The sequence below is a fragment of the Massilia oculi genome (assembly GCF_017582745.1).
Lineage (GTDB): Bacteria > Pseudomonadota > Gammaproteobacteria > Burkholderiales > Burkholderiaceae_D > Telluria > Telluria oculi_A.
This window is the reverse complement of sequence record NZ_JAFVIM010000012.1, coordinates 1-57,312: the sequence shown is the minus strand read 5'-3', so window position 1 is coordinate 57,312 and position 57,312 is coordinate 1. Positions and strand designations below refer to the sequence as shown.

General features: G+C 64.7%; 48 protein-coding genes and 2 tRNA genes (1 of these 50 only partly in view). 10 read left to right on the top strand and 40 right to left on the bottom strand.

The genetic code is table 11. The annotated features are described in order from the left end of the window. A protein-coding gene (locus J3U95_RS15185) for a S8 family peptidase (protein ID WP_208279397.1) crosses the window boundary here: on the bottom strand, nucleotides 1-1,731 show its 5' portion. The gene continues 81 nt to the left of window position 1, outside the view; 1,731 of the gene's 1,812 nt are visible here — the first part of the coding sequence; its start codon is at nucleotides 1,729-1,731; the stop codon falls past the left edge of the window. Nucleotides 1,732-2,122: 391 nt separating this feature from the next. Then, on the bottom strand, nucleotides 2,123-4,348 hold the full coding sequence (locus tag J3U95_RS15180; protein WP_208279396.1) for a TonB-dependent receptor: 2,226 nt from the start codon (nucleotides 4,346-4,348) through the stop codon (nucleotides 2,123-2,125). Nucleotides 4,349-4,743: 395 nt separating this feature from the next. On the opposite strand from J3U95_RS15180, the gene J3U95_RS15175 reads away from it, so the two are divergent. After that, nucleotides 4,744-4,819 (top strand) — tRNA-Val (locus J3U95_RS15175). A gap of 40 nt (nucleotides 4,820-4,859) precedes the next feature. Beyond that, a tRNA-Asp gene (locus J3U95_RS15170) sits at nucleotides 4,860-4,936 on the top strand. Between the two features lie 73 nt (nucleotides 4,937-5,009). Here the strand turns inward: J3U95_RS15170 and J3U95_RS15165 are convergent. Continuing rightward, a complete protein-coding gene (locus tag J3U95_RS15165; protein ID WP_208279395.1) occupies nucleotides 5,010-6,161 on the bottom strand; it encodes a GGDEF domain-containing protein in 1,152 nt (383 codons plus the stop codon). A gap of 245 nt (nucleotides 6,162-6,406) precedes the next feature. On the opposite strand from J3U95_RS15165, the gene J3U95_RS15160 reads away from it, so the two are divergent. Beyond that, complete coding sequence (locus J3U95_RS15160) at nucleotides 6,407-6,892, top strand: cyclic nucleotide-binding domain-containing protein (RefSeq protein WP_005664435.1); 486 nt, start codon at nucleotides 6,407-6,409, stop codon at nucleotides 6,890-6,892. Further along, complete coding sequence (locus tag J3U95_RS15155) at nucleotides 6,889-8,073, top strand: AI-2E family transporter (protein WP_208279394.1); 1,185 nt, start codon at nucleotides 6,889-6,891, stop codon at nucleotides 8,071-8,073. Before J3U95_RS15160 ends, J3U95_RS15155 begins: the two co-directional genes overlap by 4 nt. A gap of 3 nt (nucleotides 8,074-8,076) precedes the next feature. Here J3U95_RS15155 and J3U95_RS15150 read toward each other — a convergent pair whose 3' ends face one another. From J3U95_RS15150 to J3U95_RS15105, 10 genes are all read right to left on the bottom strand, one after another. Next, nucleotides 8,077-8,655, bottom strand: a complete 579-nt coding sequence (locus J3U95_RS15150; RefSeq protein WP_208279393.1) for a PIN domain-containing protein — start codon at nucleotides 8,653-8,655, stop codon at nucleotides 8,077-8,079. Next, on the bottom strand, nucleotides 8,655-9,119 hold the full coding sequence (locus tag J3U95_RS15145; RefSeq protein WP_208279392.1) for a helix-turn-helix domain-containing protein: 465 nt from the start codon (nucleotides 9,117-9,119) through the stop codon (nucleotides 8,655-8,657). The genes J3U95_RS15150 and J3U95_RS15145 overlap by 1 nt, the downstream gene beginning before the upstream one ends. A 252-nt stretch (nucleotides 9,120-9,371) precedes the next feature. Next, a complete protein-coding gene (locus J3U95_RS15140) occupies nucleotides 9,372-11,657 on the bottom strand; it encodes a YgiQ family radical SAM protein (protein ID WP_208279391.1) in 2,286 nt (761 codons plus the stop codon). A gap of 92 nt (nucleotides 11,658-11,749) precedes the next feature. Then, nucleotides 11,750-12,034, bottom strand: coding sequence for a DUF4404 family protein (locus J3U95_RS15135; RefSeq protein ID WP_005664429.1), 285 nt, complete (start codon nucleotides 12,032-12,034; stop codon nucleotides 11,750-11,752). A gap of 173 nt (nucleotides 12,035-12,207) precedes the next feature. Further along, nucleotides 12,208-14,367 carry a M3 family metallopeptidase gene (locus J3U95_RS15130; RefSeq protein ID WP_208279390.1) on the bottom strand — a complete coding sequence of 720 codons (2,160 nt, stop codon included), beginning with the start codon at nucleotides 14,365-14,367 and terminating at the stop codon, nucleotides 12,208-12,210. A 65-nt stretch (nucleotides 14,368-14,432) separates the two neighbouring features. Beyond that, entirely contained in the window at nucleotides 14,433-16,556 is a 2,124-nt protein-coding gene (locus tag J3U95_RS15125; protein ID WP_208279389.1) for a M3 family metallopeptidase, read from the bottom strand. An 89-nt stretch (nucleotides 16,557-16,645) separates the two neighbouring features. Next, a complete protein-coding gene (locus tag J3U95_RS15120) occupies nucleotides 16,646-18,781 on the bottom strand; it encodes a M3 family metallopeptidase (RefSeq protein WP_208279388.1) in 2,136 nt (711 codons plus the stop codon). 175 nt (nucleotides 18,782-18,956) lie between these two features. Next, a complete protein-coding gene (locus J3U95_RS15115; RefSeq protein ID WP_109348031.1) occupies nucleotides 18,957-19,160 on the bottom strand; it encodes a SlyX family protein in 204 nt (67 codons plus the stop codon). 69 nt (nucleotides 19,161-19,229) lie between these two features. Beyond that, nucleotides 19,230-21,365: a DUF4214 domain-containing protein gene (locus tag J3U95_RS15110; protein ID WP_208279387.1), complete on the bottom strand. Its 2,136-nt coding sequence runs from the start codon at nucleotides 21,363-21,365 to the stop codon at nucleotides 19,230-19,232. Nucleotides 21,366-21,552: 187 nt separating this feature from the next. Further along, nucleotides 21,553-23,622 carry a UvrD-helicase domain-containing protein gene (locus J3U95_RS15105; RefSeq protein ID WP_208279386.1) on the bottom strand — a complete coding sequence of 690 codons (2,070 nt, stop codon included), beginning with the start codon at nucleotides 23,620-23,622 and terminating at the stop codon, nucleotides 21,553-21,555. A gap of 213 nt (nucleotides 23,623-23,835) precedes the next feature. Here J3U95_RS15105 and J3U95_RS15100 point away from each other — a divergent pair, with 213 nt between their 5' ends. After that, nucleotides 23,836-24,321: an SRPBCC family protein gene (locus J3U95_RS15100; RefSeq protein WP_208279385.1), complete on the top strand. Its 486-nt coding sequence runs from the start codon at nucleotides 23,836-23,838 to the stop codon at nucleotides 24,319-24,321. 14 nt (nucleotides 24,322-24,335) lie between these two features. Here J3U95_RS15100 and J3U95_RS15095 read toward each other — a convergent pair whose 3' ends face one another. Further along, complete coding sequence (locus J3U95_RS15095; RefSeq protein ID WP_208279384.1) at nucleotides 24,336-25,775, bottom strand: dihydrolipoyl dehydrogenase; 1,440 nt, start codon at nucleotides 25,773-25,775, stop codon at nucleotides 24,336-24,338. A gap of 219 nt (nucleotides 25,776-25,994) precedes the next feature. Here J3U95_RS15095 and J3U95_RS15090 point away from each other — a divergent pair, with 219 nt between their 5' ends. After that, on the top strand, nucleotides 25,995-26,585 hold the full coding sequence (locus J3U95_RS15090) for a PEP-CTERM sorting domain-containing protein (protein ID WP_208279383.1): 591 nt from the start codon (nucleotides 25,995-25,997) through the stop codon (nucleotides 26,583-26,585). Nucleotide 26,586: 1 nt separating this feature from the next. On the opposite strand, the gene J3U95_RS15085 is transcribed toward J3U95_RS15090, so the two are convergent. Both J3U95_RS15085 and hemE read right to left on the bottom strand, forming a co-directional pair. Beyond that, nucleotides 26,587-28,617: a primosomal protein N' gene (locus J3U95_RS15085; protein WP_208279382.1), complete on the bottom strand. Its 2,031-nt coding sequence runs from the start codon at nucleotides 28,615-28,617 to the stop codon at nucleotides 26,587-26,589. Nucleotides 28,618-29,164: 547 nt separating this feature from the next. Next, a complete protein-coding gene (gene hemE / locus J3U95_RS15080; protein ID WP_208279381.1) occupies nucleotides 29,165-30,247 on the bottom strand; it encodes a uroporphyrinogen decarboxylase in 1,083 nt (360 codons plus the stop codon). A gap of 91 nt (nucleotides 30,248-30,338) precedes the next feature. On the opposite strand from hemE, the gene J3U95_RS15075 reads away from it, so the two are divergent. The 4 genes from J3U95_RS15075 to J3U95_RS15060 all read left to right on the top strand — a co-directional run bounded on the left by J3U95_RS15075 (nucleotide 30,339) and on the right by J3U95_RS15060 (nucleotide 40,081). Then, a complete protein-coding gene (locus tag J3U95_RS15075) occupies nucleotides 30,339-32,270 on the top strand; it encodes a S9 family peptidase (protein WP_208279380.1) in 1,932 nt (643 codons plus the stop codon). Then, nucleotides 32,267-36,406, top strand: a complete 4,140-nt coding sequence (locus tag J3U95_RS15070) for a DEAD/DEAH box helicase (RefSeq protein WP_208279379.1) — start codon at nucleotides 32,267-32,269, stop codon at nucleotides 36,404-36,406. The genes J3U95_RS15075 and J3U95_RS15070 overlap by 4 nt, the downstream gene beginning before the upstream one ends. 138 nt (nucleotides 36,407-36,544) lie before the next feature. Beyond that, the gene (locus J3U95_RS15065) at nucleotides 36,545-38,431 is read left to right on the top strand and encodes a DUF885 domain-containing protein (RefSeq protein ID WP_208279378.1); all 1,887 of its coding nucleotides are present in this window, start codon (nucleotides 36,545-36,547) and stop codon (nucleotides 38,429-38,431) included. Nucleotides 38,432-38,569: 138 nt separating this feature from the next. After that, nucleotides 38,570-40,081: an extracellular catalytic domain type 1 short-chain-length polyhydroxyalkanoate depolymerase gene (locus J3U95_RS15060; RefSeq protein ID WP_370662077.1), complete on the top strand. Its 1,512-nt coding sequence runs from the start codon at nucleotides 38,570-38,572 to the stop codon at nucleotides 40,079-40,081. Between the two features lie 36 nt (nucleotides 40,082-40,117). Here the strand turns inward: J3U95_RS15060 and tatC are convergent, their stop codons facing one another. The 24 genes from tatC to J3U95_RS14940 form a co-directional block, all read right to left on the bottom strand. Then, nucleotides 40,118-40,873 (bottom strand): twin-arginine translocase subunit TatC, encoded by a 756-nt coding sequence (gene tatC, locus J3U95_RS15055; protein WP_208279376.1) that lies wholly within the window; start codon nucleotides 40,871-40,873, stop codon nucleotides 40,118-40,120. Beyond that, the gene (gene tatB, locus J3U95_RS15050; protein ID WP_208279375.1) at nucleotides 40,874-41,398 is read right to left on the bottom strand and encodes a Sec-independent protein translocase protein TatB; all 525 of its coding nucleotides are present in this window, start codon (nucleotides 41,396-41,398) and stop codon (nucleotides 40,874-40,876) included. It lies immediately after the preceding gene. A 12-nt stretch (nucleotides 41,399-41,410) separates the two neighbouring features. Continuing rightward, nucleotides 41,411-41,647 (bottom strand): Sec-independent protein translocase subunit TatA, encoded by a 237-nt coding sequence (gene tatA, locus J3U95_RS15045; RefSeq protein WP_005664406.1) that lies wholly within the window; start codon nucleotides 41,645-41,647, stop codon nucleotides 41,411-41,413. Nucleotides 41,648-41,751: 104 nt separating this feature from the next. Continuing rightward, nucleotides 41,752-42,126, bottom strand: a complete 375-nt coding sequence (locus J3U95_RS15040; RefSeq protein WP_208279374.1) for a histidine triad nucleotide-binding protein — start codon at nucleotides 42,124-42,126, stop codon at nucleotides 41,752-41,754. Between the two features lie 167 nt (nucleotides 42,127-42,293). Continuing rightward, on the bottom strand, nucleotides 42,294-42,632 hold the full coding sequence (locus tag J3U95_RS15035; RefSeq protein ID WP_208279373.1) for a phosphoribosyl-ATP diphosphatase: 339 nt from the start codon (nucleotides 42,630-42,632) through the stop codon (nucleotides 42,294-42,296). Further along, nucleotides 42,629-43,042 carry a phosphoribosyl-AMP cyclohydrolase gene (gene hisI, locus J3U95_RS15030; protein WP_208279372.1) on the bottom strand — a complete coding sequence of 138 codons (414 nt, stop codon included), beginning with the start codon at nucleotides 43,040-43,042 and terminating at the stop codon, nucleotides 42,629-42,631. The genes J3U95_RS15035 and hisI overlap by 4 nt, the downstream gene beginning before the upstream one ends. Before the next feature lie 9 nt (nucleotides 43,043-43,051). Beyond that, entirely contained in the window at nucleotides 43,052-43,813 is a 762-nt protein-coding gene (hisF, locus tag J3U95_RS15025) for an imidazole glycerol phosphate synthase subunit HisF (protein WP_208279371.1), read from the bottom strand. Nucleotides 43,814-43,871: 58 nt separating this feature from the next. Beyond that, nucleotides 43,872-44,648, bottom strand: coding sequence for a 1-(5-phosphoribosyl)-5-[(5-phosphoribosylamino)methylideneamino]imidazole-4-carboxamide isomerase (gene hisA, locus J3U95_RS15020; RefSeq protein WP_208279370.1), 777 nt, complete (start codon nucleotides 44,646-44,648; stop codon nucleotides 43,872-43,874). Nucleotides 44,649-44,697: 49 nt separating this feature from the next. Next, nucleotides 44,698-45,339: an imidazole glycerol phosphate synthase subunit HisH gene (hisH, locus tag J3U95_RS15015; RefSeq protein WP_208279369.1), complete on the bottom strand. Its 642-nt coding sequence runs from the start codon at nucleotides 45,337-45,339 to the stop codon at nucleotides 44,698-44,700. Between the two features lie 2 nt (nucleotides 45,340-45,341). Further along, a complete protein-coding gene (gene hisB / locus J3U95_RS15010) occupies nucleotides 45,342-45,932 on the bottom strand; it encodes an imidazoleglycerol-phosphate dehydratase HisB (protein WP_208279368.1) in 591 nt (196 codons plus the stop codon). A 78-nt stretch (nucleotides 45,933-46,010) separates the two neighbouring features. Then, on the bottom strand, nucleotides 46,011-47,114 hold the full coding sequence (gene hisC / locus J3U95_RS15005; RefSeq protein ID WP_208279367.1) for a histidinol-phosphate transaminase: 1,104 nt from the start codon (nucleotides 47,112-47,114) through the stop codon (nucleotides 46,011-46,013). Continuing rightward, complete coding sequence (locus tag J3U95_RS15000) at nucleotides 47,111-47,941, bottom strand: DNA-methyltransferase (RefSeq protein WP_208279366.1); 831 nt, start codon at nucleotides 47,939-47,941, stop codon at nucleotides 47,111-47,113. Before J3U95_RS15000 ends, hisC begins: the two co-directional genes overlap by 4 nt. Further along, on the bottom strand, nucleotides 47,938-49,275 hold the full coding sequence (gene hisD / locus J3U95_RS14995) for a histidinol dehydrogenase (RefSeq protein WP_208279365.1): 1,338 nt from the start codon (nucleotides 49,273-49,275) through the stop codon (nucleotides 47,938-47,940). Before hisD ends, J3U95_RS15000 begins: the two co-directional genes overlap by 4 nt. A gap of 9 nt (nucleotides 49,276-49,284) precedes the next feature. Further along, complete coding sequence (hisG, locus tag J3U95_RS14990) at nucleotides 49,285-49,959, bottom strand: ATP phosphoribosyltransferase (RefSeq protein WP_208279364.1); 675 nt, start codon at nucleotides 49,957-49,959, stop codon at nucleotides 49,285-49,287. Between the two features lie 7 nt (nucleotides 49,960-49,966). Beyond that, nucleotides 49,967-51,217, bottom strand: a complete 1,251-nt coding sequence (gene murA, locus J3U95_RS14985) for a UDP-N-acetylglucosamine 1-carboxyvinyltransferase (protein WP_208279363.1) — start codon at nucleotides 51,215-51,217, stop codon at nucleotides 49,967-49,969. Between the two features lie 2 nt (nucleotides 51,218-51,219). Continuing rightward, complete coding sequence (locus J3U95_RS14980) at nucleotides 51,220-51,456, bottom strand: BolA family protein (RefSeq protein ID WP_005664385.1); 237 nt, start codon at nucleotides 51,454-51,456, stop codon at nucleotides 51,220-51,222. Between the two features lie 26 nt (nucleotides 51,457-51,482). Beyond that, entirely contained in the window at nucleotides 51,483-52,244 is a 762-nt protein-coding gene (locus J3U95_RS14975; RefSeq protein ID WP_208279362.1) for an ABC transporter permease, read from the bottom strand. Then, entirely contained in the window at nucleotides 52,244-53,155 is a 912-nt protein-coding gene (locus J3U95_RS14970; RefSeq protein WP_208279361.1) for an ABC transporter ATP-binding protein, read from the bottom strand. Before J3U95_RS14970 ends, J3U95_RS14975 begins: the two co-directional genes overlap by 1 nt. A 168-nt stretch (nucleotides 53,156-53,323) precedes the next feature. Then, complete coding sequence (locus tag J3U95_RS14965) at nucleotides 53,324-53,599, bottom strand: STAS domain-containing protein (RefSeq protein ID WP_208279360.1); 276 nt, start codon at nucleotides 53,597-53,599, stop codon at nucleotides 53,324-53,326. 9 nt (nucleotides 53,600-53,608) lie between these two features. Beyond that, nucleotides 53,609-54,256 carry an MlaC/ttg2D family ABC transporter substrate-binding protein gene (locus J3U95_RS14960; protein ID WP_208279359.1) on the bottom strand — a complete coding sequence of 216 codons (648 nt, stop codon included), beginning with the start codon at nucleotides 54,254-54,256 and terminating at the stop codon, nucleotides 53,609-53,611. 54 nt (nucleotides 54,257-54,310) lie between these two features. Then, on the bottom strand, nucleotides 54,311-55,033 hold the full coding sequence (locus tag J3U95_RS14955) for an MlaA family lipoprotein (RefSeq protein WP_208279358.1): 723 nt from the start codon (nucleotides 55,031-55,033) through the stop codon (nucleotides 54,311-54,313). After that, nucleotides 55,030-55,503, bottom strand: coding sequence for an outer membrane lipid asymmetry maintenance protein MlaD (gene mlaD, locus J3U95_RS14950; protein ID WP_208279357.1), 474 nt, complete (start codon nucleotides 55,501-55,503; stop codon nucleotides 55,030-55,032). The genes J3U95_RS14955 and mlaD overlap by 4 nt, the downstream gene beginning before the upstream one ends. A 41-nt stretch (nucleotides 55,504-55,544) precedes the next feature. Beyond that, entirely contained in the window at nucleotides 55,545-56,327 is a 783-nt protein-coding gene (mlaE, locus tag J3U95_RS14945; protein WP_109345832.1) for a lipid asymmetry maintenance ABC transporter permease subunit MlaE, read from the bottom strand. Continuing rightward, nucleotides 56,324-57,127 (bottom strand): ABC transporter ATP-binding protein, encoded by an 804-nt coding sequence (locus tag J3U95_RS14940; RefSeq protein WP_208279356.1) that lies wholly within the window; start codon nucleotides 57,125-57,127, stop codon nucleotides 56,324-56,326. Before J3U95_RS14940 ends, mlaE begins: the two co-directional genes overlap by 4 nt. Nucleotides 57,128-57,312 lie beyond the last annotated feature (185 nt).

Below are 57,312 nucleotides of genomic sequence, written 5' to 3'. Positions count from 1 at the left end.
CGAGGCGCTGGTGCCGGTGTTGCTGGAGCTGACGCTGTCCACCGCGCCGACGCCATTCTGGCTGGTGCCCAGCTGCGTGCCCGATGCGTTGTACACGTACAGGTCGTAGTCGGCATTGGAGAGGCCCGGGGTCAGGACCGCGCTCAGCGTCTTACCCGCCGGCAGGTCGACGCGGAAATAATCCGTGTCGGTGGTCGAGCCCAGGTTGCCGTTGACGGTCGTGTTGCCGACCGTGACCAGGTCGGCGGTGGCGATGGTGTTGTTCGCCTCGCTCTCAGCCAGGGTCGTGGCCGCCGTGCCGCCGGTGGTGGCCGCGTTGACCGCCGCGGTGGCGTCCACGATGCCGGTGCCGCAGCCCGAGCAGCTGGCCGGGAAGGCGCGCGCCGTCGATTTCAGTTTCGACTCGATGTCGTCCGGCGTCAGGTTGGCGTTCAGCGCCAGCATCAGCGCCGCCACGCCCGCCACGTGCGGCGTGGCCATCGAGGTGCCCTGGTAGGCCGCATAGCTGTCCGAGGCCGGCGCCGTGGTGCCGGTGTTCAGCGTCGACAGCACGCCATAGGCGCCGTCGCCGCCCGGCGCCGCCACGTCGACCAGAGTGCCGTAGTTGGAGTAGGAAGCGCGCCCGCCGGTGCGGCCGGTGGCCGCCACCGCGATCACGCCCGAGCAGTTGGCGGGGCTGGCGTTGCTGACGTTGACGGCGTCGTTGCCGGCGGCCACCACCACCACCGCGCCGCGCGAACGGGCGCCGTTGATGGCGTTCTGGGTGGTCGCGCCGCAAGCGCCGCCGCCGCCCAGCGACAGGTTCAGCACGCGCGCCTTGTTGGCATTGGCCGGCACGCCCGACACGCTGCCGCCCGACGACCAGGTGATCGCGTCGGCGATGTCCGAGGTGTAGCCGCCGCACTTGCCGAGCACGCGCACCGGAACGATCTTGGCGTTGTAGGCCACGCCCGCCACGCCGGTGCCGTTGTTGGTGCGCGCCGCCACCGTGCCGGCGACGTGGGTGCCGTGCCAGCTCGAGCCCTGGTCGCGGGTCGGCTGGCCGTTGCCGCATTCGCCGGCCACCACGGCGTCGCCCGGATCGCTGGCGTCGCTGTCGCGGCCATTGCCGTCGTTGCCGATGGTGGCGGTGCTGATGAAGTCATAGCCGGCCAACAGCTGGCCCGACAGGTCGGCGTGCGGGCGGTAGCCGGTGTCGATCACCGCCACCACCACGCCGCTGCCGGTCGACTTGTCCCATGCGGTCGGCAGGCGCAGGCCGCCAGCGGTTTCATAGTAGTGCCACTGGTCGGTGTAGCGCGGGTCGGTCGGCGTCGCCATATGGGTCATGATGCGGTCCGGCTCGGCGTACTCGATGGCCGGGTCGCGCGCCATCATCTCGGCGGCCAGCGATTCCACTTCCTTCAGGTGGCGCCGGCGGTCCAGCTTGAACACCTGGGCGCCGGTCGAGATGGCATGGCTTTCCTTGACCGTCATGCCGAACTGCTGGCCGGCGCGGTCGAGCTTTGCCTTGCGGTCGCTGCTCACACTGGCGACCCTGGCCGCGGCGCCGTTGGCGGCGGCCTTCGAGTCGCGGTACTTCACGATGATACGGTCTGTCTCCACGACGAACTGCGGCGCGCCGCCGCCGTCGCCGCCGGCGGCCGCGAGGCTCGCTGCGGAGACCAGCGCCAGCGCGACCGCTGCACACATCTTCAACACGGTTGGATGAGTCGAATGCGTTTGCTTCATGGTTCTTCCTTCTTCAAGGTTTTCCGTCAAGCGAATGGCTCGCTTGTGTCGTTGTAGGACCGGCAGTGCCGGTGCCGTCTCGAGGCGGCGAACTGAGCTTAGCTTGAAGGAAAGAGCCAGCAGGAAGAAATTCCAATCGTTTTCGGCGTGCATACAACGGTTAACTCGGCATATCCGGCAAAAACATGATTTCTTCGGTCAATCGTTAAATATGCAGAATATTTACTGCCACAATAAAGATATTGAACAAGTATGCATTGCGAATATAGTAATTAGCAGATAAATATTCATGTAACACTTCTGATTTTTATCTTATGCACGATGGGCCAAAATGAAAAAAAGGCCGCGCAATGCGCGGCCCTCCGATTCAGGCGAACTGACTGTCAAACGATCAGAAGTTGCCCTTGAACTGCATACCCCACTGGCGCGGCTCGTTGGTGAAGCCGGTCAGGTTGTTGAAGTCGATGGCGCCGGTGATGCGGCGCTGGTCGAGGATGTTGCGGCCGAAGGCAGCGACTTCGTACTTGCCGTTGCCGAAGATGTAGCCGACGCGCACGCCGCCTTCGGTCAGCGGGGCGCCGGTAAACTCGGTGGCCTCGTACAGGAAGAAGTTGATCTTGCTGCGGTACGACCAGTCGGTGAACACGTACAGCTCGCCGTCGCGGAACGGCACGCCGTAGCGGGCGGTCGCGTTGAAGGTCCAGCGCGGCGCCTGCGGCAGCGGGTTGCCGTCGATGACGACGCGGCCGACGGCGTTCAGCGGGTCGGTGATGGTGCACTGGGCGCACTTGTTGACCGACAGGCTGCCGTCGCGGATCTGCGTGTAGTTGTAGCTGGCGCCGGCGCTCACGCGCAGGGCGGTGCTGACGGCGGCTTCGAAGTCGAACTCGGCGCCCTTGCCCTTGGTCTTGTCGGCGTTGATCAGGCGGTTGACGTTCGAGTTGCCACCCACCACGGTCAGCTGCTGGTCTTCGATCGTGTAGTCATAGATCGAGAACGAGGTGCGGGCGCGGCGGTCGAACAGGTCGGCTTTCACGCCCAGCTCGAACGACTTGATGGTTTCCGAATCGGCGACCGTGATCGGCACTTCGGCCGAGGCGGCGGCGATGCTCGGCGCGCGGAAGCCCGTGGCGGCGCGGCCGTAGACGTTCACGGTCGGGGTCAGCTTGTAGGTGGCCGACACGTCCCAGTTGACCTTGTCCTTGCTTTCTTCCACCGACGACGGGCCGATCTGGACGACGTTGTCCGCCTCGATGGTGCGGAAGTCCTTCTTGTCCTTGGTGTAGCGCAGGCCGCCGCGGATGGTCCAGTCCGGGGTCAGGTCGTAGCTTGCCGATGCGAAGGCGGCCCAGGCTTCGTTCTTCTGGTTCGAGCGCAGGCGCGAGGTGCGCGCATAGGTGGTGCTGTTGAAGTTGTCGCTGCCGCCGGTGACGTCTTCGTCGAAGAAGTACAGGCCGGCCTGCCAGTTGAACGGGCCGGCGTAGGCCGACTCGATGCGGAATTCCTGGGTGTACTGGTCCAGGTTCTCGATATAGCCATTGGTCTCGACCTGGAACGGGATGAAGCCCGGACCGGCCGGGGTGCCGCCGTCGATGTCGCCGCGGCTCGAGTAGTCGACGATGTGCTCGTAACCGGTGATCGAGTGCAGCTTGTAGTTGCCCAGGTCCCACTGCAGGCGCAGGTTGATGCCGTTGGTCTTGAGGCTCTGGAAGTTCTGGGCGTTGGTGACGATGTCGTCCAGGTCGGTGCCGTCGGCGAAGGTATTGCTGCCCTTCTTGATCAGGTTGGCGCGGAACAGGCGTGCGCTGCCGTTGGTCTGGCGCTGGTGGAAGCCCAGCAGGCCGCTGAAGCCGTCCTTGCTGTACAAGAACTGGACGCGTTCGGCGTGCTCGTTGTAGCCGTCGAGCTCACCGCGCTTCTGGGTCTTGGCGACGTCGCTGAAGTTGTTGACGTAGTCGTCGCGGTGCTGGCCGACGGCCGACACACGCATCGCCACATTGGTCGACAGCGGCACGTTGACGGCGCCTTCGGCGTTCATCGTGTAGTGCGAGGCGGCCGACAGGTTGTAGTAGCCCTCGACCTTCTTCAGGTTCGGCTTCTCGGATTCGAATTTCACGACGCCGGCCGGGGTGTTGCGGCCGAACAGGGTGCCCTGCGGGCCGCGCAGCACTTCGACGCTGGCCAGGTCGAAGATCGGGAAGCCCTTCAGGATCGGATTCTCCTGCACGATGTCGTCATACACGAGCGAGACCGGCTGCGAGGCGAAGGTGTTGAAGTCGGTGTTGCCGTAGCCGCGGATATAGAAGCGCGGGAAGGTACGGCCGTTCGACGATTCCACGTTCAGGCTCGGCACCTTGCCGGCCAGCAAACGGATATCGTCGCCGCCGGAGACCAGCACATCCAGCTTGTCGCCCTTGAGGGCGGTGACGGAGACCGGCACGTCGCGGATGTTCTCGGTACGGCGCTGGGCCGTCACGGTCACGGATTGCAGTTGGAGGGACTGGTTGGACTCGGTCGTCTGGGCGAACGCCGGTGCGATCGGCAACGCGGCGGACAGCGCCAGCATTGCGCCATGCGCGCGGATAACGCGCTTGTGCATCTTGGACATCTTGGTCATGGAGTGTTTCCTGGTGATTAAAAAAAGAACCGATGTCCCCGTTCCTCTTCTTATGGACGCTACCCCCGCCGGGTGCGCGAGCGGATATGACCCGCCCTCGGCAGCGCGCATCTGGGGCGCACACATCTTTGCGATGTTTTTAAGGTTGCCGACTTGTCAAAGGCGGTATTGTCCGTGATGGGTATGTGCGACGGCAAGTAAATATCGCGTGTGTCGCCTCGATTACAACACATGCAGATGTGCCGGTTCGGACTCCGCCTTCCGCCTCATCCACCATGGGTCGAAAAAGGTTTTTGAATTTTTTTCGAAAAACCCTTGCAGACCTTGAAAGCCAACCTCTATAATTCGGGCCTCTTCGGACGCAATGACAAGCGTCAGATAGAAACCACCGAGATGGGCGCTTAGCTCAGTTGGTAGAGCGGATCCCTTACAAGGATTAGGTCGGGAGTTCGAGCCTCTCAGCGCCCACCAAGCATCTCGATGGTTGATCGAAGGTACGATCAGAGTAAACGGAGCGGTAGTTCAGTTGGTTAGAATACCGGCCTGTCACGCCGGGGGTCGCGGGTTCGAGCCCCGTCCGCTCCGCCAGCATCAAGGAAGAAGGGTCCGATTCGTCGGACCCTTTTTCTTTTTCCGCTTCCGTTTTATCTCCCGCGCCTGTTCATGCGCGGCGCCGCACCGGATCCCCGACTTCCACCCGATCGCGTCCCGCGCGCTTGGCCGCATACAGCGCATGGTCGGCGCGCGCCAGCGCCGCGCTCAGGTCTTCGTTCGGATCGAGCACCACCACGCCGACACTGACCGTCATCGTGTAGCTCGGCCCGCTGGTGATCACGGTGGCCGCGCGTACCGCCCGGCGCAGGCGCTGTGCCGCCTGCACCGCGGCGTCGATGTCGACGCCGGGCAGCATCATCGCGAATTCCTCGCCGCCCAGGCGGCCGATGGTCTCGTGCTCGCGCATCACGTCGCGCGCGGTGCGGGCGAACACCTTGAGGGCATCGTCGCCGCTGGCATGTCCCCAGCGGTCGTTGATCTGCTTGAAGTGGTCGATGTCGATCATCATCAGCGCCAGCGGATGGCGCTGGCGCTGGGCCGCCAGGCGCGCGCGCTCGGCGCGCTCCAGGAAGGCATGGCGGTTGGGCAGGCCGGTCAGACAATCGGTCGAGGCCAGTTTGGCCATGCGCGCGTCGTCCTTCTGCTTGCACAGCAAGAGGAAACCGAAGCCGTTGACGATCATGAGCATGTAGCCGGCGAGATAGGCGGCTTCACGCGCGTGCACATGGTCGAACGCCCCCTTGCCCAGCAGGGCCGAGCCGGCCCACAGTGCGACCGCGACGGCGAACAGCGCATCGTTGATGCCGATGATCCGCTGCAACAGCGACGCATGGCGCCGGCGCAGCAGCACCCAGGCCATGGCGGCCGCGAACAGCGCCACCACGCCCGCCACCAGCGCGCTGAGCTCGGCATGGCTGGCGCCGTGGATGCCGGCGGCGAGCACCACGGTGGACGACAGCACGGCAACCGGCAATACGATCCGGCCCCAGCGCGTGAATCCGAAGAACACGCAATAGGCGGCCATTTCGAGCGACACCGCGAGGATCCAGCCGATGCCTTCCAGGCCGCCCAGGAACGGCAAGTCCAGCATGGGGCGGGCCCAGCCGGCCAACTGGCTCAGGCCCATGCCCAGGCGCGCCCACATCCACAGCTGCAAACCCGGGTTGCGGTCGGCGCCGTGGGTATATCCTGCCATCAGGATCGCAAAGCCGACGTTACCGATCCCGAGCGCAAGAAGGAAAGTCTGTATATCGATCACTGCCTGTCCTCTTCGGAACGTTGGCGGGGCCACGCGCGACGGCTCGCGCAGCACATAACATCGCAGCAACTAATGTTGCCTTAAAGAATTTATGTTACACGCTTTCCGATATCACGGCGCGCACGTTTGGTAGATGTATGGACAAATGCCACACTGTTGTGCGCGGCTGACGCTTTTTGATGCGTAGCAGCATCCAATCACGGATAATCAAACAGACAACACACCGCACCACGCCGGAGCACTACGTGATTTTTCGTTTCCTCAAGCCCCCTCGGATGTCGCCGCGCCTGCACCGGCTGAAGAGTTCTTCCCTGTTCAGTGCACTGACGCCGCTGGAATTGAAGATTGTCGATGGATTGCTGCATGAGCGCCGCTATCTAAAGGATGAGATCGTTTTCGACGAAGGAGAGGAAGGCCAGGCGCTGTATCTCCTGATGAGCGGCCGGGTGCGCATCAGCCGCCTGCACGAGGGCATGACCCAGGTGGTGGCCGAACTGGAGCCGGGTGGCTTCTTCGGCGACCTGGCCCTGCTCGACAACTCGCCGCGCAATGCGCAGGCGCGCGCGCTCGAGCCATGCGAGGTGGCGGTGTTCTTCCGCGCCGACTTCCTGGGCCTGATGGAAACCGACGCCGTCCTCGGCTACAAGATCTCGCTGGCGCTGGCGCGCCACATTGGCCTGCGCCTGCGCGAATGGATGGGCACCGGCCGGCCGCAGCTGGAAGCGCTATGAGTCCGGTGCCGGGCATCGTCAACGGCCCCGAGCGCGCCGGTCCCGTGGTCTGGACCGGGATCGTCGCCGCCACCTGCCTGCTGCTGCTGGTGGTCCAGCAACTGCTGTGGCTATTCCTGCCCTTCATCTTCGGCACCGTGCTCTATTACGTCCTGCTGGGACCGATGCAGCGCATGGTGCGCTCGGGCTTCAGCCGCAACGCCGCCGCGGTCTGGGTCTGCGCCCTGTTCTTCACGCTGGCCGCGCTGGCGCTGGCGGCGGCCCTGAGCTGGAGCGACGGACCGGAAGAAGACTCGTGGGAAGCGACCATCGGCCTGTACCTGGATGGCGGCGTGGCGTTTGTCCGCAACTCGCTGGCCATGCTCGAGACGCGCTTCCCCATCCTGGCCGGGATGCGGCTGACTTCGACCGTCGACATGGCCTTCACCACCTATACCAATGACTTCGCCCAGAACCACCTGGGCGACATCGTGGTCGGCGTCATGACCTGGGTGCCGTCGCTGCTGCTGGCGCCCTTCCTTACCTTCTTCCTGCTGCGCGACGGCGTGCGCTTCAAGAAGTTCTTGGCGCGGGCGGTGCCGAATGCCTACTTCGAGCGTGCGCTCTATCTGCTGCACGAGGTCGACCAGACCGCGCGCCGCTATTTCGAGGGGCTGCTCAAGCTGACCGTGCTCGACACGCTGGTGCTGGCGCTGGGGCTGTGGGTGATCGGGGTGTCGTCGCCGTTGTTGCTCGGCTTGATCTCGGCGGTGCTGGCCTGGGTGCCGTTCGTCGGCTCGATCGCCGGCTGCGTGCTGGTAGTGATCGTCGCTTCGACCGATGCGCCGGGCAATCCGCTGATGGCTTACGGGGCGATCGGGGTATTCGTGCTGGTGCGGCTGCTGGACGATTTCCTGTTCATGCCGCTGACGCTGGGACGCAGCCTGCATATCCACCCGCTGGTCACGGTGCTGATGATTTTTATTGGGGGCATGCTGGCGGGCGTGGTGGGGTTGATGCTGGTGCTTCCGCTGCTGGGGGTCGTCATGGTGATCGGCGAGACGTTGGGAACGCTGGTGACCAATCCGCGGCTGCGGGCAAGACATCGGTATGCGCGGGCCTTGCGGACCAGGCAGGCCAGCGTGGACCTGGACATTGCGCGCGAACGGCGTGGCGCGCCGACACCCAATTCCAAGCCATAAGAGCTAGATCAGGCCAATCGCATTGCGCAATATTTGGCACATCTGAGGTAGACCCTGCTGTTCAAGCGTCGCAATATAGTCTTCAGGTGATTTCGGTGGTTTTCTTAATTTCATCCGACATGCCTTCATGATGCTCAGAATGCCTATCTTGTCCAAGTCATATTGCGCGATAAGAAAATCATCAGGATGCAAAATCTCGACTGCATGTCGAGAAACCGCTTCGTCAGGAAAATCTTTAAGATTGAACGTAACGATAGCGTCCGCATGGCCAACGATCGCGGCAGCTAAAACATGTCGATCGTTAATATCAGGCAACTCCAGCGTTGGAATCAGGTATTCATAGTCCAGGACAATGGCATCCTCGACTGCGGCATTCATGAGCGATGCTGTATGCAACAGCTTTTCCTTGCTCAGATCCGGACGTTTCTCGATCAAATTGCGAATCCACTCATCCTGTATCTCAGCTGTCCAACGCGCACGATAAACCCCTTCAGCACCCAGGGCCATCAGGATATCCCTGAGGGGCGCGGGATAAAGAACGCATGCATCCAAAACAGCCGTGTACCGGAGGTTTCCTGCCATTAATACCCCAAATCCAGCTCTTGAGCTTGATCAACTAGTTCTTGAAGCGCTGACTGAGCGGTTTTCTCTCGCTGCTCTTTATATGCGACCACATCCTCAAATTTGATACGGCGATGCGTCCCGACTTTATGATGAGGAATCTTGCCATCATCCAACATCTTGACTAGATAGGGACGAGATACATTCAAGAACATCGCTGCCTCCTGAGTAGTAACATAAAGCTCCTTGGGCATGATAGCAACTGCATTGCCTTGGGCAAGTGAACCTAGCATGTCTGCAAACAAGCGAAGCACTTTCGGGGGCAATTTTAGAATTGGAGAGTCTTCGATACGCTCTACCCCATCTTCCAAAATTGCGATATTAACCGCTCGAGAGTGGTCAAGAGCACTGACGATGCACCGTTGCGCGGCTTTCGCAAGCTCGACATCTTCCTTACTTTCCAAGCGATCAATCATTTCAGACATCATTTGCTCCTGGTGTTTTAAGGGAGTGTGTTCTTGCACGCCTGGCACGGCAGCGGCAGACTTCGCTGCCGCTGCCGTGCCAGGCTACTCCCAAATTCATTGTAAACGAATTCTACGAAACAAACGAAATAAACGCAACAACGTGATTGAGCCCTGGATCGTGGGTTGATACTCCTCACACTCATTACGACTGCATTCCATGGACGAAAAAAAACCGGGAGTCTAGTCCCGGTTTCGATCGGTATCACACCGTTATTTTCGTCCTGCCGCTTTCGGCTTGGACTTGATGGTCGACAGGATCGACGGCTTGACCTTCGAGGGAGGCGCCGTGAATGGCGTTCCCGCCGACGCGCGGTCATTGCGACGTTCGCCACGCTGGCCGCCAGGGCCCGCAGCCCGCTTCGGCACCACCTCGATCGTGCGCCCCTTCGGCGGCGCACCGGCCGGACGACGCTCCTCGCGCCCCGCGCCCGGCAACTCGCCGCCCGGCGGCGGAATCAAGTGCCGCTCGCCATTGCCGATCAAGTCCGAACGTCCCATGCGCTTGAGGCCCTCGCGCAGGATCGGCCAGTTCTCCGGATCGTAATAGCGCAGGAAGGCCTTGTGCAGCTTGCGCGTCTTGCCGCTCTTGGCGGTCTCGACGATCTCCGAATCCTCGGTGACCTTGGCCAGCGGGTTCTTGCGCGAGTGGTACATCGTGGTCGCCATCGCCATCGGCGTCGGCGTGAAGGTCTGCACCTGGTCCAGCTTGAAGTTGTTCTTCTTCAGCCACAGCGCCAGGTTCAGCATGTCCTCGTCGGTCGAACCGGGGTGGGCCGCGATGAAGTAGGGGATCAGGTACTGCTTCTTGCCCGCTTCGAGCGAATACTTGTCGAACAGGCGCTTGAACTCGTCATAGGCGCCGATGCCCGGCTTCATCATCTTCGACAGCGTGCCCTGCTCGGTGTGCTCCGGCGCGATCTTCAAGAGGCCGCCCACGTGGTGGGTCACCAGCTCTTTCACGTACTCGGGCGAGCGCACCGCCAGGTCGTAGCGCAGGCCGGAACCGATCAGGATCTTCTTGATGCCGGGGATCGCGCGCGCCTTGCGGTACAGCGAGATCAGCTTGCTGTGGTCGGTGCCCAGGTTGGAGCAGATCGACGGATACACGCACGACAGGCGGCGGCAGGTTTCCTCGATCTTCTTGTCCTTGCAGGCCAGGCGGTACATGTTCGCCGTCGGGCCGCCCAGGTCGGTGATGGTGCCGGCGAAGTTCTTGGTCGTGTCGCGGATCAGCTCGATCTCGCGCAGGATCGACGGCTCCGAGCGGCTCTGGATGATGCGGCCCTCGTGCTCGGTGATCGAGCAGAAGGTGCAGCCGCCGAAGCAGCCGCGCATGATGTTGACCGAATAACGGATCATTTCCCAGGCCGGGATGTGGGCCTTGCCATAGCTCGGGTGCGGCGCGCGCGCGTATGGCAGGTCGTAGACGTTGTCCATCTCGTCCATGGCCAGCGGCAGCGGCGGCGGATTGAGCCAGACGTCGCGGTCGCCGTGGCCCTGCACCAGCGCCCGCGCATTGCCCGGGTTCGATTCCAGGTGGAACACGCGCGAAGCGTGCGCATACATCACCGGATCCTCGCTCACGGTCTCGAACGACGGGAGACGCACCACGGTCTTGGCCGCCTTTTCGCGGGCCGCGGCCTGGCGCTGTTCGCGCGTCATGATGACCACCGGCTTGACTTCCGGCTCCGGCGCGGCGTTGTCCAGCGCGCAGGTCTTCGGGTCTTCCAGTGCCATCGCGTACGGATTCGGCTGCTTGTCGATGCGACCCGGCACGTCCACGCGGGTGGAGTTGTGCACCGACCACTCTTCGTCCGGCAGCCAGCCCTGCGGCACCAGGAAGGCGGTGCCGCGCAGGTCGCGGATGGTCTTGATGTTTTCGCCGGCCGCGATGCGGCGCGTGACGTCGACCAGGGCCCGTTCGGCATTGCCGAAGATGACCAGGTCGGCCTTCGACTCGAACAGCACCGAGCGGCGCACTTTATCGGACCAGTAATCGTAGTGGGCGATGCGGCGCAGCGAGGCTTCGATGCTGCCGGCGATCACCGGCACGCCGGGGAAGGCTTCGCGCGCGCGCTGGCAATACACGGTCACGGCGCGGTCGGGGCGCTTGTTCGGTTCGGCGTTGGGCGTATAGGCGTCGTCGGAACGGATCTTGCGGTCGGCCGTATAGCGGTTGACCATCGAGTCCATATTGCCGGCGGTGATGCCCCAGTACAGATTGGGTTTACCCAGCGCACGGAACGGCTCGACCGAGGTCCAGTCGGGCTGGCTGATGATGCCGACGCGGTAGCCCTGCGCCTCGAGCAGGCGGCCGACCAGGGCCATGCCGAAGCTCGGGTGGTCGATGTAGGCGTCGCCCGTGATCAGGATGATGTCGCACGAATCCCAGCCCAATTTGTCCATTTCGGCACGGGACATCGGGAGAAAAGGTGCGGCAGCGGCGCGGCTGGAGCGCTTGGCGACCGTCGCAAAGAGATTGGCTGGGGAGTTCATTGGCCGGCATTGTACCGGAAAACCATTTTTGGGGCATCGGACTGCCCCGAAAAATGGCTTAAAATCAATGACTTGTGGCGTGGATGCCTACGTCAGATGCCCATGTTCGACAGGATTTGCCCCAGTTCGCGCAGGCCGGACTCGACGCGCGGGTGGCGGGCGGCGAAGCGCGCCGCCAGTTCCTGGGTGCGCGAACCCAGGCCATAGGTGTTGGCGTCGAGCTGCTGCTCGGCGCGGCGCTCCAGCACTTTCTCGATATCGCCATCGAGCTGGCGCAGCAGCGTTTCCAGTTCTACGTCGGTGTCGCCCGTCTCTTGCAGTTCGCGGTGCAGGGCTTTCAGGCGTGCCTTCAGGTCGGCATCGTGTTCGGATTGCATCGTGTTCTCCGGTGTTGGCTCGATTTCATTGTAAGCCATGGGGGGCGGGAGCAGGAACACGGCTGTACGCACTGGTGGTCTGCAATGAACTTGGGCTCCCGCCTTCGCGGGAGCCCAAGTTTCTCAGCCAACCGCCACGCCGGTCATGTCACCACGACCGGCGCACACCAGCATCACTCGCCGGTCAAACCACGACGCTCCAGCAGCGGCTTGATGTCCGCATCCTTGCCGCGGAAGTTGCGGTACATCTGCATCGCATCCAGCGTGCCGCCGCGCGACAGCAGGGTCTTGCGGAAGTGGTCGCCGTTCTTGCGGGTCAGGCCGCCGTTGGCCTTGAACCATTCGACGGTGTCGGCGTCCAGCTTCTCGGCCCACAGGTAGCCGTAGTAGCCAGCCGAGTAGCCGCCCGAGAAGGTGTGCGAGAAGTAGGTGCTGCGGTAACGTGGCGGCACCAGGGCGAAGTCGACGCCGGCCTTCTTGAGCGCTTCAGCCTCGAAGGCCAGCACGTCCTGCGGGATCTGGTTCGGGGCCAGCTGGTGCCAGGCCTGGTCCAGCAGCGCCGCGGCCAGGTACTCGGTGGTGCGGAAGCCTTCGTTGAACTGGCTTGATGCCTGGACCTTGTCCAGCAATTCTTTCGGCATCGGCTCGCCGGTCTGGTAGTGCTTGGCGTAGTTGGCCAGCACTTCGGGCCAGGCCATCCACATCTCGTTCACCTGCGACGGGAACTCGACGTAGTCGCGCGGCACGCGCGAACCCGAGAAGCGCGGGTACTGCACGCTTGAAAACATGCCGTGCAGCGCGTGGCCGAACTCGTGGAAGGTGGTGCGCACTTCGTCGTAGGTCAGCAGGGTCGGCTCGCCGGCGGCCGGCTTGGCCACGTTCAGGTTGTTGGCGATGACCGGCTTGGTGCCCAGCAGCTTGCTCTGCGGGACCCAGGCGTTGGCCCAGGCGCCGCCGCGCTTGTTCGAGCGCGCGTACGGGTCGAAGGTGAAGATCGCCAGCTGCTTGCCGTCGACGTCGAACACGTCGAACATGCGCACGTCTTCGTTATAGCCCGGCAGGTCCTTGCGTTCCTTGAAGGTCAGGCCGAATTCCTTGTTGGCGGCGAAGAACACGCCGTCCACCAGCACGCGATTCAGTTCGAAGTACGGGCGCAGCTGGCCGGCGTCGAAGGCGTAGCGCTGGGCGCGCACCTTGTCGCTGTAGAAGGCCCAGTCATGCGCGGCGGCCTTGAAGCCACCCTTCTCGGCATCGATCACCTTCTGGATGTCGGCCGCCTCTTTCCTGGCGTTGTTGACGGCAGGCGTGGCCAGTTCGCCCAGCAGGGCGTTGACGGCGTCGGTGGTCTTCGCGGTCTGCTCTTCCAGGTTGTAGGCGGCGTGGTTCGGGTAGCCCAGCAGCACGGCGCGTTCGGCGCGCAGCTTCGCGATCTGCAGCACGATCTGGCGGGTGTCGAACTCGCCGCCGCGGCTGCCGCGCGCCATCGAGGCCGACAGCAGCTTGGCGCGGGTGTCGCGGTGGGTCAATACCGACAGGGCGGCCTGCTGGGTGGTGTTCACCACCGGGATCACGAACTTGCCGTCCAGGCCGCGTTTTTTACCTTCCGCGGCGGCGGCGTCGATCGCCTTGTCGCTCATGCCGGCCAGCTCTTCGCGGGTGTCGACCACCAGCGCCGAGGCATTGGCTTCCTTCAGCGTGTTCTGGGCGAACTGGGTCTGCAGGGCGGCCAGCTTGCTGTTGTATTCCTTGAGCTTGACCTTGTCGGCTTCGGAGAGCTTGGCGCCGGCGCGCTCGAAGTCGTTGTTGTAGCGGTCCAGCAGGTAGGCCGATTCAGGGTCGAGCTTCAGGCTGTCGCGCTTGTTGTACAGGGTGTTGATGCGCTGGTACAGCTTGGCGTTCAGGCGGATCGCGTCGCTGTGCTGCGACAGCTTCGGCGCCATCTCGCGGCCCAGGGCGATCAGGGTGTCGTTGGTGTAGGAGCCCGACAGGGTGCCGAAGGCGGTGCTCACGCGCGCCAGCATGCGGCCGGCGCGTTCCATCGCGACGATGGTGTTCTCGAACGTTGGCGCGGCCTTGTTGTTGGCGATCTTATCGATCTCGGCGGCGTGCTGGCGCATCGCTTCTTCGTAGGCCGGCGCGAAGTGCTCGTTGCGGATCTTGTCCCAGGCCGGGTAGTTGAACGGCAGCGAGCTCTCTTTTGCGAACGGGTTCGAGGCGTCGAACTTGGCCGACGCCGTCACTGGCGCGCCGGCTTGGGCTGCGGGCGCCGCGTGGGCGATGTTCAGGACGGCTGCGCTCACGGCGGCGGCCAGCAGGAAGTGGGTACGTTTCATATTATTTGCTTCTCGTTGTGAAGATGGTGCGGAAGGAAGCCGGCGCGGGGCCGGCCTCCCTCACGTCAATTCAGGCCGCGGCGTTCCAGCAGCGGCTCGATGACCGGGTCACGGCCGCGGAAGTCGCGGTACATCTCGACCGCGTCCATGGTGCCGCCCTTCGACAGCACCTTCTGGCGGAACACGTCGCCGTTCTTGCGCAGCAGGCCGCCGTTTTCCTTGAACCACTCGCCGGCATCGGCGTCCAGGCGTTCGGCCCACAGGTAGCTGTAGTAGCCGGCCGAGTAGCCGCCGCCCATGGCGTGCGAGAAGTAGGTGCTGCGATAGCGCGGCGGCACCGGCGCGAAGTCCAGGCCGGCGTCCTTCAATGCCTGCTTCTCGAACGCGATCACGTCGCTCGGCATCTGCTTGGAGCCCAGCTGGTGCCATTTCTGGTCCAGCACCGCAGCCGCCAGGTACTCGGTGGTGCGGTAGCCTTCGTTGAAGCGCTGGGCGGCGCGCAGCTTGTCCAGCAGCTCTTTCGGCATCGGCGCGCCGGTCTGGTAGTGCTTGGCGTAGCTGGAGAGGACCTCAGGCCAGGCCATCCACATCTCGTAGACCTGCGACGGCAGCTCGACGTAGTCGCGCGGCACGTTGGTGCCCGAGAAGCGCGGGTACTTCACCTTCGAGAACCAGCCATGGGTGGCGTGGCCCAGTTCGTGGAAGGTGGTGCGCACTTCGTCCCAGGTGAGCAGGGTCGGTTCGCCGGCGGCCGGCTTGGTCAGGTTCAGGTTGTTGGTGATGACCGGCTTCTGGTTCAGCAGGAAGCTCTGGTCGACCAGGGAGCTCATCCAGGCGCCGCCGCGCTTGTTCGAACGCGCATACGGGTCGATCACGAAGATCGCCAGGTGCTCGCCGTTTTCCTCGAACACGTCGTACACGCGCACGTCCGGGTCATAGGTTGGCAGGTCGGTGCGCTGCTTGAAGGTGATGCCCCACAGCTGGTTGGCAGCGAAGAAGGCGCCCTTTTCCAGCACGTTGTTGAACTCAAAATATGGCTTGAGCTGGTTGGCATCGAAGGCGTACTTGGCGGTGCGCACCTTGTCGCTGTAATAGCTCCAGTCCTGGGCGCCGACCTGGAAGCCGCCCTTTTCTGCATCGATCACCTGCTGGATCTCGGCGGCTTCCTTCTTCGCGTTGCGCACGGCCGGCGCGGTCAGGTCGCCCAGCAGCTTGTTGACCGAGGCGGTGTCCTTGGCGGTCTGGTCTTCCAGCGAATAGGCGGCGTAGCTGTCATAGCCCAGCAGTTCGGCGCGCTCGGCGCGCAGCTTGGCCAGCTGCAGCACGACGTTGCGGTTGTCGAACTCGCCGCCGCGGGCGCCGCGGATCATCGAGGTGTTGAGCAGCTTCTCGCGGGTGCCACGGACGCTCAGCTGCGCCATCGCCGGCTGCTGGGTGGTGTTCACCACCGGGATCACGAACTTACCGTCCAGGCCGCGCTTCTTCGCTTCCACGGCGGCCGCTTCGATCGCTTTTTCCGGCAGGCCGGCCAGCTCTTCGCGGGTATCGACCACGAAGGCCGACGCGTTCACTTCACGCAGCACGTTCTGGCTGAATTGGGTCTGCAGCGCGGCCAGTTGGGCGTTGTAGCCCTTCAGCTTGGCCTTGTCGGCATCGGACAGGTTGGCGCCCGAGCGCACGAAGTCCTTGTAGTAGCGCTCGAGCAGGAATTTCGATTCCGCGTCCAGGCCCAGCGAGTCGCGCTTGTCGTGCAGGGTCTTGATGCGCGCGAACAGCTTCGGATTCAGGCGGATCGCATCGCCATGGGCCGCGAATTTCGGCGCCAGGTCTTTTTGCAGCGCCTGCAGGGTGTCATTGGTGTACGAACCGGTCAGCGTGTAGAACGCCGAGCGCACGCGCGTCAGCAGTGCGCCCGAACGCTCCATCGCCACGATCGTGTTGTCGAACGTCGGCGCGGCCTTGTTGTCGGCGATCTTCACGATTTCAGCCGCTTCCAGGCGCATGCCTTCGGCGAAGGCCGGCGCGAAGTGCTCGTTCCTGATCTTGTCGAAGGCCGGATAGCCGTATTGCAGGGTGCTCGGCTTGGCGAACGGGTTCGAGGCCTCCAGGGCGGCAGCCGCCGGTTGGGCGAAGGAGAAGGTGGCCATGGCGACGCTGGCTGCGATCAGCAGCAGTTGTGGACGGTTCATAGTGTCTCTTGTGCGTTGGGGGAAAGGTAGTGCGAATAGCACACCGCCCTCCTTCACTGCTTGTGGCAGCGAAGGAGGGCGGCGCGATATCAGTTTGCGGCAGGCTTGGTCTCGACCAGGCCGCGACGCTCGAGCAGCGGTCCGATTTCCGGATCGCGGCCGCGGAAGTCGCGGAACAGGTCCATCGCTTCGGCCGTGCCGCCGCGCGACAGCAGGGTCTTGCGGAAGTGATCGCCGTTCTTGCGGGTCAGGCCGCCGCTTTCGGTAAACCACTTGACGGTCTCGGCGTCGAGACGCTCGCTCCACAGGTAGGCGTAGTAGCCGGCCGAATAGCCGCCGCCCATCGAGTGCGAGAAGTAACCGGTGCGGTAGCGCGGCGGCACTGGCGGATAGGCCACGCCGGCGTCCTGCAGCGCCTTGGCTTCGAACGACAGCACGTCCGTCGGCACCTGGCTCGGGGTCAGCTGGTGCCAGCGCTGGTCGAGCAGCGCCGCGGCCAGGTACTCGGTGGTGCGGTAGCCCTGGGCGAACTTCTTCGAGGCGACCACCTTGTCCAGCAGCTCTTTGGGCATCGGCGCGCCGGTCTGATAGTGCTTGGCGTAGTTGGCGAGGACCTCGGGATAGGTCACCCACATCTCGTTGACCTGCGACGGATACTCGACGAAGTCGCGCGGCACGTTGGTGCCCGAGAACTTCGGATATTTCACGTCCGAGAACATGCCGTGCAGCGCGTGGCCGAACTCGTGGAAGGTGGTGACCACTTCATCGTAGGTCAGCAGGGTCGGTTCGCCGGCCGCTGGCTTGGGGATGTTCAGGTGGTTGCCGATCACCGGCTTGTGGCCCAGCAGGTGCGACTGCGAGACGTATTCGTTCATCCAGGCGCCACCCTGCTTGTTGCCGCGTGCATAGGGGTCGAAGATGAAGATCGCCAGCGGCTTGCCGTCGACGTCGAAGATGTCGTACACGGTCACGTCCGGGTTGTACACCGGCAGATCCTTGCGCTGCTTGAAGGTGATGCCGAATTCCTTGGTGGCGGCGAAGAACACGCCGTCGACCAGCACGCGATTCAATTCGAAGTAAGGGCGCAGCTGGCCCTCGTCGAAGTTGAAGGTCGCGGCGCGCACCTTGTCCTGGTACATCGGCCAGTCCCAGGCCGCGACCTGGTACTTGCCGCCCTCTTTGTCGATGACCTTCTGGATCTCGGCCGCTTCCTTCCTGGCGTTGTTGACCGCCGGCGCGGCCAGGTCGCCCAGCAGCTTGTTGACGGCGGCCGGGTTGCGCGCGGTTTCCAGTTCCTGCGAATAGGCCGCGAAGTTCGGGTAACCCAGCAGCACGGCGCGCTCGGCGCGCAGCTTGACCAGACGCAGCACCTGCTTGGTGGTGTCGAACTGGCCGCCATGGGTGCCGCGCTCCAGCGACGCCTTCATCAGGCGCTCGCGGGTGGCGCGGTCGGTCAAAAACGACAGGGCCGGCTGGCTCGAGGTATTCACGATCGGGATCGCGAACTTGCCCTTGTGGCCGCGCTTGGCCGCTTCGTCGGCGGCGGCGCTGATCTGCGCGTCGCTCATGCCGGCCAGCTCGGCGCGGGTGTTCACGATCAGGGCGGCGGCGTTGGCGCCTTTCAGCACGCGCTGCTGGAAGTCCGATTGCAGCGAGGCGATCTCGCCGTTGAATTTCTTCAGCTTGGCCTGGTCGGCCTTCGACAGGTTGGCGCCGGCGCGCACGAATTCCTTGTAATAGCGTTCCAGCAGGTGGACCGACTCGGCGTCCAGGCCCAGCGACTCGCGCTTGTCGTGCAGCGCTTTCACGCGCGCGAACAGTTTTGGATTCAGGTGGATCGCGTCCGAGTGGGCCGCCAGCTTGGGCGACATCTCGCGGTCGACCGCGTCCAGCGTGTCGTTGGTGTTGGCGCCCTGCAGGTTCGAGAAGGTCGCGTACACGCGCGCCAGCAGCTGGCCGGAACGCTCCAGCGCGACGATCGTGTTGTCGAAAGTCGGCGCGGCCTTGTCGTTGGCGATCGCCTCGACTTCGCGCAGTTCTTCGCGCATGCCGGCATTGAAGGCGGGCAGGAAGTGCGCGTCCTTGATCTTGTCGAAGGCCGGGTAGTTCAGCGGCAGGCTGCTGGGCTGGGCGAAGGGGTTGGCGGCGTCGAGGACGGGAGCGGCAATGGCTGCATGTGCCAGCGCGACGCTGGCAGCCACGATGAGCAGTTTTGGACGGATCATGAGGTCTTTCGCGAACACTAGGGAAGGTGAGGCCGAGGCTGGCTCGACAGCAGTGCGCTAAAGATCATAGCAGGCTTGCAAGGCCACCGTAACAATTAAAAAGTATTGCAATGTATCAGTGGCGAGCGCCTGTGTTTACGGCGTAAACACATCGTCGGATGCAGAAAACGACCGTTCAATAATGCGGGGGACGTTCGTTGAGGGGCGCCTGGCCGGCGTCGCGCAGGGTGCGCACATGGTCGGCCAGCTTGGCGACCATCGCCTCGAGCTGGTCGATGCGGCGTTCCTGGCGGTAGATGGTCTTGTTCAGCTCGTCCAGCAAGTCTTCCTGCTGGGCGAGCTTGATCTCGAGACTGATGAAACGGTCTTCCTGGGTCATGGCGGCGGCATCCTGCGTAAAACCGGCATTATGCCAGCCGGGCCGCCCAGGGCGCCCGGCGCGCGGACGTCAACCTTGCCAGGGCACGAAATCGAGACCCTTGCCGACCACGTCGATCACCAGGGCCTGGTTTTCCGGGCTTTCTGCGAAGTCGATCAGCATCTGGGCGCGGCCGTTCTGGCCGATCATCTGCGACCAGTACAGCAGGCCACCTGTGTCCGGCTCGCGGTTCAGCACGTTTTCATAGAGTTTGTGGATGAATTCCTGGTCGGTCGGGTTCTCGCCATACAGCTGCTTGAACTCGGGCTGGATCATGAACTCGGTGGCCACCTGGTGCAGCGAGGTGCCGTTATCCATGCGCCAGTTCCAGTAACCCAGGCCGGTTTCCTCGGCAGTACGGTCCAGCACCGCCTCGTACAGGCGGAAGATCTGCGCCGAGACAGTGTCGATCGCCTTCCAGCCATCGTCGAACTTGATGCGCTCGACATTGAACAGGCCATCGACCTCGCCGTTCTGCGCGGTCACCGTATAGCCCCAGGTTTCCTTCTTGATCGCATAGGCATCGCGCGAGCCGCCGTAGACCGCGACGTCGAGACCGGCGCCGCCATCGATGGCATTGCTGCCGGCATTGGCGGTGATCGTGTCGGCGCCCGAGGTGCCGCCCTGGTAGCCGTTATGGGCGACCGCCATCGGCACGCTCTGCTGGCCGGCGGTGGCATTGCCCGCATCGTCGACCGATACCACGGTGACGTTGTAGCCCCCGTTCGGCAGTGGCTGCGAGGCCAGCGCCCACTTGCCGTCGCCGGCGACGGTGGTCGAGCCGATCTTGACGAAGTCGCCGTCGCGGTACAGTTCGATCGTGGTGCCGGGTTCGCCGGTGCCCGTGAACAGCGGACGGTTGCTGCCTGCCGCCAGGGCGATGTTCAGGGTCGGCACCGACGGCGCGGTGGCGTCGATATGGAACATCACCTGATTACTCGCTTGTGAGACATTGCCGGCCGCATCGGTGGCAGTGGCAAAAATCTGGTAGCCGCGGCCATCCGCGAACGGATCCGTCGAACGGGTGCTCCACAGGCCGCTGCCATCGGCCTGGGCCGTCGCGATCAGCTTGTCGCCGAGATAGACCTTGACCGTCGAGTTGGCCTCGGCACTGCCGTTCAGCAGCAGGATATTGCCAGTTGTCGCGAAACCCTTGCCGTTCTGCGTCACCGCCAGCACCGGCGCTGCTGGCGCCGCGGTATCCGCCACCACATTGGCGCGCTCGACCGTCATGTCGGCGAACTGCAGCCAGTCGATATTGCGCAGGGTATCCGTCCCTTCCGCGCCTGACACTGTCATTGCGCCATCGGCCAGTGTGCCGAAGGTATAGCTGTTGCGGTTGCCGTTGTAGACCACCGTATCGATTCCTGCTCCGCCGTCGATCATGTCGTTGCCTCCATTACCTTGCAAAGTATCGTTGAATTGGGTGCCCACCAGGACGTCGTCCTTGTAGCTGCCGGTGATAAAGCGACCGCCGCTGCCGTTGATGCCGAGCTCTCCGCGCAGGCCGTCGCCTCCGTACAGCCAGTTGAAGGCGGCGATGTCATAGGGACTGTAGGTGCTGCGCCAGCCGCCGGCCGTGTCATAGGACATCAGCGTGTTGCTGGTATTGTTTTCGTTGCTTGGCAAGACGATTTCGCCCGCCACACCCTCGCTGAAAGGATGCTTCAGGCCCAGGGCATGACCCAGCTCGTGCAGCAGGGTTTCATAGCCCTGGGTGCCCGGCGTCAGGTTATCGGTGATGTGCCGCCACTCGGCATTGTCCAGGTACACATAGGCATTCGCCGTGTACTCGGTCAGCGTGCCGTTCGAAGTCGAACGGTAGCCAGCCTGCCAGCTGCACAGGCCGGTCGTGTACCGTCCGTCGAGATCCATATTGGCCAGATGAATCTGGGCCGCCGTCCCGGATCCCGTTTCACGGAATTCGATGCCGGTGATCTGCTGCAGATAGGTGAAGGCGGTGCGGGTTGCCGCCTGCTGGGCGGCGCTGAACGTTTCCTGGCCACTCTTGTCGGCCTCGTTGCCCGACGCCGTCGAGAAGGTGTAATACAGGACGTTGGCGTTGGAATTGCTGAGGTAATTCCAGTCGGGCCCCTTGTCCAGCAGGGCGTCGATGTGGTTCAAGCCCGAGAGCGGGGTGTTGGTAATGTCGGAAACGGTGGCCATGGATCGGAAAGAAAACGTTGCGCTTGCCACACGGCAATTGCCGTGAAACTTTAGCTATCGAAAAACTCGCATCCGGGCAAGTATTTCTTGCTCGACAGTCGAAGTCAAATGCGATTTCAATCGTGCGCAGGTCTTGTCGATCCGCCAAGGCTTACGCGCAACGCTACGCGACAGTTCTATTTCCAACTTATTCAGGAACCGGCCGTGGTGTTGCCAACAAGGCTTTCAGGTTCGCCAATCTTTCCTTCGGACTCAGGATTTCGCTTTCCATCGGCGCCGCCTCGCCGACGTCCAGCGCCATCTCCTTGATGAAGCGCGAGGGATCGCAATTGACCAGTTCGCCCGCCCGTTTCCTGCGCTTGCACCAGCTCACGTGCAAGGTGCGCTGGGCGCGCGTGATGCCCACATACATCAGGCGCCGCTCTTCCTGGATGCGCGCCGCGATCGACTCGACCGATGCGTCCGGATCGCCCTTGTGCGGCAAGATGCCCTCTTCCACCCCGACCAGGTAGACGTGCGGATATTCCAGCCCCTTGGACGCGTGCAGGGTCGACATGCGCACGGCATCCTGTTCCTCGTCCGCCCCCTCGAGCATCGACATCAGGGCCACCATCTGGGTCAACTCGAGCAGGTTCTTTTCCTCGCCATCGCGGTCGCGTCCGCCACGGCCGCGGTCCTTCAGCCAGTTGGTGAACTCGAGCACGTTCTGCCACTTGCCCTGGGCCGCGCGGTCGTCGAAGTTTTCGTACAGATAGTGCTCGTAGTTCATCTCCTTCATCATGTCGTCGAGCACCTCGGCCGCATGGTCGCCGCTGCCCGTTGGCCCCGGCCGGGTGGCGCGGTCTTCCAGCTCGGCGATGAAGTGGCAGAAGTCGCGCAGCGGCCCCAGCTGGCGCTCGGCCAGCTTCGCCTCGATGCCGCCTTTTCTCGCCGCCTCGAACAGCGAGCAGTTCCACTGCTTGGAAAACTCGCCCAGCACTTCCAGCGTGGCCATGCCGACGCCGCGCTTGGGCGTCGTCACGGCGCGGATGAAGGCCGGGTCGTCGTCCTGGTTGGCGATCAGGCGCAGGTAGGCGATGATGTCCTTGATCTCGGCCTTGTCAAAGAAGCTCTGGCCGCCGGACATCGTGTAGGGGATGCGCTCCTTGCGCAGCGCCTGTTCGATCACGCGCGCCTGGTGGTTGCCGCGGTACAGGATCGCGTAATCCGTCCATTTGTTCTTGCGCTGGAAGTGGTCGGCCGAGATCATGATCGCGACCTGGTCGGCTTCCTGGTCGTCGTTCTGCATGCCCAGCACCTTGATCGGCTCGCCCAGGCCGTGCTCGGACCACAGCGACTTCTCGAACAGCTTCGGGTTGTTGCCGATGACGGCGTTGGCCGCCTGCAGGATGCGGGTGGTGGAGCGGTAGTTCTGCTCGAGCTTGATCACCTTCAGGTCGGGGAAATCGTCGCCCAGCGTTTTCAGGTTCTCCACCGAGGCGCCGCGCCAGGCATAGATCGCCTGGTCGTCGTCGCCGACCGCCGTGAACATCGGCTTCTTGCCCAGGCCCGTCACCAGCAGCTTGACCAGCTCGTACTGGCAGGTATTGGTGTCCTGGTATTCGTCCATCAGCAGATAGCGCAGGCGCCGCTGCCAGCGGTCGCGGATCGATTCGTTATTGCGGAACAATTCCACCGGCAGGCGGATCAGGTCGTCGAAGTCGACCGCCTGGTAGGCCTGCAGGGTGGCGACATAGCTGCGGTAGACGCGGCCGGCCAGGGCCTCGTCCTCGTCGCGCGCCGCCTTGATCGCGTCCTCCGGGTCGACCAGGCCGTTCTTCCACAGTGAGATCGCGTTCTGGATCCCGCGGATTTCCTGCTTGTCCGTGGTCAGGGCCAGATCGGAGACGATGGTGTAGCAATCGTCGCTGTCCATGATCGAGAACTTGTCCTTCAGGCCGACCCCGGCCGCTTCCTGGCGCAGGATCTTGACGCCCAGCGAGTGGAAGGTGGACACGGTCAATTGCTTGGCCTGCTTGGGCTGCTTGAGCAGCTTGCCGATACGCTCTTGCATCTCGAGCGCCGCCTTGTTGGTGAAGGTCAGGGCGGCGATGGTGCGCGGGTCGTAGCCGCAATGCTCGATCATGTAGGCGATCTTTTGCGTGATCACGCGGGTCTTGCCCGAGCCGGCGCCGGCCAGCACCAGGCAAGGGCCGTCGAGATATAGCGCGGCTTCGCTCTGCGGCCCGTTGAGGCCGAATCTTGGTGCATTGGACATGGGAATTATTTCTGGAGGGACAGGCAGCGATTGTAACAATCTGGCGGACCCAGCGGCGACAAACAGGCTGGCGAACGCCCCTGCGCGGCCGGATTGCAACAGCGCGGCGCTTGACATTACCCGATGGAGGGAGCGGGCGTGGCGGCGCGCAATCGGTTACCATGCGTCCTTTGCGGCGCAATGCTGCGGCCTTCTACTTTCGGACATTTGCCCATGAAATTCGAACATCTCATCGAAATCAACGATCCGATGAACCCGCTGATCGACACCCTCACCCGCGAGCAGCTGTGGCGCGGCCTGGTGCTGCGCGCCGAACAGCCGACGATGTTCATTCCCCACCTGGACGAATGCACGATCCTGGAACGCGAGGCCGGCCTGCTCAAGCGCCGCCTGAAGTTCGGCGAGCTGGTGATCGAGGACCAGGTGCACCTGGCCCCGCTGCAGGAAGTGCGCTACGAAGTGCCGGCCCAGGGCGAGATCGCCGCCTCGAGCCTGCGCATGATCATCGAGGCGCCGACCAATGCCATGCTGCTGGTGCGCTTCTGCTACGACGACGGCCAGGGCGAGCATACCGATCCGGCCAACGCGATGTATGACGATTTCAAGAAGTCGGCCTACCAGGAAGCCGACATCGACACGGTGCGCATCCTGCGCCAGCTGGCCGGCGAAGGCAAGCTGGACGACACGCTGCTCAACTGAACGTCAACGCATTGTCAGGTACCCGGCTCGGTATCGGCCGGGTCGGTCTGGCTGTCGCCCTTCGACAGGTTATTGGCCAGGTCGCGCAGCGCGGTGCGCACGCCCTCCTCGATCACCGGATGGTAGAACGGCATCTCGAGCATCTGGTCGACCGTCAGGCGCATCTGGAATGCCCACGACAGCAGGTGGGCCAGGTGTTCGGCGCGCGGCGCGATCATCTCGGCGCCCAGGAACAGCCGGGTGCCGTACTCGGCATACACCCGCAACATCCCCTTGTTCTGCAACATCACCCGGCTGCGGCCCTGGTTGGCGAAGGACACGCTGCCGACCGCGAACTTGCGCTGGCCGCCGGCGCACAAGGCCTTGTAGTTCTTGCCCAGGGTGGCGATATTCGGCTCGGTGAAGGCCACCGCGATCGGCGCGCGGCGCAGGCCCGGACGCACGTCCGGGAAGCGGCCCGCGTTGTCGCCGGCAATCTTGCCGTGGTCGGCCGCATCGTGCAATAACGGACGCTCGTTGTTGGCGTCGCCCGCGATGAAGATATTGCTGGTGCCGCACTGCATGGTGCGTGCGTCGAACACGGGAATGCCGTCCGGCCCCAGCTCCAGGCCCGTGTGCTCGAGCCCCAGGTCGTGCACGTTCGGCGTGCGGCCGGCCGTCATCAAGACGTACTGGAAGCGCTCGGTGCTTTCCTTGCCCAGCGCATCGCGCACCGTCAGCGCCACCTCGTCGCCCTCTTGCACCGCCCCGACCACCTCGGTCTGGAAGGCGATGTCGAGTTCTTCCATCAAGACCCGTCCCGCGCAGCGCAGCACTTCCGGATCGGTGATGTTGGCGATGCTGCCGCCGCGCGCGTAGAAGCGCACGCGCACGCCGAGGCGGGCCAGCGCCTGGCCCAGTTCCAGGCCGATGACGCCGGTGCCGATCACGGCCACCGAGCGCGGCAGGTCGTCCCAATAGAACACGTCGTCGCTGGTGACGATGCCGGGACCGACGTTCTCCAGTTGCGGCAGGCGCAGCGGCGTGGAGCCGGTGGCGATCACGATGCGGCCGGCCTGGATCTCGGTGTGGTCGTCGACCACCAGCGTGCAGGGGCCGGTGAAGCGCGCGCGGCCCTGCAGGCGGTCCTGCACCGGCATGGCCTCCACTCCTTCGAGCACGAAGCCGACGAAGCGGTCGCGTTCGCGCTTGACCCGATCCATCACGGCGCGGCCGTCGATGCGTTTTTCACTGGCATGCACGCCGAATGGCGCGCTTGTGTCGATCACGTGGGACGCCTCGGCCGCCGCGATCAGGAGCTTGCTCGGCATGCAGCCGACCCGGGCGCAGGTGGTGCCGTACTGGCCGCTCTCGATCGCCACCGTCCGGGCTCCCAGCGTCCTGGCGGCGCGGTAGGCGGTCATGCCGGCGGTGCCGGTGCCGATGATGGCGACGTCCACGTTCAGTTGTTTCATTGCTGGTCTCCACTGCTGCGCTAATGACAGGCAAGACGATACGCTATTTTGCCGCCGCCGGTGGCGACATGCATCTTGCATGTCGAGCAACTTTACATGCCCGTCTTTACCGGAGACACACTTTATTAATTTCTCGTTAGAAATCAGTTGATTGGGAGAACTCGGATCCCCGGGCACGCTTGTTGCTCATCGACGAATTCCACAACCAGGGAGATCGTCATGAAAATTACTACCTTCAAGAAACTGCTCGCCGGCCTGTCGTTGCTCGCCTCGTCGTCGCTGTTCGCGGCGCCGATCACCTTCGACGTCACCGGCGTCCAGAGCCATGGACTGTATGGCGATGCCGACAACACGGTCGTCCTGCTCGACGTCGGCGCCAACTCGGTCATCACCAGCATCGCCTACGATTTCACCCTGACAGCCTATGAGCCGAGCTGGCTGGAGGAAATGGTCGTCGGCTTCGAGAACTCCAAGCAGACCGATGGCGTGTTCTTCACGCCGGGCCTCGGCGAGTGGTACCCGGGCACCCAGAGCTACTCGGGGTTTGCGGACCTGGTCGAGCTGGGCCTGGCGTTCGAAGTCGGCGTCGACGGCATCCTGCGCCTGGAATTCTTCGAAGGCTGGGACGACGGGGTGGGGGCGGACGGCCAGTGGGACTTCGGCACCATCACCTTCAACGTGGAACCGGCGAACGGGGAAGAACCTGGCGAAGTGCCCGAACCGGCCACCGGCCTGCTGCTCGGCGCCGGCCTGGCGCTGATGGGCTATGCCAAGCGCCGCCGCAACGGCGCCGCCAGGGTCGCAGCCTGACCTAGATATCGAGCGGGTCGACCTCGAGCGACCACTTCACGCGCGACTTCATCGCCCGCAGCTGCAGGACCCAGGCCCGCAGGAAGGCCTGCAGCGCGGGCCGCGAGCTGGATTCGACCAGCAGCTGGGCGCGGTCCACGTTGTGGACCCGGGTCATCGTCATCGGGATCGGGTCGTTGATCATGATCCCGTCGGCCGGCAGGCAGTCGCGCGCCGCTTCCAGGAATTCGATCGCGATCGGCAGCTCCTTCGCCTCGGCGCGCAGCAAGGCCTGGTACATGAAGGGCGGCAGCCCGGCTTCCTTCCTCTCTTCGAGCAGCTGGCCGGCGAAGCGTTCGTAATCGTGGCGCATCACCGCGCCATACAGCGGGTGCTGCGCATACCGGGTCTGCACCAGCACCTCGGACGGCGCGCCGGCGCGGCCGGCCCGCCCCGCCACCTGCATCAGCTGGGCGAACAGGCGCTCGCTGGCGCGATAGTCCTGCGAGAACAGCGCGGTGTCGGGATTCAGGATCCCGACCAGGGTCAGCTTCTTGAAGTCGTGGCCCTTGGCGACCATCTGCGTGCCGATCAGGATGTCCACCTCGCCCCGGTGCACGCTGTCGAAGGCCGCTTGCGCGCTGCCCTTCAGGCGCGTGGAGTCGGCGTCGATGCGCAGGATGCGCGCCTCGGGGAACATCGCCTGCAGCCCTTCTTCGACGCGCTGGGTGCCGCGTCCCAGCGGCTGCAGGTCCACGTTGCCGCAGGTCGCGCAGGAACGCGGAATGCGCAGTTCGAGGCTGCAATGGTGGCAGCGCAGCCGGTGCTCGGGCTTGTGCAGCACCATGAAGGCGGTGCAGCGGGTGCAGTTGCTGATCCAGCCGCAGGCGTCGCAACAGATCACCGGAGCGTAGCCGCGCCGGTTCAGGAACAGGAGCGACTGCTCGCCGCGCTCCAGCCGCCCGCGCAGGGCCGCCAGCACCTCGCTCGTCAGCCCGTCGCGCGGGCGGTCGCGTTCCATGTCCACCAGCCTGACTTTCGGCAGCACGGCGTCGCGCACGGCGCGCTCGCGCAGGTCCAGCCGCCGGTAGCGTCCCGAGCGCGCGTGGTGCCAGGATTCGAGCGAGGGCGTGGCCGAGCCGAGCACGATCGGGATCCCCAGCTGGTGCGCGCGCCAGACGGCCAGGTCGCGCGCCGAATAGCGCAAGCCTTCCTGCTGCTTGTACGAGGGGTCGTGCTCTTCGTCGATCACGATCAGTTGCAGGTTCGGCAGCGAGGCCAGGATCGCCAGCCGGGTGCCGAGCACGATGCGCGCCTGGCCATTGTGCGCGGCCAGCCAGTGCAGCATGCGCTCGCCCTCGGACAGGCTGCTGTGCAGGGTGGCCAGCATCATGCCCGGGAAGCGGGCCCGGATATTCCCTTCCAGCTGGGGCGTCAGGTTGATCTCGGGGACCATGATCAGGATCTGCGCCTGCGGGTCGCGCGCCAGCACCCGGGCGCAGGCCTGCAGGTAAACCTCGGTCTTGCCGCTGCCGGTCACGCCCCACAACAGCAGCGGCGTGAAGCCGTCGGCGCCGCCGATCGCGGCGGCCGCCTCTTGCTGGGCGGGGTTCAGCACCGGCATGTCGACCGCCGTCGCATCCTGCTGGAGATCGAGCTTGGCCAGTTTTTTCAGGGCGCGGTCCAGCGCCACCGTCTTGGGCACCCGCAGGTTCTTGGGCAGGCCGGGCAGCGCCACCTCGCCCAGCGGCCGCTGATAGTAGTCGGCGGCGAAGCGCGCCAGGGCGATCCAGCGCTCCGGCAGCGGGGACAGCTGGCTGCGCACGGCCACCGCATCCTTCAGTTTTGCGGACGGGACATCGGTCCGGTCCTTGACCGCGACGATCAGGGCCATGACTTCGCGCCGCGCGAACGGCACCAGCGCCAGCTGGCCGGGCAGCGGTTCTTCCCCCGGCCGGCATGGCCAGCGGTAGTCGAAACTGCTGTTCAGCGGTGTATCGAGCACGACTTCGAGGAAGCAATGCGCGACGATGCTATCGGTGCTGGTCGACAATCTGGGCCCTGTGCAAATCTGTGGAAAACTTTGTGAATAGCGTGGGGCTTGACCCCATCAAAGGTTTACGTTAGATCAAGTCGCAATCGATAATTCTCAAATTCAAGACTATTTTTTACTTATGAATCAATGGCTTGCATATTCGTCCTGAGACCTGTTAACAAGCTCAAGCACTTTTTCCGCGTTGTGCATAACTGGGATATCCGAGGTGGAAAACTCGCTGCGTTGCGTCACAAACTTAAGGCGATACTTGAAGAAGCGCGCTAAGTCCCGGTAAACCAAGCACTTTTCCCCGTTATCAAAACGTCTGTTGATAACTTTGTGAACAAGAGCCGGAACTGGCTGAATTCTACTGGACAACCTTGTGGTGCAGGACGCACTCAGCACTATATTGAAGCAAAAAACACTTATAAATCATCGTTTTACGCTGATTCAGAAGATGCCGAGATGTCCACAGGAATTTTTACCCGCTTTTAGGAAGTTGTGAACAAGTGAGGGGGTTGAGTGGCGGCCTTGTCAAGAGGGGCCGCCAGTCGCGAGGGATGATTCAGGCGGCGCGCTGCTTGCGGCTGAAGCTGTGGACAGCATCGACCATGGCGCTGACCGATTCCGGCGGCGTGAATTGCGAGATGCCGTGGCCCAGGTTGAACACATGGCCATGGCCGCTCGACGGCGCACCATAGGCGGTGAGCGAGCGCTCGACTTCGGCGCGGATCTGATCCGGCTCGGCGAACAGGATGGCCGGATCGAGATTGCCCTGCAGCGCCACGCGGTCGCCCACCAGCTTGCGCGCGCGGCCCAGGTTGACGGTCCAGTCCAGGCCCAGCGCGTCGGCGCCGATGTCGGCCATCTCGTCCAGCCAGATGCCGCCGCCCTTGGTGAACACGATCGCCGGGATGCGCACGCCATCGTGCTCGCGCTTGAGGCCGGCGACGATCTTGCGCATGTAATCCAGCGAGAATTCCTGGTAGGCGCCGTCGGCCAGCGCCCCGCCCCAGGAGTCGAAGATCATCACGGCCTGGGCGCCGGCGTCGATCTGGGCGTTCAGGTACTGGGTCACGGCCTGCGCATTGATGTCCAGGATGCGGTGCATCAGGTCCGGACGGCTGTACAGCATCTTCTTGACCGTGTGGAATTCACGCGAGCCGCCGCCTTCGACCATATAGCAGGCCAGCGTCCACGGGCTGCCCGAGAAGCCGATCAGCGGCACACGGCCGTTCAGGGCGGTGCGGATCGAGGTCACGGCCTTGAACACATAGTCGAGCGAGGCCATGTCGGGGACGGCCAGCGCATTCACTTCCGCTTCGGTGCGCAGCGGACGCTCGAACTTCGGGCCTTCGCCCTCGGCGAAATACAGGCCCAGGCCCATCGCGTCCGGCACCGTCAGGATGTCCGAGAACAGGATCGACGCGTCCAGCGGATAGCGGTCGATCGGCTGCAGCGTGACTTCGGTGGCGTAGTCGGGATTCTTGGCCAGCCCCAGGAACGAACCAGCACGCGCACGGGTGGCGCGGTATTCCGGCAGGTAGCGGCCCGCCTGGCGCATCAGCCACACCGGGGTGTAGTCGGTCGGCTGGCGCAACAGCGCACGCAGGAAGGTGTCGTTCTGGAGCGGGGCAAATTGTGGCATGGCTGACAATGGCGTTGGTAAGGAAACGGCTATTATCGCATTCTTGGGCGAACACTATAATAGGCGCCCCACCAAGGAAAGAGCCCAGATCATGACGATTGCTACCAGCAAACAACCTTTGCCTTGCGGTGCCTGGCCCTCGCCGATCAGCGCCGCGGTGGTTGCCGCCGGCGCGGTGCCGCTGGCCCAGCTGATGCTCGACGGGCCGCGCCTGGGCTGGCTCGAGGGCCGCGCCAGCGAGGGCGGACGCACGACGCTCATGGTGCATGACGCCAGCGGCACGCGCGAGCTGACGCCGGCGCCGTTCAATGTGCGCAGCCGCGTCCATGAATATGGCGGCGGCGCCTGCCTGCTCGCCGGCGGCACGGCATGGTTCTCGCACCATGTGGACAATCGCCTGTACCGGGTCGAGCCTGGCGGCGAGCCGGTGGCCGTGACGGCCGACGGCACGGGCCACCGCTTTGCCGACTTCGTGCTCGATGGCGCGCGCCGGCGCCTGATCGCCGTGCGCGAGGACCACTCGGCCGGCGCCACCTACCCTGTCAATACCTTGTGCGCGGTGGGCTTCGACGGCGCCGAGACCGTGCTCGTGGACGGCAACGACTTCTATGCGGCGCCGCGCCTGTCGCCCGATGGCCGCCAGCTGGCCTGGCTGTGCTGGGACCATCCGCGCATGCCGTGGGAAGGCACGGAGCTGTGGCTGGCCGACGTGCTTGATGATGGGACGCTGGTGAACGGCCGCCTGGTCGCGGGCGGCGCGGACGAATCGATCTGCCAGCCCGAGTGGTCGCCCGGCGGCCTGCTGCACTTCGTGTCGGACCGCAGCGGCTGGTGGAACCTGTACCGCTACGACCACGGCGTGGTGCATGCGCTGTGCCCGCGTGAGGCCGAATTCGCCGGCCCGCACTGGAGCTTCGGCGGTTCGCTGTACGGCTTCCGTTCCGGGGACGAGATCGTGTGCGCCTACATCGAACAAGGCGTCAGCTACCTGGCAAGGCTGGCGGATGGCAAGCTGCTGCCGCTGGAGTCGCCGTATGAAGAGATCCGCGAGCTGCGGGTGCAGGGCGACGTCGTGGCCGTGCTGGGCGGCGCGCCGACCATCGCGCCGGAGCTGGCGCGGATCGACCTGGCCAACAACAGCAGCGAGGTGCTGGCGCATTCGATCCCGCAATTGCCGGCGACCGGCTACCTGTCGGTGCCGCTGGCGATCGACTACCCCAGTGAGAACGGACGCACTGCCCACGCCTTCTATTACGCGCCGACCAATGCCGACCATGCGCCGCAAGACGGGGAGCTGCCGCCGCTGATCGTGATCGGCCACGGCGGCCCGACCGGCATGGCGGCCAGCACCCTGAAGCTGTCCACCCAATACTGGACCAGCCGCGGCTTCGCCGTGCTCGACGTGAACTATGGCGGCAGCACCGGCTTCGGCCGCGACTACCGCAACCTGCTCAAGCACCAATGGGGCGTGGTCGACGTCGAGGATTGCGTGGCCGGCGCGCGCCACCTGGCGGCGCAAGGCGTCGTCGACCCCGAACGCCTGCTGATCCGCGGCAGCAGCGCCGGCGGCCTGACCGTGCTGTCGGCACTGAGCTTCCACGACGTGTTCAAGGCCGGCGCCAGCTACTACGGGGTGTCCGACCTGGCCGGCCTGGACGCCGATTCGCACAAGTTCGAGTCGCACTACAACCAGTACCTGATCGCGCCGCCGGAAACCGCCCAGGCGGTGTACCGCGAGCGCTCGCCGATCCACCATACCGATAAACTGCGGCGGCCGATGATCTTCTTCCAGGGCCTGGACGACAAGGTCGTGCCGCCGCAGCAGTCCGAGAGCGTGGTCGAGGCGCTGCGCGCGCGCAAGCTGCCGGTGGCCTACCTGACGCTCGAAGGCGAAGGCCATGGCTTCCGCAAGGCGGACAGCGTGGTGCGCACGCTGGAAGCGGAGTTGTATTTTTACCTGCGCGTGTTCGGCATCCCGGTGCCGGCCGACCTGCCGGCGGTGGAGATCGAGAACCTCGCATGACGACTGACGATGTGAACGCGCGCCTGGCCGCCTGCACGGCGGAAGAACGGGCGCTGCTGGTCGTGCTGGCGATCGCGGGCGAGCCGATGGGCCGCCAGCGCATCCTGGAGCATATGCGGGCCCTGGGCGTGGCGCTGCCGATCGCGCAATGGGTCGATGAACTGGCGCGCCTGCGCGAGCGGAAGCTGGTGGTCGACATGGGCGAGCGCGGCACCGGCATCGCGCCCGAGCTGTCCTGGCCGGTGCTGGACGCGGCCCTCGACGATGGCCTGTTCGACGGCGTGGCCGCCGCCTATGCCCAGGTCTCGACCGTGCGGCGCGACTGGCAGGGCACCCTGATGCTGCGCAGCTACCGCCAGGGCCTGGCCCTGCTGCGCATCGCCCTGCTTACCGGACAAGAATACGACGTCGTTTCACCCTTGCTCGATGCCTGCCTGCGCTGCCACGAGTCGAGCTACCTGCATCCGCTGGTCGACGTCTGCGCGCGTCCTTTCGCACCAAGCATGATGGAGCGCATCCATCCGCGCATGCGCGAAGGCATCCTGCACATCCTGATCATGCATGCGCGCAGCGAACCGGCGCTGGCGCCTGGCGTGCGCGAGTACGCCGAGCGCCTGATACCACGCAGCAGCCCGGAAAGTCCGCTGCGCCGCTCGCTGGGCGAGCACTACATCCTGTGCGGGCACCTGGACGACGCCTTGTCGCTGGTGGACGAGACGGGCGACTCGCCCGGCCTGTTCCTGCGCAGCGTGGTGCAGGTGCTGCGCGACGATATCGATGCTGGCCTGGCCGGCATCGACGCGTCGATCAAGCAGCTGCGCCGCGAAACCGGCAAGCGCAAGGCCGTGTTCGACGGCCACTGCGCGCATATCGCGATGGCCGCCCTGCTGCGCAGCAGCGATCCGGGCCACCGCAAGCTGGCGGACGCCTGGCTCGAGATCGAGACGCGCGCGGTGCAGCGGCCCGACAACGCGGTCTGGTTCCAGCTCGGCATGCTGCACGAGATCCAGCGCGGCACTGTCGACGCCGCGCTGTTCGGCACGCGCAGCTGGGAGATGTCGCTGGAGCCGACCGTGTTCCGCGCCCTGATCCATCACTGGCTGGCCCTGCCCGCGTTGAACGACCAGCGCGCGCGGCTGGAAGACATGCTGCTGCAGTCCGAGGCAGCCGGCTTCGATCTGTGGTCGGCCCAGTTGGCCGGCGTGCTGGCGCAGATGGGACAGGCCGGCCACCTGGCGCATGAACAACGTGCGAGCGAACTGCGACACCAGCACCGCCTGCCCGACATGAGCGGCTGGTTCGCGCGCGAGGAACCGTGGGAACGCCAGCTGAACGCCCTGATCAACCTGCAGCCGGCGGTGAACGTGGAAAGCGTGCGCGAGTCGCGCCTGGTCTGGCTGATCCGCTACGACCCGCACCTGGGCGTGCAGGAGCTGGAGCCGCGCGAGCAGAAACGCGACGCGCAGGGCGGCTGGAGCCGCGGCCGCGCCATGGGCCTGAAACGCCTGGCCGAGGAAGGCGCACAGCTCGACTTCCTCACCGCGCAAGACCTGCAGGCGGTGAACGCGATCGCCGGCCGCCGCTACTACGCCGGCAGCGGCATCCGTTTCGAACTCGAGGTGCACAAGGCGCTGGCAAGCCTGGTCGGCCACCCGCTGCTGTTCTGGATGGATTCGCCCGGCACCCGGGTCGAGCTGCTGCCGGGCGAGCCGGAACTGCTGGTCAAGAAACTGGGCGACAAGGTGTCGATCGTGCTGAATCCGCCGATCGAGGACAATGACGGCGAGGTCGTGGTCACGCGCGAGACGCCGACCCGCCTGCGCCTGGTGCAGATCAGGGACGAGCACCGGCGCATCGCCGCCATCGTCGGCGAAGGCTTGGCGGTGCCAATGGAAGCGGAGCGCCGCGTGCTGCGCGCGATCGGCGCGGTGTCGTCGATCGTCACCGTGCAGTCGGACATCGGCGCCAGCAGCAGCGACATCGAGACCGTGCCGGCCGACCCGCGCCTGCACGTGCTGCTGCGCCCCTACCAGCACGGCATGCGCATGCAGCTGCTGGTGCGTCCCCTGCCGGGCGGCGCTTATTATGGCCCCGGCGAAGGCGCGGCCAATGTGATCGCCGACGTCGACGGCATCCGCACCGAAGCCCGCCGCGACCTGAACGCCGAACGCGAGGCCGAGCGCCAGCTGATCGGCGCATGCCAGGCCCTCGAACACGCGGAACCGGACCACGGCGAATGGCTGCTCGGCCAGCCGCTGCTGGCACTGGAGCTGGTCGACCAGCTGCGCGCGCTGGACAGCGAGTCCATCGTGGTCGCCTGGCCCGAGGGCGAGAAATTCCGCGTCACGAAGAAGGCCACGACGAAATCGGTGCGGGTGCAGATCCGGCGCGAGCGCGACTGGTTCGCGGCCAGCGGCGACGTCGTGATCGACGAAGGCCGCGTGATGAACCTGCGCACCCTGCTGGAAAAGATCCAGGAAAGCGGCAGCCGCTTCGTGGCCCTGGGCGAGAACGAATACCTGGCCCTGTCCGACGAGCTGCACCGGCGCCTGACGGAATTGAAAGCCTATGGCGAACTGCATGGCGACGGCATCCGCACCCACGCGCTGGCCAGCTTCGCGCTCGACGAGCTGGCGCGGGACGCCGGCAGCGTCGACGCCGACAAGGCCTGGCAGGGGCACCTGAAACGCATGGCCGACAATGCCGCCTACCTGCCCGAACTGCCGTCCACCCTGCAGGCCGAGCTGCGCGATTACCAGGTCGACGGCTTCCAGTGGCTGGCGCGCCTGGCGCACTGGGGCGTCGGCGCCTGCCTGGCCGACGACATGGGTCTCGGCAAGACCTTGCAGGCGCTGGCGCTGCTGCTCACGCGCGCCAAGGACGGCCCGGCGCTGGTGGTGGCGCCGACCTCGGTATGCCTGAACTGGCTCGACGAGGCCGCGCGCTTCGCGCCGACCCTGAACCTGAAGCTGTTCGGCCCCGGCGAACGGGCCGCCACGGTCGACGACGCGGGGCCGTTCGACGTGGTCGTGGTCAGCTACGGCCTGCTGCAGCTGGAAGCGGCGCGCTTCAAGGGCCGGCGCTGGCACAGCATCGTGCTCGACGAAGCCCAGGCGATCAAGAACATGCACACCAAGCGCTCGCAGGCGGTGATGGCGCTGCAGGGGGACTTCCGCATGGCGGCCACCGGCACGCCGCTGGAAAACCACCTGGGAGAATTGTGGAACCTGTTCCGCTTCATCAATCCGGGCCTGCTCGGCAGCGCCGACCAGTTCCAGCTGCGCTTTGCCGGCCCGATCGAGAAAGCCCAGGACAAACGCGCCGAGGCCGGCGCGCGCGCGCGTTTGAAGCGCCTGACCGCGCCTTTCATCCTGCGCCGCACCAAGGCGCAGGTACTGTCCGAGCTGCCGCCGCGCACCGAGATCGTGGTCCCGGTGGAACTGAGCGCCGAAGAGAATGCGCTTTATGAATCGCTGCGCCGCCAGGCCCTCGACAAGCTGGCCGCGCTCGAGGCGCCCGAGGGCCAGAAGGCGATCGAGATCCTGGCCGAGATGATGCGGCTGCGCCGCGCCTGCTGCAATCCCGAGCTGGTGGCGCCAGGCGCCGGCATCGCCAGCAGCAAGCTGGCGACCTTCGCGCGCCTGACCACGGACCTGCTCGAGAACCGGCACAAGGTGCTGGTGTTCAGCCAGTTCGTCGACCACCTGACCCTGATCCGCCACTACCTCGACGCGCAGGGCATCGCCTACCAGTACCTGGACGGTTCGACCCCGATCCAGGAACGCAAGCGCCGCGTGGATGCCTTCCAGGCCGGCGAAGGCGACCTGTTCCTCATCAGCCTGAAGGCGGGCGGCGTCGGCATCAACCTGACGGCGGCCGACTACGTGATCCACATGGACCCGTGGTGGAACCCGGCGGTCGAGGACCAGGCCTCCGATCGCGCGCACCGCATGGGCCAGCAGCGGCCGGTGACCATCTACCGCCTGGTCGCGCGCGGCACGATCGAGGAAGGCATCGTCGACCTGCACCGCCACAAGCGCGACCTGGCCGACAGCCTGCTGGAAGGGACCGAGATGGCGGCGCGCATGTCGCCGGGGGATATGCTGGAGATGCTCAAGGCGGGACTCGGACGCTGATTTATCAAATGCTCAATGTTGGCATCCATGCGTGTCGGAATGTTTCAGCTGCCCGCAAATGATGCAATTAATGCTAATCTGCACGCCTTCGCGCCTGCCGCGAGCCAAGACATCTCCTTAGTTACAGGGCTGAATACGATGATGAAAACGAAAATCGCGCTGGCGGCCTTGCTGGCGTGTTTCGCACTGACGCCGGCCGTCGCCGCCACTTCCAAGCCAGCCAAGGGCAAGGCGAAATCCTCGAAAGTCGTCAAGAAGAAGACCTCCAGCAAGGGCAAGAAAGCCCTGGTGGGCGCGGCCGCCGTCGGCGCCGGCGCCGCCGCTGCGGGCGCGGTCGGCGCCAATGCCGCCGAGATGCGCCTCGACCGCCGCATGTCGACCCTGAGCATGCAATACCTGACCGCCCTGTGGCGCATGGATCCCGAGGGCGGCATCTACGTCGGCAAGTTCGACAATGCCGCGAATCTCACCATCCCGAACGCCGACACGCGCGCCAAGCAGCTGGCCTTCGCCAACGAGTGGCTGGAAAAATTCGGCAAGCTCGATCCCAGGCAGCTGTCGCCGCGCTACCGCACCGACCTGGCCCTCCTGGTCAACAAGCTCGAGAAGGACCGCTGGCGCTTGAATACCTGGCGCGAATACGAGTGGAACCCGTCGCAGTACAACGTCGCCGCGCCGCTCGACCTGATCCTGAACACCGACTACGCGGCCAAGCCGCAGCGCCTGCGCACCATCCTCAAGCGCCTGGCCGAGGTGCCGGCCTATTACGCGGCGGCGCAAGCCTCGATCACCAATCCAACCCGTGAACACACCCAGCTCGCGATCGGCCAGGCGCCGGGCACGATGGCCGTGCTGGCCGACCTGGGCAAGGCGGCCGAGGAATCGATCCTGACGCCGCAGGAGAAGGCGATCTTCGCCCAGCGCATCGCCAACGCCGGCACCGCGGTGCTGGGCTATGTCGACTTTTTGAACGGTGTCGAGAAGCGCCAGGCGGCCAGCGGCCAGGCGCGTCCCTTCCGCGCCGGCAAGGCGCTGTACGAGCAGAAGTTCGCGCTCGACATCCAGTCGTCTTCCAGCGCCGAAGAGACCTTCCGCAAGGCCCTGGTCACGCGCGAGGAACTGCTGTCGAACATGGACCGCATCTCGGACGAGCTGTGGCCGCGCTATATGGCGGGCGTAAACAAGCCGCAGGACCGCTTCCAGAAGATCGGCATGATGATCGACAAACTCTCGGCCCGCCACGTCGCGCGCGAGAACTTCTTCGCCGAGATCCGGCGCCAGATCCCGCTGCTGCAGGACTGGGTGATCAAGCACGACCTGCTGACGCTGGACCCGAGCAAGCCGCTCGAGGTGCGCGAAACGCCGATGTACCAGCGCGGCGTGGCCGGCGCCAGCATCGACGCGCCGGGCCCTTACCGCTCCAAGGACAAGACCTATTACAACGTCACGCCGATGGACAATCTCACGCCGGAACAGGCCGAGAGCAGCCTGCGCGAGTACAACGAGTGGATCCTGCAGATCCTGAACATCCACGAGGCGATCCCCGGCCACTACGCGCAGCTGGTGCACGCCAACCGCTCGCCTTCCCTGATCAAGTCGCTGTTCGGCAATGGCGCCATGGTCGAAGGCTGGGCCGTGTATGGCGAGCGCATGATGCTCGAATCGGGCTATGGCGACAACGCGCCCGAGATGTGGCTGATGTACTCGAAATGGAACCTGCGCAGCGTGACCAACACCATCCTCGACTACAGCGTGCACGTGAACGGCATGGGGCAGGAGGCGGCGATCGACCTGCTCACCCGCCAGGCCTTCCAGACGCGCCAGGAAGCCGACGAAAAATGGCGCCGCGTGACCCTGACCTCGGTGCAGCTGACCAGTTACTTCAGCGGCTACCACCAGATCATGGAACTGCGCGAGCGCCGCAAGCAGCAACTGGGCGAGCGCTTCAAGCTGAAGGAATTCCACGACCAGTTCCTCAGCTACGGCAATGCGCCGGTCAAGATGATCTCGGAACTGATGCAATAACCCTCTCTGCATGGCCCTCATTGCCGATGAGGGCCGTGCAAAAACGCACAAGCGGCGTGCTCGCGCGCCCGCTTGTGCGCCCCGTCTCCCGAACTATGATGAATCTGGCAGGCCTCCCGGCAAGCCCACGACAACCATATTCGGAGACATCGCATGCAGCCCTTCCATCGACGAGCGGCGCAGGCCGCGATCTGCCTGGCGCTGTGCGCGCCATTCATCCCTGCCCTCGCACAGACCCCGGTCCAGGCCGGCCCCGGCGCCTGGAGCGCCAACCAGGTCTGGGCCAACGACACCACCCACGGCGGCGCCCTGAGCGGCTACTATTACTGGCCGGCCACGCCACCGATCCTGGACAACAAGCGCGCGCTGGTGCTGGTGCTGCACGGCTGCGCCCAGACCGCGGGCGGCGACGTGATCAACGGCAGCGGCGACGCCGGCTACAACTGGAAGGCAGTGGCCGACCAGTACGGCGCGGTGATCCTGGCGCCGAACGCCACCGGCAACGTCTACGGCACCCACTGCTGGGACTGGGCCGCCACCAACCGCAGCCGCTCCTATGGCCATACCGCGGTGCTGCTCGACCTGGTCAACCGCTTCCTCTCCAACCCGCAGTATGCGATCGATCCGAAACAGGTGTACGTGGCCGGCCTGTCCTCGGGCGGCGGCAAGGCCATGGTGCTGGGCTGCACCGCGCCCGAGGTCTTCGCCGGCCTGGGCCTCTCCGCCGCCCCGCCGCCGGGCGTGACCACCGGCCAGATCTCGATCGTCCCTTCCGGCTATACGGCGACCACCGCGGCCAATGTCTGCCGCGCGATGGCGGGCAGCGCGCTTGACCATTTCGCGACCCAGGTCACGGGTGTGATCTGGGGAACGGGCGACTACACGGTGGCGCAAGCCTATGGCCCATTGGACGCCGCCGCCATGCGCCAGGTGTATGGCGGCGCCTGGACGCAGGGCGCGGCGGTGACCGTGCCGGGCAGCGGCAGCAATGTGGAATACACGGACGCCAACGGCAAGGTGCGCACCTCGCAGATCACGGTGACGGGCCTCGGCCACGCCTGGCCGGCCGGCACGGGAGGCCAGAACGCCAACTACGTGAATGCGACCCGCGTGAACTACCCGGCCTTCATCATGGATTTCTGGTTCAACAAGAACCTGCGCGTGTCGCAGGCGCCGGCGCCCGTCATGACGTCATGCAGCGCCAGCGTGTCGGGGTCGACGGTCACGGTGAACGGCGCCGCCAGTTTCGCCGAAGGCTCGATCGCCGGCTACCGGGTGCTGCTCACTGGCCCGTCGCCGGTCGACGACGCCGCGGCCGGCAGCGGCGCGGCGTTCAGCAAGGCCTATGCAGGCCGGGCGGATGGCAGCTACAGCGGCAGCGTGACGGCCATCGGCAATAACGGACAAACGTCGAATGCCTGCGCCCTCCCCGCCTTCCAGGTGGGCACCGGCACGCCGCCGCCGGTCTTTACGTGTATTACCTCGACCGCCAGCAACTACGCCCACGTCCAGGCCGGCCGCGCCCACGCGAGCGGAGGCTATGCGCTGGCCAACGGCTCGAACCAGAACATGGGCCTGTACAACGTCTTCTTCACCAGCACGCTGGCGCAGACGGCGCAGGGCTATTACATCGTGGGGAATTGTCCGTAGCGCCGGAGCGGGTGCCCGGCGCCGTCCGCGCTACATTTATGCGGTTTCTTCCGGCGCGGTAGTCGCGCGCTGGAACATCGGCGCCACCAGCAGGCCCAGCTCGTAGAGCAGGCACATCGGAATGGCCAGGGCCAGCTGGCTGACCACGTCCGGCGGGGTGACGATGGCGGCGATCACGAAGGCGCCGACGATCACGTAGGAACGGACCGAGCGCAGCTTCTCGAGGCTGACGATGCCCATGCGCACCAGGATCACGACCACCACCGGCACCTCGAACGAGGCGCCGAAGGCCAGGCACATCGACATCACGAAATCGAGGTAATTCTCGATATCGGGCATGACCGCGATCGAGGTCGGCGCGAATTCGCCGATGAAGTGGAACACGCGGCCGAACACGAAGAAGTAGCAGAACGCCACGCCGGCGATGAACAGGATCGAGGATGAGATCACCAGCGGCAGCACCAGACGCTTTTCGTGGGCGTACAGGCCGGGCGCGATGAAGGCCCAGGCCTGGTAGAACACCCAGGGCAGCGCCAGGATGAAGGACAGCAGCAGGGTGACCTTCATCGGCACCAGGAAGGGCGAGATGACGCCGGTGGCGATCATGGTCGAGCCGGGCGGCATCGAGGCGATCATCGGCGCGGCGATCAGGTCGTAGATATGCGACGGCCCCGGCCACGCCATCAGTGCGGCGCACACGATCGCGATCCCGATCGATGCCTTGACCAGGCGGTCACGCAGCTCGACCAGGTGCGAGATGAAAGTGTCTTCGCCGGCGGCTTGCTCAGTCATTTAGAAGAAGGAAGAATTGGATTTGCTGGCGCTGCCGGGGCGGAACTTGCGCACCCGGGCGGCGCCCGACATCACATGGCGCTTGGTGCCATGGCGGTTCTTGTACCAGGCCGGCACGCTCGAGGTGCGCACCAGCTTCTTGCGGCGGAAGTCCTTGGCCTTGCGGTCGATGTCGGCCACGGTGGGCGTGACCGTGGTCGCGCTGCTGTCGTGCGCCGCGCGGCCATCCCACATTGCCTCGACCTCGTCGACGTGGCTGGTGACGGACGACTCGAAATCGCTGGTGGCCGATTCGACCTCGCTCTTGAACGATTGCGCCTTCTCCTGCACTTCCTTGTGCAGGTTGCGCAGCTCGTCGAGCTCGATCTCGCGGCTGACCTCGGACTTCACGTCGTGCAGGTAGCGCTGGGCGCGGCCGTACAGCGTCCCGGCCATGCGCGCCACCTTGGGCAGCTTTTCAGGGCCGATCACGATCAGGGCGACCACGCCGATGATCGCGATTTTCGACAGTCCAAGATCGATCATGGAACTCGCGGCTTACAGGCGGGTCTTGTCGCGGGCTTCCACGTCGATGGTCGACTTGTCGGCCACCTGCTGCGTCGGCTGGGCCGGGTTGGCTTCGGCAGCCTTTTCCTCGTCGCCCTTCACGCCGTCCTTGAAGCCCTTGACGGCCTTGCCCAGGTCGGAACCCATATTGCTGATCTTCTTGGTGCCGAAGATCAGCATCACGACCACCAGCACGATGACCCAGTGCCAAATACTCAAACCACCCATGTTATTCTCCTAGCAAGGCGCATGCGCCTGAAAAATCGGGAAAGCATCTACCACAGTATATGCGATGCGGGGGCACTCTGCCCCCATTGAAACTTAGTCCTGGCTTATAAGCCCAGTCCGCGCCACGGACGCGGACCGCCGTACATATGCAGGTGCAGGTGATACACCTCCTGCCCGCCATCCGGACCGCTATTGATCAGCGTCTTGAAGCCGCCGTTCGGCTTGCCGTCGGCGCCGGTCTTGACGTCAATACCATTCTCTTTTGCAAGCTTCGGCGCCAGCGCCAGCATCTTGCCCAGCACCGCCGTGTGTTCCTCGGTGCAGTCGGACAAGGTGGACACGTGCTGCTTCGGAATCACCAGCAAGTGCACCGGCGCCGCCGGGTTGATGTCCTTGAATGCCAGCACGTCCTCGTCTTCATAGACGACGGCGGCCGGGATCTGCTTGGCGACGATCTTGCAAAAAATGCAGTTATCCATCTTGTCTCCAGATTATTACAACATTTCAAGGACTTACAGGCCCGTGAAGCCGAGGCATCGTATCAGCGCCCCGTGACAGCGGTATGACGCCCAGTCGTCGATTATGACACCGGAAGCACGGCCACGCACAGTGAGCAGGTGCTCACTTGCAACGCTTCAGGAATTATTTATTCCTTGCGTGCAGCTTTTTCAACAAGTCCGGACACGCCTTCACGCCGCGCCAGCTCGTCCAGCACCTGTTGGGGCGTGAGGTCGAACCTGGCCAGCAGCACCAGCGAATGGAACCACAGGTCGGCGCATTCGTACAGCACCTTGGACGGGTCGTTCGCGACGCGCGCATCCTTGGCCGCCATCACCAGCTCGGTGGCTTCCTCGCCGATCTTCTTGAGGATGGCGTCGTCGCCCTTGGCGAACAGCTTGGCGACGTAGGAGGTCGCGGGGTCGCCGCCGTGTTCGGGCTTGCGCGATTCGATCACGGCCGCGACGCGGGCCAGGGTAACGCTCATGGGGTCTTCTTCTTGTCCGGGGAATAAATGGTGTCGGGGTCTTGCAGCACCGGTTCGACGCTGTGCCAGTCGCCGTTGTCGTACTTCTGGAAGAAGCAGGAATGGCGGCCGGTATGGCAGGCGATTGAGCCCACCTGCTCGATCTTGAGCAGGACCACGTCTTCGTCGCAATCGAGGCGGATCTCACTCACCTTCTGGATGTGACCGGACTCTTCGCCCTTGTGCCACAGCTTCTTGCGCGAGCGGCTCCAGTACACGGCTTCGCCCGTCTCGACGGTGCGCGTGAGCGCTTCGCGGTTCATCCAGGCGAACATCAGGATGTCGCCGGTCGCCGCTTCCTGGGCGATCACCGGCACCAGGCCGTGCTCGTCCCAGCGCACCTTGTTGAGCCACTTGGCATTGTTCGGCATGTGGCGTCCTTAATCGAGGCGCATCGGGATGCCGCGTTCGGCCATGAAGCGCTTGGCCTCGCCGACCGTGTGCTGCCCGTAGTGGAAGATGCTGGCGGCCAGCACCGCGTCGGCATGGCCTTCGAGCACGCCGTCGGCCAGGTCCTTCAGGCCGCCGACGCCGCCCGAGGCGATCACGGGGATGCCCACGGCGTCCGAGACGGCGCGGGTCAGGCCCAGGTCGAAGCCGATCCTGGTGCCGTCGCGGTCCATCGAAGTGAGCAGCAACTCACCGGCGCCGAGGCTTTCCATCTTGCGCGCCCATTCCACCGCGTCGAGGCCGGTGGCGTTGCGGCCGCCATGGGTGAACACTTCCCACTTGCCGGGACCCGTCTGCTTGGCGTCGATCGCCACCACGATGCACTGCGAGCCGTGCTTCTGGGCGGCGTCGAAAACGAGCTGCGGATTGGTGACGGCCGAGGTGTTCATGCTGACCTTGTCGGCGCCCGCATTGAGCAGGCGCCGCACGTCCTCGACCTTGCGCACGCCGCCACCGACGGTGAGCGGGATGAACACGGTCGAGGCAACCGCTTCGATGATCGGCAGGATCAGGTCGCGGCCGTCGCTGGAGGCGGTGATATCGAGGAAGGTGATCTCGTCGGCGCCCTGCCCGTCGTAGCGGCGCGCGATCTCGACCGGGTCGCCGGCATCGCGCAGCTCGGTGAAATTGACGCCCTTGACCACGCGGCCGCCGGTGACGTCCAGGCAGGGGATGATGCGTTTAGCGAGCATATTCGTTCTCTGCGTTGGCCTCAAAACCGTCGTTCCCGCGAAGGCGGGAACGACGTATTCAGGTCTGCGCCCCTTCCGTCAGTTCGTCGGCGCGTTCCTGGGCCGAGGCCAGGTCGAGCGTGCCTTCGTAGATCGAACGGCCGCAGATCACGCCCTCGATGCCTTCGTCCTGCACCGCGCACAGCGCTTCGACGTCGGCCAGCACGTGCACGCCGCCCGAGGCGATCACGGGAATCTTCACCGCGCGCGCCAGTTTGACGGTCGCCTCGATGTTCACGCCGGCCATCATGCCGTCGCGGCCGATGTCGGTGTAGATGATCGATTCGACGCCATAGCCTTCGAACTTCTTGGCCAGGTCGATGACTTCGTGGCCCGACATCTTGCTCCAGCCGTCGGTCGCGACCTTGCCGTCCTTGGCGTCCAGGCCGACGATGATGTGGCCCGGGAAGGCGCCGCAGGCGTCGTGCAGGAAGCCCGGGTTCTTGACCGCGGCGGTGCCGACGATGATGTAGCTGATGCCGTCGTCCAGGTAGCGCTCGATGGTGTCGAGGTCGCGGATGCCGCCGCCCAGCTGGACCGGGATCTCGTCCAGGCCGTTGTCTTCGGCGTATTCCTGCACCACCTGCAGGATCGATTTGATGGCGCTCTCGTTCTTCGGCTTGCCCGCGAATGCGCCGTTCAGGTCGACCAGGTGCAGGCGGCGCGCGCCCTTCTTGAGCCAATGCAGCGCCATTTCGGCGGGATCTTCGGAAAACACGGTGGCGAGGTCCATATCGCCTTGTTTCAGGCGAACGCAGTGACCGTCTTTCAGGTCGATGGCGGGGATCAGCAGCATGGTCGTTGTCGGTTGGTTGACGGGTTAAGACGTGGGTTAAAACCTGGAATCACGGATTCCAGTGGATGAAATTGCGGTACAGGCGCAGCCCGGCGGCGGCGCTCTTTTCGGGGTGGAACTGGGTGGCGACGATATTATCGCGGCCGACGGCGCAGCAGAACGGACCACCGTAGTCGGTCTCGCCGATCACGTCGTCACGGTTCCCCGGCGCTGCATAGTAACTATGCACGAAGTAGAAATAGCTGCCGTCCTCGACGCCTTCCCACAGCGGGTGGGGACGCGCCTGGCGCACCCGGTTCCAGCCCATCTGCGGGACCTTGAAGCGCGAACCGTCAGCCTGCAGCTTGCCGTCCAGCTGGAACCGCACCACCTTGCCGGGCAACAGGCCCAGGCCGGGCGTGCCTTCGTTCTCTTCGCTCTCCTCGAACAGCATCTGCTCGCCCACGCACACGCCCATGATCGGACGGGTCCTGGCGGCGCGCATCAGCGCATCCTCGAGGCCGGATTCGCGCAGGCTGCTCATGCAGTCGCGCATGGCGCCCTGGCCCGGCAGCACGATGCGGTCGGCGCGGTCCAGGTCGGCGGCGGAACTCGAAATGAGGACGTCGGCCTCGGGCGCGGCGGCGCGCAGCGCCTGCGCCACCGAGCGCAGGTTACCGAGTCCATCGACGACGACGATCTTGTTGGCCATGATTACAGGCTGCCCTTGGTCGACGGGATGATGCCGGCCGCACGCGGGTCCAGCTCGGTGGCCATGCGCAGCGCGCGGCCGAAGGCCTTGAACACGGTCTCGCACTGGTGGTGGGCGTTTACGCCACGCAGGTTGTCGATGTGCAGGGTGACGGCCGCGTGGTTCACGAAGCCGCGGAAGAATTCGCCCGTCAGGTCGACGTCGAAGGTGCCGATCATGGCGCGCGTGAACGGCACGTGCAGCTCCAGGCCGGGACGGCCCGAGAAATCGATCACCACGCGCGACAGCGCCTCGTCCAGCGGCACATACGAGTGGCCGTAGCGCACGATGCCCTTCTTGTCGCCGATCGCCTTGGCCACCGCCATGCCCAGCGTGATGCCGACGTCTTCCACCGTGTGGTGGGCGTCGATATGCAGGTCGCCCACGGCCTCGACCTCGAGGTCGAACATGCCGTGGCGCGCGATCTGGTCGAGCATATGGTCGAGGAAGGGGACGCCAGTATTGAGCTTCTGGCGGCCGGTGCCGTCGAGGTTGATCGAGACGCGGATCTGCGTCTCGTTGGTATTGCGCGTGATGTCGGCGGTGCGGGTCATTGCTAAGGGCGGTCGTCGGTCGGTCTCTCGCAGGGGAGAGGCCGACTGGATTAAATGGTGTCCGTCGGGGGCGCTGGATTACAGCGACGTCTTCAGGGCTGCCAGGAACTGGTCGTTCTCTTCGGGGGTGCTGACCGTGACGCGGATGCAGTTGGCCAGCAATTTATGCATTTTACTCAAATTTTTGATCAAGACCTTCTCGCCATGGAGAATCGCGCAGGCGCGCTCGGCATCGGGCACGCGCAGCGAGATGAAATTGGCGGCCGACGGGAACACTTCCACGCCCGGCAGGGCCGAAAGAAGCGCGGCCAGGCGGGTGCGCTCCTCGTTGAGGAGGCCGGCCTGGCGGTCCAGCACGTCCAGGTGGTCCAGCGCGAACTCGGCCGCCACCTGGGTCAGGACGTTGACGTTGTACGGCGGGCGCACCTTCTCGAATTCAAGCAGCAGCGGCGCCGCGGCCGACATATAGCCGAGGCGGATGCCGGCCAGGCCCAGCTTGGACAGCGTGCGCATCACGACCAGGTTCGGGTGTTGCGGCAGGCGCTCCATGAAGCTGACCCGGGCGAACGGTTGATAGGCCTCGTCGACCACCACGATGCCGTGCTCGCCCACGGCCTCGATGATCGCGACCATGTCGTCGGCATCGTACAGGTTGCCGGTCGGGTTGTTCGGATAGGCCAGGAATACCAGCGACGGCTTGTGCTCGGCAATCGCGGCCAGCATGGCCGGCAGGTCGAGCGAGAAATCGGACTTGATCGGCACGCCGACGAAGTCGGCGCCCGCGAACTGGGCCGAGCGCGAGAACATCACGAAGGCGGGCACCGGGGCCATCACCACGGCGCGGCGGCTGCCGGCCTCGCGTTCCTGGCGCGCGATCGCTGTGGCCAGGATCGTGATCAGCTCGTCCGAGCCGTTGCCGAGCAGGACGTCGTAGCCCTCCGGCACGCCCAGCTTGCCGCAGATGCGGTCCTTCAGCGTGCGGTAGGACGGCACCGGATAGCGGTTCAGGGCCGCCTCGGCCAGGCGCGCGCCCAGCTCGGCGCGCAACTCCTCGGGCAGCTGGTACGGGTTTTCCATCGAGTCGAGCTTGACGTAGCCGATCGAGTCCGGCACGTGATAGCTGCCCACGGCGCGCACGTCGGCGCGGATGGTGTTCTCGATCAGTTTGGCGATGTCGGTCATGATGTTTCTTCCGTGATGTTGGCGGCCTTGGCGGCCTTGCGCAGTTTTTTTGCCTTTGCCCCGGCGACCGGCACCTCGGGCGCGGCCAGCCGCTCGGCGATGATGGCGCAGTAGTCGGGGTTCAGTTCGAAACCGGTGTACTGTCGGCCCAGGCGCTTGGCGGCGATGGCCGTGGTGCCGCTGCCCATGAAGGGATCGAGCACCACGCCGCCCGGCGGACAGGAGGCCTTGACCATGCGCTCGATGATCTCGAGCGGCTTCTGCGTCGGATGATCGGCGCGCTCCGGATGCTCGCGGTGCAGGCGCGACACGCTCCACACGTCCTTCGGGTTGTAGCCGACTTCGAGCCACTTGGCGCCGACGAAGATCGAGCGCGAACGCGCCTTCTTGGTCTCGGCGTCATACGGGATGCGCACCGCGTCCAGGTCGAAATAGTAATCCTTGCGCCTGGCGAAGAAGCCGATGGTGTCGTGCACCGACGAGAAGCTGCGCACGCTGCCGCCCATCGACGGCACGCGGCGGTCCCAGATGATCTCGTTCATCATCGTCATGCGTTTTTTCAGCATCACGAAGATCTCGGGCGCGAAGCGCCAGGTGAGGAAGATGTACAGGCTGCCATTGGGCTTGAGCTTGGGGATGGCGGCGTCGATCCACTGCTCGGTCCAGGCCAGATAGGCCTCGACGCTTTGCTGGTCCGACGCGTTGCCGTAGTCCTTGCCCAGGTTGTAGGGCGGGTCGGTCAGGATCAGGTCGATGGACCCGTCCGGGATGCGCGCCAGACCGGCCAGCGCATCCTCGCAGAATACCTGGTTGACCCAGGACGTCATGATTGCTGTGGTGGCACTGGGTTCAAACGCAGCTCGGCGCTGCGCGCGTGCGCCTGCAAGCCCTCGCCGTAGGCGAGAGTCGCGGCCACTTTACCAAGCGTTTGCGCGCCCGCTTCGCTGACCTGGATGATCGACGAGCGTTTCTGGAAGTCGTAGACGCCCAGCGGCGACGAGAAGCGCGCCGTGCGCGAGGTCGGGAGCACGTGGTTGGGGCCGCAGCAGTAGTCGCCCAGCGATTCGGACGAAAAACGGCCGAGGAACATCGCGCCGGCGTGGCGGATTTTATCGGCCCACTGCATCGGCTCGACGGCCGAGATTTCCAGGTGCTCGGCGGCGATGGACGATGCGATCTCGCATGCCTCGTCCATGTCGCGCACCTTGATCAAGGCGCCGCGGTCGGTCATCGACGTGGTGATCGTGTCCTTGCGCGGCATCGACGGCAGCAGCTTGTGGATACTCGCTTCCACCTTGGCGATGTAGTCGGCGTCGGGGCACAGCAGGATGGCCTGGGCCAGCTCGTCGTGCTCGGCCTGCGAGAACAGGTCCATCGCCACCCAGTCCGGGTCGGTGGTGCCGTCGCACAGCACCAGGATTTCGGACGGGCCGGCGATCATGTCGATGCCGACCGTGCCGAACACGCGGCGCTTGGCGGCGGCGACATAGGCGTTACCGGGGCCAACGATCTTGTCGACCGGCTGGATGGTCTCGGTGCCGTAGGCCAGCGCGCCGACGGCTTGCGCGCCGCCGATGGTGATCACGCGGGTCACGCCGGCGATCGCGGCGGCGGCCAGCACCATCTGGTTCTTCACGCCGTCCGGGGTCGGCACGACCATGATGATTTCTTTCACGCCGGCGACGTGGGCCGGGATCGCGTTCATCAGCACCGACGACGGATACGCCGCCTTGCCGCCCGGGACGTAGATGCCGACCCGGTCCAGCGGCGTCACGCGCTGGCCCAGCACCGTGCCGTCGGGCTCGGTGAAGGTGAAGCCGGTCGAGGCGTCCTTCTGGCGTTCGTGGAACACGCGCACGCGATCCGCGGCGACCTGCAGCGCGGCGCGCTGGGCTTCGGGCAGCGCGGCCAGGGCAGCATCCAGCTCGGCCTGGCCAATGTCGAATTCGGCCATCGCCTTGGCGCCGCCGTTCGGGATGCGGTCGAACTTGTTCGTGTACTCCAGCACAGCCGCATCGCCGCGCGCCTTCACGTCGCGCAGGATATGCGCGACCGCGGTCTCGATGGCGTCATCGGTTTCCGCTTCGAACGCCAGCAGGGCATCGAGGGTGTTCTTGAAGTCGGGCGCGGTGGAATCGAGCTTGCGGATCTGTACTGCCATGATTGTGCTTCAGCCTTGTTGTTGGGAGGCGCGTTCAAACGCTTCCAGGATCGGTTGCAGGCGCTCGCGCTTGAGCTTGAGCGCGGCCTGGTTCACCACCAGGCGCGAGGAGATGTCCATGATCTTTTCGACTTCGACCAGGTTGTTGGCGCGCAGGGTGCCGCCGGTCGAGACCACGTCGACGATGGCGTCCGACAGGCCGACCAGCGGCGCCAGCTCCATCGAGCCATACAGCTTGATCAGGTCGACGTGCACGCCCTTGCTGGCGAAGTGCTCGCGCGCGGTGTTGACGAACTTGGTCGCCACCCGCAGGCGCGCGCCCTGGCGCACGGCCTTGTCGTAGTCGAAGCCGGCATTGACCGCGACCGACATGCGGCACTGGGCGATGCGCAGGTCGATCGGCTGGTACAAGCCTTCGCCGCCATGCTCGAGCAGCACGTCCTTGCCGGCCACGCCGAAATCGGCGGCGCCATGCTGGACGTAGGTCGGCACGTCGGAGGCGCGCACGATCAGCACCCGCACGCCGGGGTCGTTGGTCGAGAGGATGAGTTTACGCGAAGTCTCGGGGTTTTCCAGCACCTCGATCCCGGCCGCCGACAGCAGCGGCAGGGTGTCTTCGAAGATGCGGCCCTTGGAAAGCGCCAGGATCAGCTGGGGCTCGCCGGTGTTGCCGTTGAATGTCATGGTCTTCTTACTTGATGCGTACGATGTCAGCGCCGACCGCCGACAGTTTCACTTCCATCCGGTCGTAGCCGCGATCGAGGTGGTAGATGCGGTCGATCAGCGTCGTGCCTTCGGCTGCCATGCCGGCGATCACCAGGGAAGCCGAGGCGCGCAGGTCGGTCGCCATCACCGGCGCGCCGACCAGGCGCGGGACGCCCTTGATGAAGGCGGTATTGCCCTCGGTCGAGATTTGCGCGCCGAGGCGGTTCATCTCCTGCACGTGCATGAAGCGGTTCTCGAAGATCGTCTCGGTGACTTTCGATGCGCCGTCGGCGATCGTGTTCACGGCCATGAACTGGGCCTGCATATCGGTCGGGAAGCCCGGATATTCGGTGGTGCGGAACGAGACCGGACGCGGCCGGCCGTCCATCTTCGCGCGGATGGTGTCGCCGCCCACGGTCAGCTGCAGGCCGATCTCGCGCAGCTTGTCGAGCGCGACGTCGAAGATGTCCGTGCGGGTATTGGTCAGCACGATGTCGCCGCCGGTGGCCGCCACCGCGCACAGGAAGGTCGCGGCCTCGATGCGGTCCGAGATCACCGCATGGGTCGCGCCGTGCAGTTCGTCCACGCCCTGGATCACCAGGCGGTCGGTGCCGATGCCCTCGATCTTCGCGCCCATGGCCACGAGCAGGTTGGCCAGGTCGGTCACTTCCGGCTCGCGCGCGGCGTTCTCGAGCACGGTCTCGCCTTCGGCCAGCGTCGCGGCCATCAGGAGGTTCTCGGTGCCGGTCACGGTGATCATGTCGGTGTGGATGCGCGCGCCCTTCAGCTTTTTCGCCTTGGCGTAGATGTAGCCGCCCTCGATCGTGATCTCGGCGCCCATCGCGCGCAGGCCCTTGATGTGCTGGTCGACCGGACGCGAGCCGATCGCGCAGCCGCCCGGCAGCGAGACCTTGGCTTCGCCGAAGCGCGCCAGCAGGGGCCCCAGCACCAGGATCGAGGCGCGCATGGTCTTCACCAGCTCGTACGGCGCCTCGAGGGTGTCGATGGCGCTGCCGTTCAGCGTGACCTTCTCGTCATCCTGCACGACCTTGAGACCGGTCTTTTCCAGGAGCTTGAGCATGGTGCGCACGTCGTGCAGGCGCGGCACGTTCGACAGCTGCAGGTCGCCCGCGGTCAAGAGGCCGGCGCACAGGATGGGCAGCGCCGCGTTCTTGGCGCCGGATACCGAAATCTCACCAGCCAGGCGTTTGCCGCCGACGATCTGGAGCTTGTCCATGCTTATCCTCCGAATTCTTCAGGGGTCAGGGTTTTCATCGACAGCGCGTGGATTTCCTCGCGCATGCGGTCGCCCAGCGCGGCGTACACGATCTGGTGACGCTGGATGGGACGCTTGCCGGCAAACGCTGGCGAGACGATCACGGCCTCGAAGTGATGGCCATCGCCCTTCACGTCGAGGTGGGTGCATTCGAGGCCGGCGCTGATATAGCCGTGGATCAGTTCGGGTGTGGTCGCCACGATAACTCCAGTTAAACTTTTTACTATTAATGGCGCAGATTGTAGCCGCGCTTGAGCAGATTGATCGCCACGCCCGTCAGCACCGCGAAGAACACGGTCACGACGGCCAGGCTGATCCAGGGCGAAACGTCGGACTGGCCGAAGAACCCATAGCGGAACCCGTCAATCATATAAAAGAACGGGTTGAAATGCGAGACGGCGAGCCAGAAAGGCGGCAGTTTTTGGACGGAATAGAACACACCGGCCAGGAAGGTCGCCGGCATGATCAGGAAGTTCTGGAAAGCCGCCAGCTGGTCGAACTTCTCGGCCCAGATGCCGGCGATCGTGCCCATGGTGCCGAGGATGGCCGCGCCCAGCAGGGCGAACACCACGATCCACACCGGCGCCACGAACTCCAGGTGGGCGAACCAGGCGGTGATGATGAACACGCCGGCGCCGACAACGATCCCGCGCAGCATCGAGGCCAGCACGTAGGCCGACAGGATCTCGGCGTGCGACAGCGGCGGCAGCAGGATGAAGACCAGGTTGCCGCTGATCTTGGACTGGATCAGCGACGAGGACGAGTTGGCGAAGGAGTTCTGCAGCACGCTCATCATCACCAGGCCGGGGATCAGGAACGAGGTGTAGGCGACGCCGTCGAGCATCTCGACCCGGCCGTCGAGCACATGGCCGAAGATCAGGAGGTAGAGCATGGCGGTGACCACGGGCGCGGCCACGGTCTGGGTCGCGACCTTCCAGAAGCGCAGCGACTCCTTGTAGAACAGGGTACGGAAACCGATCGAGAACATTACTTACCTTCCTCCATGATCTGGATGAAGATGTCCTCGAGATCGGCCTGCTCCAGCTGCATCTCGTCGATGACGGCGCCGTTCTCGCGCAGGCGCGCCAGGATCGGCTCGACCTCGCTGTAATCGTTCACGCGCAGCGTGTACTTGTTGCCGTTGGTGTGTTCGTCGTGCGATACCAGCGGGCGCAGCGCCTCGGGCAAGTCGCCCGATTTCAAGTGGACCACCAGCTGCGAGCCCGACACGCGTCGCAGCAGCGCGCTCATGGTGTCGAGCGCCACCACGTTGCCGCGCCGGAGCATGGCCACACGCTGGCACATGGCTTGCGCTTCCTCGAGGTAGTGCGTAGTGAGGACCACGGTGTGGCCGCCCTCGCGGTTCAGGCGCGCGATGAACTTCCACAGGGTCTGGCGCAGCTCGACGTCGACGCCAGCGGTCGGCTCGTCGAGCACGATCACGGGCGGACGGTGCACCAGGGCTTGCGCCACCAGCACGCGCCGCTTCATGCCGCCAGACAGCGCGCGCATGTTCACGTCGGCCTTGTCGGTCAGGTCCAGGTTGTGCATCACCTCGTCGATCCAGGCGTCGTTGTTGCGGATGCCGAAGTAGCCCGACTGCAGGCGCAAGGTTTCGCGCACCGTGAAGAAGGGATCGAACACCAGCTCCTGCGGCACCACGCCCAGGCGCTTCCTGGCTTCGCGGAAGTCGCTCACGACGTCGTGGCCGTGGATGCGTACCGTGCCGGCATCGGGCCGGATCAGGCCCGCGATGGTGGAAATCAGGGTGGTCTTGCCGGCGCCGTTCGGGCCCAGGAGGCCAAAGAACTCGCCTTCCTCGATGTCCAAGGAGACGCCCTTCAAGGCCTTGAAGCCCTTGTAGCTCTTCTCGACGCTGTCAATCTGGATTGCTGTCATGCTTGTTGGATGGCGCGCTGCGCAAAAATAGAAAGCGCAACGGTGGACCGTGCGGGGAAACGGTCCATTATAGGTGAAATCGTTCTGTCAAGCGGGCAGAGGGGAGAAACGCTCGAGCGCGTTTGGAGGGAGGCAGTAAAACAAACGGCGGCCATCGGCCGCCGGTCTTCAGGCTTGCGGCAGCAGCGTGTCGACCCCGTACAGGGCCGCCAGCTTTTGCACATTGTCCGGCACGTTCACGAAGGTGAGCCGGTGGCCGGCACCCTGCGCGCGGCGCTGCCAGGCCAGCAGCAGTGCCACGCCGGACGAGTCGGCCGCCTGCACGCCGCCGAGATCGAACACGGTCTCGCCGGCGCGGATCGCCGCCGCGCCCTGCTCCAGCGCCTGGTGGGCGGTCAGGAAGGTCAGGGCGTCGATCGACAGCATCGGGTTGGATTCAGCCATGTTGACGAATCACTTTGCCGGCGCGGCCAGCGGCTTCGAGGCCAGCTGGGCGTTGCGGTCGGCCAGGCGCTTGATCAGGCCATCGATGCCGCTCTTGCTGATCTCGCTGTTGAAGGTGCTGGTATAGGTCTGGACCAGCCAGGCGCCCAGCACGTTCACGTCATAGATCTTCCAGCTGCCCTTGTCGTTGCTCAGGCGGTAGTTCAGGGTGATCGGTTCGCCGCGGGTGACGTTCACCTGCGAGCGCACTTCGACGTCGTTGTCGGTCGGCGAGCCGCGCATCGGCTTGAACTCGACGGTCTCGTTCTTGATGGTCGACAGCGCGCCGGCGTAGGTGTACACCAGCAGGTCGCGGAACTCCTTGGTCAGCTTCTGCTTCTGTTCCGGGGTAGCCGTGCGCCAGTGGCGGCCGGCCGCCTGCTGGGTCATCTTCTCGGCATCGACGTAGGGCAGGATTTTTTCGTTGACCAGGCTCATGATCTTGCTGCGGTTGCCGGCCTGGATCTCCTTGTCGGCCTTGACGCTGTCGATCACTTCATTGCTGATGCGCTTGACCAGCGCGTCCGGCGCCTCGGCGGCGGCCACCGGGGCGGCGACCAGGACGGTGGAGAAGGCCACGGTGGCGGCGGCGGCGACCAGGTGCATGAATGGCTTCATAGGTTTCCTTTCGGTTGGCGGCGGCGATGGCCGCACGCACGGTTGATCTTGTTGTTACTGCTCGTCGACGCTCTGGCGCGGCACGTCGCCGTCATACACCTGGCTCTGGCGGCGCTGCAGGTAGCCGTCGCGCAGGAACTCGTAACGGTCGAGCGCGGCGTCTTCGAGCAGGCTGGACGCGTCGAGCAGGCTGGCGCGGGTATCGATCACGCGGATGCCGGCGCCGATATTGCGCCAGTTGTCCGGCTGCTTGTATTTCCAGATATCGCCACCCACGTCGGCCGGCAAGGCCGCGGTATCACGCACGGTAGATGGGCCCAGCAGTGGCAAAATCAAGTAGGGGCCGCTTGGCACGCCCCATTTGCCCAGGGTCTGGCCGAAGTCTTCGTCGCTTTTCTGCATGCCCGCTTCGGACGCAATGTCGAGCAGGCCGAAGATGCCGAAGGTAGAGTTCAGCGCAAAGCGGCCGAAATCGGTGCCGGCCTGCTCGGGTTTACCCTGCAGCAGGTTGTTGACCGAGCTCCAGGCATCCGACAGGTTGCCGAAGAAATTACCGACGCCGGTCTGGGCAAAGCCCGGCACGACGTTCTTGTAGCCGGTGGCCACCGGTTTCAGGACGGCGCGGTCGACCGCGTCGTTGAAGCTGAACATGGCGCGGTTATAGCCTTCCAGCGGATCCTGCGGATTATTCGCGGTGGTGGCGCATCCGGTCAGGACCAGGATGGCAGCGGCGGCGGCGCCGAGGCGCAAGTGCGAGAGCGTGACGGCGTGGTTCATTCACTACCTTCCTTTCCTTCTGCAGCCTTGCTGTAGATAAATTGATTGATCAAGTCTTCCAGGACCGTCGCCGACTGGGTGCGGTTGATGCGATCGCCTTCCGCCAGATTCTGCTCGTCGCCACCGGCTTCGATGCCGATGTATTGTTCACCCAACAGGCCAGCCGTCAAAATCTTCAGCGAGCTGTCCTTAGGGAATTTATATTCAGTATCCATATCGAGGCGCACCGATGCCTGGAAGCTCTTGTCGTCGAAGGTGATCTCACCCACGCGACCGACCACCACGCCGGCGCTCTTGACCGGCGCCTGCGGCTTGAGCCCGCCGATATTGTCGAAACGGCCCGTGATCGAATACGTCTGGCCGAACGACAGAGTCCTCATGTTTCCTGCCTGGAAAGCCAGGAACAGCAGCGCGGCCAGACCCAGCAGAACGAACAGGCCGACCCAGACGTCGATAGTTTTGCGATGCATTTTAAATACCCTACAGTAACCGTTTTAACCGTTTATTAAACTTATTTATTGAACATCAGGGCCGTCATGACGAAGTTCAGCCCCCAGACCAGCAGCGATGCAATCACGACGGTGCGCGTGGTCGCGCGCGATACGTCTTCTGGCGTCGGCTGGGCCTGGTAGCCCTGGAACAGGGCGGTAAAGGTCACTGCGATGCCAAATATAAAGCTTTTGATGACGCCGTTCAGTACGTCAGCTCGCACATCGACGCCGGCCTGCATCTGCGACCAGAACGACCCTTCGTCGACGCCGATCAGTTTCACGCCGACGATGTAGCCGCCCAGCACGCCCACCGCCGAGAACACGGTGGCCAGGACCGGCATCGCGATCACGCCGGCCCAGAAACGCGGCGCCAGCACGCGCTGCACCGGATTAATGGCCATCATTTCCATGGCCGACAGCTGTTCGCCGGCCTTCATGAGGCCGATCTGGGCGGTCAGCGAGGTGCCGGCGCGGCCGGCGAACAGCAGCGCGGTCACGACCGGGCCCAGTTCGCGCACCAGCGCCAGCGCCACCACCTGGCCCAGCATCTGCTCGGCGCCATACTGGTTCAGCGTGTAATAACCCTGCAGGCCCAGCACCATGCCGACGAACAAGCCGGACACGGCGATGATGACCAGCGAATAGTTGCCAATAAAATGGATCTGCTCAGAAATCAGACCGGGGCGACGGAACGCGCCCGGCGACACTTTCAATACGTTGAAGAACGAGCGCACGGCGAAGCCGAGGCCGGCGAAGCCTTCGCGCACGGTGCAGCCGACCAGGCCAAGGACGCGGGCGATCATGTGCGCGCTCCCAGGCCCAGGTCGTCGGCCAGCGACTTGCCGGGATAATGGAAGGGCACCGGACCGTCCGGGGCGGCATTGACGAATTGTTTCACGTAAGGGTCTTCCGAAACGCGCAGGTCGTCCGGCGTGCCCTCGGCCACGATCTTGCCGGCGGACATGAAGTACACGTAGTCGGCGATCGCAAAGCATTCGTGCACGTCGTGCGAGACGAGGATCGAGGTCGAGCCCAGCGCGTCGTTCAGGTTGCGGATCAGGTTGGCAGTCACGCCCATCGAGATCGGATCGAGGCCGGCGAACGGCTCGTCGTACATGATCAGTTCAGGGTCCAGCGCCACCGCGCGCGCCACGGCCACGCGGCGCGCCATGCCGCCCGAGATCTCGGCTGGCTTCAGGCGGTGCGCATTGCGCAGGCCGACGGCGTTGAGCTTCATCAGGACCAGGTCGCGGATGAGTTCTTCGGGCAGGTCGGTGTGCTCGCGCAGCGGGAAGGCGACGTTGTCGAATACCGACAGGTCGGTAAACAGCGCGCCGAACTGGAACAGCATGCCCATGCGGCGGCGCAGGCGGTACAGGCCTTCGGTATCGAGCTGGTGCACGACTTCGCCGCCGATGCGGACTTCGCCGCGCTGGGGACGGATCTGGCCGCCGATCAGGCGCAGCACCGTGGTCTTGCCGCAACCCGACCCGCCCATGACGGCAATGAGCTTGCCACGTGGGAAGTCCATACGGAGATTCGACAGGATGGAACGCTCACCGTAAGCAAAATGCAGATCGCGGATTTCGACTAGGTTCGACACAGCATAATTAATGTTTGGGGAATCCGGTATTGTAGTGCAGAAAGCTATTTACCTGCTTGAGGGGGCTTTGTTGCACAAATCGGCCCATCAGCGGCCGAGGCGCAGCACGGGTAAACTGACGGCATGATTGCTCCCGTAAAGCTGAAGTACCGAACGACCAACTGGAAAGACTACAACGCGGCATT

Bases quoted from the DNA above. Each gene is read 5' to 3' on its own strand.
- J3U95_RS15040 (WP_208279374.1), bottom strand. From the start codon at position 42,126: ATGGATAACTGCATTTTTTGCAAGATCGTCGCCAAGCAGATCCCGGCC.
- hisF (WP_208279371.1), bottom strand. From the start codon at position 43,813: ATGCTCGCTAAACGCATCATCCCCTGCCTGGACGTCACCGGCGGCCGC.
- J3U95_RS14955 (WP_208279358.1), bottom strand. From the start codon at position 55,033: ATGAACCACGCCGTCACGCTCTCGCACTTGCGCCTCGGCGCCGCCGCC.
- mlaE (WP_109345832.1), bottom strand. From the start codon at position 56,327: ATGATCGCCCGCGTCCTTGGCCTGGTCGGCTGCACCGTGCGCGAAGGC.
- hisB (WP_208279368.1), bottom strand. From the start codon at position 45,932: ATGACCCGCACCGCCGACATCACGCGCAATACCAACGAGACGCAGATC.
- J3U95_RS15150 (WP_208279393.1), bottom strand. From the start codon at position 8,655: ATGGCAGGAAACCTCCGGTACACGGCTGTTTTGGATGCATGCGTTCTT.
- J3U95_RS15110 (WP_208279387.1), bottom strand. From the start codon at position 21,365: ATGGCCACCGTTTCCGACATTACCAACACCCCGCTCTCGGGCTTGAAC.
- J3U95_RS14975 (WP_208279362.1), bottom strand. From the start codon at position 52,244: ATGTTCTCGATCGGTTTCCGTACCCTGTTCTACAAGGAGTCGCTGCGC.
- hisA (WP_208279370.1), bottom strand. From the start codon at position 44,648: ATGCTGCTGATCCCCGCCATCGACCTGAAAGACGGTCACTGCGTTCGC.
- J3U95_RS15130 (WP_208279390.1), bottom strand. From the start codon at position 14,367: ATGAAACGTACCCACTTCCTGCTGGCCGCCGCCGTGAGCGCAGCCGTC.
- J3U95_RS15065 (WP_208279378.1), top strand. From the start codon at position 36,545: ATGATGAAAACGAAAATCGCGCTGGCGGCCTTGCTGGCGTGTTTCGCA.
- J3U95_RS15075 (WP_208279380.1), top strand. From the start codon at position 30,339: ATGACGATTGCTACCAGCAAACAACCTTTGCCTTGCGGTGCCTGGCCC.
- tatC (WP_208279376.1), bottom strand. From the start codon at position 40,873: ATGACTGAGCAAGCCGCCGGCGAAGACACTTTCATCTCGCACCTGGTC.
- J3U95_RS15070 (WP_208279379.1), top strand. From the start codon at position 32,267: ATGACGACTGACGATGTGAACGCGCGCCTGGCCGCCTGCACGGCGGAA.
- murA (WP_208279363.1), bottom strand. From the start codon at position 51,217: ATGGACAAGCTCCAGATCGTCGGCGGCAAACGCCTGGCTGGTGAGATT.
- hisH (WP_208279369.1), bottom strand. From the start codon at position 45,339: ATGGCCAACAAGATCGTCGTCGTCGATGGACTCGGTAACCTGCGCTCG.
- J3U95_RS15180 (WP_208279396.1), bottom strand. From the start codon at position 4,348: ATGACCAAGATGTCCAAGATGCACAAGCGCGTTATCCGCGCGCATGGC.
- J3U95_RS15095 (WP_208279384.1), bottom strand. From the start codon at position 25,775: ATGAAACAACTGAACGTGGACGTCGCCATCATCGGCACCGGCACCGCC.
- hisD (WP_208279365.1), bottom strand. From the start codon at position 49,275: ATGGCAGTACAGATCCGCAAGCTCGATTCCACCGCGCCCGACTTCAAG.
- hemE (WP_208279381.1), bottom strand. From the start codon at position 30,247: ATGCCACAATTTGCCCCGCTCCAGAACGACACCTTCCTGCGTGCGCTG.
- J3U95_RS15120 (WP_208279388.1), bottom strand. From the start codon at position 18,781: ATGATCCGTCCAAAACTGCTCATCGTGGCTGCCAGCGTCGCGCTGGCA.
- J3U95_RS15090 (WP_208279383.1), top strand. From the start codon at position 25,995: ATGAAAATTACTACCTTCAAGAAACTGCTCGCCGGCCTGTCGTTGCTC.
- J3U95_RS15105 (WP_208279386.1), bottom strand. From the start codon at position 23,622: ATGTCCAATGCACCAAGATTCGGCCTCAACGGGCCGCAGAGCGAAGCC.
- hisI (WP_208279372.1), bottom strand. From the start codon at position 43,042: ATGCCGAACAATGCCAAGTGGCTCAACAAGGTGCGCTGGGACGAGCAC.
- tatA (WP_005664406.1), bottom strand. From the start codon at position 41,647: ATGGGTGGTTTGAGTATTTGGCACTGGGTCATCGTGCTGGTGGTCGTG.
- J3U95_RS15155 (WP_208279394.1), top strand. From the start codon at position 6,889: ATGAGTCCGGTGCCGGGCATCGTCAACGGCCCCGAGCGCGCCGGTCCC.
- J3U95_RS14970 (WP_208279361.1), bottom strand. From the start codon at position 53,155: ATGACAGCAATCCAGATTGACAGCGTCGAGAAGAGCTACAAGGGCTTC.
- tatB (WP_208279375.1), bottom strand. From the start codon at position 41,398: ATGATCGATCTTGGACTGTCGAAAATCGCGATCATCGGCGTGGTCGCC.
- J3U95_RS15000 (WP_208279366.1), bottom strand. From the start codon at position 47,941: ATGACGTCCTGGGTCAACCAGGTATTCTGCGAGGATGCGCTGGCCGGT.
- J3U95_RS15115 (WP_109348031.1), bottom strand. From the start codon at position 19,160: ATGACCCAGGAAGACCGTTTCATCAGTCTCGAGATCAAGCTCGCCCAG.
- J3U95_RS14960 (WP_208279359.1), bottom strand. From the start codon at position 54,256: ATGAAGCCATTCATGCACCTGGTCGCCGCCGCCGCCACCGTGGCCTTC.
- J3U95_RS15125 (WP_208279389.1), bottom strand. From the start codon at position 16,556: ATGAACCGTCCACAACTGCTGCTGATCGCAGCCAGCGTCGCCATGGCC.
- J3U95_RS15135 (WP_005664429.1), bottom strand. From the start codon at position 12,034: ATGCAATCCGAACACGATGCCGACCTGAAGGCACGCCTGAAAGCCCTG.
- J3U95_RS14965 (WP_208279360.1), bottom strand. From the start codon at position 53,599: ATGGCTGAATCCAACCCGATGCTGTCGATCGACGCCCTGACCTTCCTG.
- mlaD (WP_208279357.1), bottom strand. From the start codon at position 55,503: ATGCATCGCAAAACTATCGACGTCTGGGTCGGCCTGTTCGTTCTGCTG.
- J3U95_RS15145 (WP_208279392.1), bottom strand. From the start codon at position 9,119: ATGTCTGAAATGATTGATCGCTTGGAAAGTAAGGAAGATGTCGAGCTT.
- J3U95_RS15035 (WP_208279373.1), bottom strand. From the start codon at position 42,632: ATGAGCGTTACCCTGGCCCGCGTCGCGGCCGTGATCGAATCGCGCAAG.
- J3U95_RS15140 (WP_208279391.1), bottom strand. From the start codon at position 11,657: ATGAACTCCCCAGCCAATCTCTTTGCGACGGTCGCCAAGCGCTCCAGC.
- hisC (WP_208279367.1), bottom strand. From the start codon at position 47,114: ATGACCGACATCGCCAAACTGATCGAGAACACCATCCGCGCCGACGTG.
- J3U95_RS15100 (WP_208279385.1), top strand. From the start codon at position 23,836: ATGAAATTCGAACATCTCATCGAAATCAACGATCCGATGAACCCGCTG.
- hisG (WP_208279364.1), bottom strand. From the start codon at position 49,959: ATGACATTCAACGGCAACACCGGCGAGCCCCAGCTGATCCTGGCGCTT.